This window comes from Blastococcus sp. CCUG 61487 (assembly GCF_005222955.1).
GTDB lineage: Bacteria > Actinomycetota > Actinomycetes > Mycobacteriales > Geodermatophilaceae > Blastococcus.
The window spans coordinates 1-53657 of record NZ_LWUA01000179.1 but is presented as its reverse complement, the minus strand read 5'-3'; the positions used below and the strand labels follow the sequence as shown (position 1 = coordinate 53657).

Here is a 53657-nt window from a genome sequence, read left to right as displayed (position 1 = left end):
GCGCAGCGCCGCGAGGCGGTCGGTCAGCGGCAGCCCGCCGCGGTTCCGCCGGCTCACCGCTGCGCCCGCCGGGCCGCGCTCAGCTCGGCGGCCGCCGCCCGCAGGTCGTCGATGCTGCCGGGCGGGGGCGCGGCCGCGTCCACCAACGCGTCGAACCGCTGCCGCTCGCCGGTGAGCAGCCGGTCGGTGCGCTGCTCCAGGTCCTTGCGGGCCCGGGCGGCGAGCGCCCGCACGGCGGAGTCGCCGAAGACGGCCTCGAGCACCCGCTGTCCCACCGCGGTGGTGCCGCCGGCCACCGCGACTTCACCGCCGGTCAGCCCGCCGGTCGAGGCGAAGACCGCGACCATGACCACGGCCCCCGCGCCGTTGACGCCCCAGGAGAGCGTGCGCGCGCGGGTCCGCTTGCCGGCTCCCTCGCTGCGCACCAGGTCCAGGACGGCGCCCTGCCAGTTCCGGACCTCGGCCGATGCGCGCTCCGGGAACTCCGGGGCGGCGGCCTCGAGCTCGGCCTGCCGGCCGGCGAGCAGGCCGGGGCCACCCGGCGTCCCCCGCCAGGCGGTCACCGTCCGCTCGGCCGCCTCGTCCGCGGCGTCCCGCAGGAGCACCTCCACCCCCGACTCCAGCGCCTGCTGCAGCCCGGCGCCGGCCGAGGGCCGGCCGGTGAGCGTCGCGGTGATCCGGTCGCGCAACCGGCCGACCTGGCCCTGGAGCGTGCGCATCCACTCCCCCGTGCCGACGAACTCCTGCCACCGGGCGAGCACCTCGCCGCGCAGCAGGGCGCCGCCGGCCACGCCGTCGGAGACCGACGTGCAGGCCCGCTCGTAGGCGGCCTCGGCGCCGGCCCGCAGCGCGTCCGCCGCCTCGGCCTGCCGCACGACCGCCTGCACCACGGCGTCCACCCGGGCGTCGAGGCTGTCCAGCGCCCCGGCCAGCGTCTGCCGGACCACGGCGGCGCGCTGCTCCTGGTCGGCGGCCAGGCCGTGCAGCCAGGTCCGCAGCGGCTCGACCTGGTCCTCGGGGAGGAGGCCGTCGTTCAGCGGCCGCTCCTCCACGACGAACAGCCGGGCCCCGCTCAGGCCGGCAGCGCGGAGCATCCCGGTCAGGTCGTCGGCGATCTCGCGGGTGGCCTCCGGGGGTACCCGGTCGAGGACGACGGCCAGCGCGGTGCCGCGCTCCTGCGCCGTGCGCAGCAGCTCCCACGGGACGGCGTCGGCGTAGCGGGCCGCCGTCGTCACGAAGATCCACAGGTCAGCGGCCGCGAGCAGCTGCCCGGCCAGTTCGCGGTTGGTCTCGACGACCGAGTCGACGTCCGGGGCGTCGAGGACCGCCAGCCCGGGCGGCAGCGCGTCGCTGACCAACAGCCGCAGCCCCCCGGTGACCTCGCCCTCGCCGGTGGTGCGGGCCAGGCCAGGCAGCACCCGATCGCCGGCGAAGGCGTCCCGGTCGGCCGGGGAGCACACCAGGACCGGCGCGCGGGTGGTCGGCCGGAGGACGCCGGCGGTGGTCACGTGCGCGCCGAGCAGGCTGTTGACCAGGGTCGACTTGCCGGCGCCGGTGGAGCCGCCGACGACGGCCAGCAGGGGCGCGTCGAGGTCCCGCAGCCGCGGCAGCAGGTAGTCGTCGACCTGGTCGACGACGGCGCGGGCGGCTCTGCTCGCGTCGTCCCGGCCGGGGACGTCGAGGTGCAGGGGCGCCTCGTCCAGCCGGTCGCGCAGCGCCTCCAGCGCGTCGGGCAGCCGCGGCGCAGAGGTGCTCATGACCGGCATATCTGCCCCCTGCATCGGCCGCTCACCCCTGGTGATTCAGCGGGCCGTCCACCGCGGCGGCCGCTTCTCCGCGAACGCCGCGATCCCCTCGGCGGCGTCGTCCGAGGCCAGCAGCCGGCCCATCTCCTCCGCGGAGCGCCGCCACAGCTCGGCCTCCGCCGGCCGGTCGCCATCCACCATGCCGAGGGCCAGGCGCTTGCTGGCCTGCACCGCCAGCGGTGCGTTGGCAGAGACGGCCTCCGCCATCCGCATCGCCGTCGGCACCACGTCGGCGGCCGGGACGACCTCGTTGACCAGGCCCCAGCGCAGCGCCTCCGCGGCGCTCATCGGCTCGCCGGTGAGGACCAGCCGCATCGCGACCTTGTGGGGCAGTTGCTCGGGCAACCGGAAGACCCCGCCTGCGGCGGCCAACAGGCCGCGCGTGACCTCGGGGACGCCGAAGGTGGCGTGCTCGGCGGCGACGACGAGGTCGGCGGCGAGCGCCAGCTCCGTGCCGCCGCCCAGCGCCGCACCGTTGACCGCCGCGATGACCGGCGTGCTCGTCGGGTGCCGCACGACACCGGCGAAGCCGTACTGCTCGCGGCCCGGCACGATCGCCCGCTCCCCACGGGCCAGGGCCTTGAGATCGGCGCCCGCGGAGAAGGCCTGGTCGCCGGCGCCGGTGAGCACGAGGCAGCGGATCTCCGGATCGGCCTCCGCGGCGTCGAAGGCGTCGGCCAGGCGGGTGGCGACGTCGAGGTCCAGGGCGTTGCGCGCTCGCGGCCGGTTGATCGTGACCAGCAGGACGGAGCCGGTCTGCTCGGTGAGAACCGTCGCGGCGGGCTGCTCGGGAGACATCACCGTCACAGGCCCAGCGACCGGCCGATGATCTCCTTCATGATCTCGGTCGTCCCGCCGTAGATCGTCTGCACGCGCGAGTTCAGGTACGCCTTCGCCACCGGGTACTCGAGCATGTAGCCGTAGCCGCCGTGCAGCTGCAGGCAGCGGTCGATGACGCGCTTCTGCAGCTCCGTCGTCCACCACTTGCTCATGGCGGCGTCCTCGACGGTGAACCGCCCGGCGTTGTGCTCGAGGATCGCCTTCTCCAGATAGGTCTCGGCGATGGTGACCTCGGTGTGCATCTCGGCCAGCTCGAAGCGGGTGTTCTGGAACTTCCCGATCGGCTTGCCGAAGGCGGTGCGGTCCTTGCAGTACTGGACCGTGTAGTCGAGGACGATCCGCGCCGACGCGACCGCGCCGGCGGCGATCGACAACCGCTCCTGCGGCAGGTTGTTCATCAGGTGGAAGAAGCCGTGCCCCTCGGTGCCGACCAGGTTGGTGGCGGGCACGCGGACGTCGGTGAAGAACAGCTCGGCGGTGTCCTGCGCGCGCAGGCCGATCTTGTCGAGCTTGCGGCCCCGCTCGAACCCGGGCATGCCGCGCTCGACGGCGAGCAGGGAGAAGCCGCGGGCGCCGGCCTCGGGGTCGGTGCGGGCCACGACCAGCACGAGGTCGGAGAGGATGCCGTTGGTGATGAAGGTCTTCTGGCCGTTGAGGATCCAGTCGTCGCCGTCGCGCACCGCCGTCGTCTTCAGGCCCTGCAGGTCCGAGCCCGCGCCCGGCTCGCTCATCGCGATGGCGGTGATGATCTCGCCGCGCACGAACCCGGGCAGCCAGCGCTGCTTCTGCTCGTCGGTGCACAGCTCGGTCAGGTACGGGGCGACGACGTCGTTGTGCAGGGTGAAGCCGAGCCCGCTCGCGCCGGCGCGGCCGACCTCGGCGGTGAGGATGGCGTTGTAGCGGAAGTCCTTGACCCCACCGCCGCCGTACTCCTCCGGGACGTCCATGCCCAGCAGCCCCTGCTGACCGGCGGCCAGCCAGACCTCGCGGTCGACCTGCCCGGCCTGCTCCCACGCCTCGGTGTGCGGGACGGCCTCCTTGGCCAGGAACTCGCGCACGGTGGCGCGGAACGCCTCGTGCTCGGCCTCGTAGAGCGCGGACTGCACAAGCCACCCCCGGTCGGAGAACACCTCCCGGCCGGAGGCTGCGGTCAACATACCGGTCAGCGCTGACCGCGCCGAGGCCGAACGGACACCGCGGATCGGTAGGTTCTCCGGCATGTCCGGCCCCTCCGCGCGACGGCCGTTCGGGGCTCTGCTGACCGCGATGGTCACGCCGATGACCGCCGACGGCGACCTCGACCTGGACGCCGCCGCACGGCTCGCGGTCCACCTGATCGACTCCGGCTCCGACGGGCTGGTGCTCAGCGGCACCACCGGCGAGGCGCCGACGACGTCGGACCGGGAGAAGGCCGACCTGATCCGTGCCGTGCGCGACGCCGTCGGCCACCGCGGCGTCGTCCTGTCCGGCGCCGGCTCCTACGACACCAGGCACGCGGTGGAGCTGGCCCGCGCTGCGGCCGACGCGGGCGCCGACGGCCTGCTGGCGGTGACGCCGTACTACTCCCGGCCCTCGCAGGACGGCGTCGTCGCGCACCTGACCGCCGTCGCCGACGCCACCGACCTGCCGGTGATGCTCTACGACGTCCCGGCGCGGACCGGGCTGCGGCTGAGCCCCGACTCGCTGCGGCGCCTGGCCGAGCACCCGCGCATCTGGGCGGTGAAGGACGCGACAGGTGACCCGGTGGCGGCGCTGCGGCTGATCCCCGAGACCGGGCTGGCCTGGTACTCCGGGGACGACGGCGTGCTGCTGCCGTTCCTCTCGGTGGGCGCCGTCGGGCTGGTGAGCATGGCCGGGCACCTGGTCGGCGACCGGCTGGCGCGGGTCATCGCCCTGGCCGAGGCGGGCGAGCCGCGGGAGGCGCGCGAGCTGTTCAGGTCGACGCTGCCCGCCGTCGACCTGATCTGCGGCAGCGGCAACGGCGCGCTCCGCTCGAAGTTGGCCCTGAACCTGCTCGGCCTGCTCCCCTCGGCGGCCATGCGGCTCCCGCAGCTGCCCGCCGGCCCGGAGGAGGTCGAGGAGGTCCGGGCCGCGCTGGCCGTCGCACTCGGCCGGGAGTAGCGGCACGCCGCCGCGAGGGCCTCGCAGTACCTCGACCGCGCGGTGCGGCAGCCGAACCCGCCGTACACCGCGCGCCTCGCGGCCACACCGCGAGGTCGAGGGCGGGCCGCGGACCGGCGATCCCGCGACGGGTGGGACGGGTGTGACGGGTGCGCCGAACACGCGCCCGGCGGTGCTGGCCCCGGGGGGCGGCGGCTCGGACCCTGGCGGCATGACCAGCGTCTACGCGTACGGCACGGCACACGCGGTGGTGATGGTCGGCGCCTTCGGCGCGGAAGGTCTCAAGCCCCGGCAGATCGGTCCGGCGCACGCCACGATCGGTCGCGTGAGCGGGCAGAGCCGCAAGGCGCTGTGCGGGGCCTACGTCTCCATCGACGAGCAGCAGCCGTGGCCGCCGGAGGGGTACGAGGAGCAGCAGCTCTGCCCCACGTGCGCGGAGCTCGCCGCACTCTGACCGGCTACCCCCCGGCGACCGAGGGGAGCACCTGCACCTCGGCGCCGTCGGTCACCGGGGTGCGCAGGCCGCCCGCGTACCGCACGTCCTCGCCGTCGACGTAGACGTTCACGAAGCGCCGGACGGTGCCGGTCTCGTCGCGGATCCGGCGGCACAGCACCGGGTGCTCTGCCGCCAGCGCGTCCAGGACGTCGGCCAGCGTGCCGCCGTCCGGCTGGAGCTCCAGGTGGCGCGCGCCGCCCGCGAGCCCGGCGAGGGCCCCGGGCAGCAGCACCTGCACGGTCACCGTCGTCCCCTCACGGCAGCCGGTACGCGCGGACGGCGAGGACGTCGGCCTGGTGGTCGACCACCAGGCCGAACGTGTCGCCCTCGTCGGCGCTGGCGTACACGCACCCGTCGCGCGTGCCGAGGTAGACGCCGGTCGGGTCGCCCTCGTCGACGCAGAACGCGTCCCGCATGACCGCCGTCCACGCCGCGTCGGGCAGGCCGGCGGAGGACTCCGTCCAGGTCGCGCCGGCGTCCCGGGTGCGGTGTACGCGGAGTCGCCCGTCCGGTGGCACCCGCTGCATGTCGGCGACCAGCGGCACCACCCACGCCGTCCCGGGTGCGGACAGCGAGGTCGCGATCGGGAAGCCGAAGTCGGCCGGCAGCCCGTCGGCGATCGACGTCCACCGCCCGCCGGCGTCGTCGGTGCGGAACACCCCGAAGTGGTTCTGGGCGTACATGCGGTCGGGGTCGCCGGCGTCGACGGCGACCTTGTGCACGCACTGGCCGTACTCGGGCGGCTCGGGCAGGAACGGGGCGGTGATCCCGCGGTTGCGGGGCTCCCAGCCGTCGCGGCCGTTCTCGCTGACGTAGACGCCGCCGGTGCTCATCGCGACGGTCACCCGCTCGGTCGCGGCGTCGGGCAGCACGGTGTGCACCGCTCCCCCACCGCCGCCGGGCTCCCAGGTGGGCCGGTGCGGGTGGTCCCAGAGCCCCCGGACCAGCTCGAAGGAGCAGCCGCCGTCGGTGCTGCGCCACAGCGACTGCGGCTCACAGCCGGCCCACACGACGTCGGGCCGGTCGGCGGTGTCGGGCCGCAGCTGCCACACGCGCAGCAGCGCCGCGCCGGCGTCCTCCGGGAACCTGATGCCGCCGTGCTCGGTCTCCTGCCAGGTGGCACCGAGGTCGTCGGACCACATGACCGTCGGCCCCCAGTGCCCGTACTGGATGCCGGCCAGGAGGCGCGGCGTCGGGCGCCGCGTGTCGACGCAGACGGCCGCGACCTCCTGGGCCAGGAGGTGCGGTCCGTCGACGGTCCACGACCTCCGGTCGTCCTCGCTGCGGGCCAGCCACAGCCCCTTGCGCGTCCCGATGGCGAGCAGATCGGTCATGGCGCTCCTCCCGGATCGACGGTCCTGGTGCATTGGACCGCCGGGGAGGGGAAAAGTCAGCGGCGCGTGGCACCACCCGTGCCGTGCTCGTCGGGGCGCGGTTCCGTGACACCGTCCGCCGGGACCCCGTCCGGCTGGACGGCGTGCCGGCCGGCGGTGCCGCGACCGTCATCGACAGTCGTCGTGCCACCGGACACGAGGTCCGGGGCGGCCTTCTGCGCGCTGGCTCGCAACCTGTCGGCCTCGGAGCGGTCCTCGTCGGCGCGGGCGGCGCGCTCCCGCGCCTCCTGCTCGGCCAGGGCGGCGCGCTCCTGGACCTCGGCCAGTTCGCGACGGGCCTGCGCGGACTGCTCCTCGGCGAGTGCCCGCTCCTTCTCCGCGCGGGCCGACCTCACCTGCGCCTCCTGCAGGTGCTCGCGGGCCTGCTCCCGCTTGCGCGCCTGCGCGATGCGCGAGCGCTTGCTCAGCAGCAGGGCGAGCACCACGACCACTGCCACGGCCAGGACGACCAGCAGCACGATGAGCCACGTATCCACGGTGGACCTCCCTCGAGTCGCCCCGGAGGGTGCCCGTCGGCCGACCCCCGGAAACGCCCGCGGACGGCCGTGATCAGCGCGGACGCGTCACTTCAGCGCGCTGCCGGCCTGCCACTCGTCCCAGGGGATGGTCCAGTCGTAGACGTCGGAGCGCAGGGCGCCGGCGCTCGACCCGCGGATCTCGACGACGTCGCCGGGGCGGGTGAACTCGAAGTACCACCGGGCGTTCTCGGTGGAGAGGTTGATGCAGCCGTGCGACACGTTCTCGCGCCCCTGCTGGGCCACTGACCACGGCGCCGCGTGCACGAACTCGCCGCTGTCGGAGATCCGGACGGCGTACTCGACCGGCGTGCGGTAGCCCTCGGGGCTGTCGACCGGCACGCCGTAGGTGCTGGAGTCCATGATCCGGTCGCGGTTCATCTCGGTGACCACGTGCGCGCCGTTGTAGCTCGGGTTCTTCGGGCTGCCGGCGCTCATCGGGAAGGTCTGCACCAGCCGATCGCCGTCGTAGACCTCCATCGTGTGGGTGGAGGCGTCGGCGATGGAGACGTGCTTCGCACCGATGCTGAAGGACACGGTCCGGTCCTTCTCGCCCCAGACGCCCTCGCCGAAGTCGACGCCGTAGAGCTTCGCGTCGAGGGTGACGTCGGTGTTCGCCGGCCAGTACTGCGAGGGCCGGAAGTGCACCTCGGTGTCGCTGAACCAGTTCCACACCCCGTCGGTGGCGGTGGACGACGTGACCACGAGGTTGCGTTCGACTGCGGCCTTGTCGGCCACCGGGTCGTCGAACCACACGCGGATCGGCATGCCGACGCCGACGGTCTGGCCGTCCAGCGGGCCGATGGACGGCGTCGACAGCGCGGCCGGCGTCACCGTGGTGAAGGTGGCCGACGCCTCGGTCTCCTCGTCGGCGTCGTTGGCCGCCGTCGCGGTGAGGGTGTAGGTCGTGCCGTACGCGAGCGGGCTCTCCGGCGTCCAGACCTCGGCACCGGTGTCGGTCTCCGCGAGCTCTCCCGGGACGGCGGCGCCGGCGTCGTCGACCAGGGCGACCTCGGCGAGCTCGCCGTCGGTGACGGAGATCTCCAGCGGGACGAGCGGCGAGACATCGGTGGCACCGTCCTCGGGGGCGAGGACCACCTGCGCCGGCGCGGTCTCGACGGCCGCGTCGTCCGATCCGCTGCCGCCGCCGTCCCCACCGCACCCGGCCAGGAACACCAGCGTTCCCGCGGCCATGGCCGCCGCTGCTCGCCGCACCCCGCGACTCCTCTCACCGCCCGCACCACCCACTGGGTGCAGCCACTCCAGTGTCCACGTCCGGACGGTGCGGTGACGTGCGCCGACGGCACACGGGCGGGTGTGTCGAGGACCTCGTCGGCGTCCTGCTCCCCGGCCGTGGGGGCGCTGGTATCGTTTCCCCTCGTCGCCCGGCCTGCCGGGCGCGCGCCATTAGCTCAATTGGCAGAGCAGCTGACTCTTAATCAGCGGGTTCGGGGTTCGAGTCCCTGATGGCGCACCCATCCGGTCCATCCGGCCGGGGGCTGGTCTCGGCCGGCATCTCGCCGGTGAGCAGCCACATGTAGTCGACGCCGGTCCGCTGGCTGATCTCCCGAGCGATGTCGACGATGCGTCGCGGCGACACGCCGTCGCGCTCCCACGATCGCCACGACTCGACGGGGATGCCACAGGCGACGGCGGCCTCCTTGACGTTCCCCCACCCCATGCGCTGCCTGACCAGCGCAAGGCGCGCGCCGAAGCTGTGCGCTGTGGGGATCCATGCCAGTCTCGGCTGGGTGCTTGTCATGCACACATCTTGATGCATAACGCGCAGAACGCGCAATAGACCCGGCGACCTGTGCTTGACACGGGTCACCCGAACGTGTTGCATCCTGTGCATGTCACAGGTCCCCCGGTTGCTCACGACTTCCGAGGTCGCTCAGGCCCTCCGAGTCGATCCCGGCACCGTGCGCCGATGGGCGTCGAACGGGCAGATCGACCACGTCCGCCTCCCCTCCGGAGGGCTGCGCTTCCCCTCGACCGTCCTGAACGGCATGACCGCGCCGGCGGCCTCCTGATGAGCCCACCAGGCTTGACGGCCTCCCCCAGCGCGCGGTGCTCCACGACGGCCGCCACCCCCGAGCAGCTGATCCGGGACACTCACAGCCTCCTCGAGTCTGCGGGCATCCACCGGTCGCCGAACTGGGTCGCCAAGATGGTGCGCTCCTACCTGCGTTCCACGGTCGCCGGCCTGCCTTTCGGCCAGGTCCTCGCCGCGAAGTTGCAGCTGACGGCCCAGCAGCGCGTCGAGCTCGAGGCCCGCTCCGAGCTGCGCTACGTGCTCGAGTACAGCGACCCCACCGGGGAGACCGCCGTCCGCAACGTCATGGCGAGGGCCTCGTGAAGCGGCTCGTGAAGAGCCTGCTCGCCGAGGCCGAGCGCCTCGGCTACCGGCAGACCGGCGTGAACTCCAAGGGCTTCCTGGTGTACGCCGCGCCTGACGGGCACGAGGTGCGGATCAACCCGTCCGCCAGCGAGGCACAGGTGCGCGAGCTGTCGAAGGCGATGCAGAAGGCCTCCGGCACCTACACCCCCACGCCCGGACGGAAAGCCGTGGCGTGTAAGGACCGCGCCGGCCGGCGCCGCCAGCTCGACAGCACACGGCTGGCCGCCCGCCGTCGCGAGGTACAGGCCGAGCACGACGCCTACCTGGCCCGCATCGCCGGGGCACCGCACCTGCGGGACGACCCTGCGTCGCTGCGCCGGGTCGAGCAGTACCTCACCGAACTCGACCGCCTGGACAGCCTGATGCGCGCTGTCCCGGCCGCCGGCGACCACCAGGGACGCCGCCTCGCCCGGCACACCGCCGGAGCTTCCTGAGCCCCCGGCCGGCGCTCCCCCCGTGGCGCCGGCCGGGCCCGCAACACCCGCACCTCGAAGGCGTGTGACCGGGCGGCGCTTCCCCGCCGTCCGGTCGCCCGCCTCTCAGTAGACGCCGAAGCCCTCCCGCTCATCGCCTGGCAGCGCGCGGAAGGGCTCCAACAAGAAGGGATCATCCCATGCTCGCTCCCCTCCGCCTGGTTCCCGGGGCCGATGACTTCCGCACCGACCTCCTCGGCCCGGTCCGTGACGACGACACCGTCGAGATCCCCCGCATCCCGCACCTGCCGCCCGTCCCGGCCCCGCGGCCCCGCCCGGAGCCGGGCAGCGATGCCGCGCACCGGTTCGTCTGGCTGACGGCCGCGGTGGTCCTGGCGCTCGTCATCCTGGCCGTCGGGCTGTTCTTCCTCGACACGTGGATCGAGGCGCAGTCGTGATGAGGTTCCGGCTCGAGCAGGCCGTGGTCGCGTGTGGGCTCGCCACGGCGGGCGCCGCGGTGGCCGCCGTGCGGCTGCTGAAGAACCCGGTCTCGCGCGTGTCCCGCCTGGTCGACCGCGCGGGCGCCCCGGTGGTGCGCGTCCAGGTCGACGGTCCCGCGCTGCGCGACCTGGTGCGCGCGGAGGCGGAGCAGGTGTTCGCCCAGCGAACCCGCGACTCGCGGCGGCAGCGGTGACCGGCGCCCAGGCGGCGGTCTACGTGCTGCTGTTCCTGGCCGCCTGGGGCGGACTGGCCGTCGCGCTCGGACTGGCGGTCGGCCGCACGCTGGCAGAGCGGGACCGCCGTGAGCAGCCGGCCGAGCCCGGCACCCCTCCCGGGGCCGTGGTGGAGCTCGGCACGCGCCTGGATGTGCGGCTGTGACCGCCGGCTTCGGAACGCTGGGCGTCGTCCGCGTGCAAGTGGCCGGCACCTGGCTGGCGACGGTGCCGATGCCCACCGCCGACGCGAAGGCGTACGCGCACCGCCTGCGCAACGACGTTGCGGCGGCGAAGAACTACCCGACGCTCGTCGAGTTCGACGCCAGCGACGGCGGCCCCTGCTGGATCCGGGGCCGGAACGTGTCGGTCATCGACGTCGTGTCGACCGAGGACCCGGGCGCGTGACCACCGTCGTCGAGCGGCCCGTGGGCGAGCTGCGCTGCATCCGCCGCCACAACGGCCAGCCGTGCACCGGACGGCCGGTCGTCCGCTACTTCATCGGCCCGGTGTGCTCGGCGGACCTGATGCCGGGCGCCGAGGTGTACGAGTGGCTCGTCGTGCCCGACGAGGACCTCGCGGCCCGCCCTCCGGTCGACTCCGGCGCGGGTGTGGTGCAGCGCACTTCCTACCCGTTGCCGGACCCGGCTCGGCCGGCCGCCGCGGTGCACGCCGACGCGACGGCCGGTGAGGCGACCGCCGCCCGGCTGGTCGCCTACCGCGCCGGCAGCCTCCGGGCGCGCGTGTTGCAGCACCTGGTGCAGATCGGCCCGCAGGGGACCACGGCGATCGAGGCATGGAACTGGTACCGGCGGTCCTTCGACTCGAAGACCGAGCGGTACTCGGTCGCGCCCCGCCTGTCCGAGCTCGTCGCCGACGGCTGGGCCGTCAAGACCGGGCAGCTGCGCAACGTGCGAGGGCCCGGCTGTCCCCCCGAAGAGGTCTACGTGCTGTCCCCGCGAGGACGCCGCGCGAAGGGAGTCATCTGGTGACCACCATGGAGTCCACCGAGCTGCGAGTGGAGCTGCTCGACCCGCACGACCTGGCCCCGCACCCGCGCAACATCCGCGCCGACCTCGGCGACCTGGCCGGGCTGACCGAGTCGATCCGCGAGCAGGGCGTGATCGAGCCGCTCACCGTCGTTCCGATCAACGGGACCGGCTTCCAGCTGATCGCCGGGCACCGGCGCGCGGCCGCGGCGATCGCCGCCGGACTGGACGCCGTGCCGTGCGTGGTGCGCGCTGACCTGGCCGTCGACTCCGACGACAGCCCGGGCGTCGCCGAGCACATCGGCGCGATGCTCGCGGAGAACCTGCAGCGCGAGGGCCTGACCGCGATGGAAGAGGCCCGCGGCGTCGCCCAGATGCTCGACCTCGGGATGCCCGTGGCGAAGGTGGCCAGGCGCACCGGGCTCGGGCAGAAGCGGGTGAAGAAGGCGGCCGGTGTCGCCCGGCTGGACCCGGAGTCCGCGGCAGAGGTCGATGCCCAGCAGCTCGACCTGGAGTCGGCCGCGGTGATCGCGCTGTTCGCGGACGACCCCGAGGCCCGCGGTCGGCTGCTGCACGCGGCCGAGCGGGGCCCCGGCCAGCTCGCGCACGCCGTCGAGCAGATCAAGCGCCAGCGGAAGGCCGACGCGCAGCTGCAGGCGCGCGCCGCCGAGCTGCGCGCCGCCGGCCGAGTCGTCGTGGAGGACTTCGCGCCCGCCGGTGCGCGGCTCACCCGGCTCAACGACGCCGACGGCACCTGGCTGGCCGACCGGGAGGCCGAGCACCTGTCCTGTCCCGGCGCGGCGGTGCACCTGGCGACGACGTCGTGGGAGGACCGCCTCCACGAGGAGGAGATCTGCACCGACTGGAAGGCCAACGGTCACGTCGACCGGTGGGCCTCGTCGACAGCGTCGGGCTCGCCCAAGCCGGAGACCGAGGAGGAGAAGAAGGCCGCCCGCGCCGAGCGGCGCGAGGTAATCGAGAACAACAAGGCGATGGCCGCCGCGAACGCCGTGCGGCGCACGTGGATCCGCGAGTTCCTGGCGCGCCGGTCGGCGCCGAAGGAGGTGCTGCGGTTCGCGGTCGAGGAGCTCGCCGCCAACCCGCGCATCTTCGAGCGGTGGCTGACCGGGATGCCCGCCGCCGGCGACGGTGACGCGGCCACCGAGCAGCTCGGCCTGGTGAAGCCCGGCCGCACCTGGGGCGACCCGGCGCAGTCGCTGACCAGCGGCGAGCAGGTGCCCGACGCCCGGCTGCCGCTGCAGCTGCTGGCCCACGTCGCCGGCGCGATCGAGTCGTCGATGGCGAAGGACTCCTGGCGAGGCGACGTCGGGATGCTGAAGGACCGGGCGCGGTGGCTGCGGTTCCTGGTCGCCCAGGGCTACACGCTGTCCGACGTCGAGCAGCTCGTGGTCGACGGAGCGAGCGAGTGACCGCCGAGCGGGTGGGCCGCTTCGTCCTGGCCCCCGTCGTCGGCGGGGTGGCCGCGTGGGACGCCGGCACGGCGCTGGTGCTGGCCCCGGTGCGGCTGTCCGCCCCCGTGCCGGTCGCGCTCCCGTACCGGAAGCGGTGGGTCACCGGGAGCCGGCCGTGAGCGGCGACGTGTTCACGCTGCTCCCGGCGGCCACCCTGCTGCGCGCGGCCCCGGGCACCCCGCTGGCCGCCACCCCGGCGGGTCAGACGGTGCACGTGCTGAACCGGCCCGGCGGGGCGCCGCTGTGCGGCCGGGCCCCGCGGAAGCTGGCCGGCGTCCCGGCCGCCCAGCTCGCGCCGCCGATGCGCGTGTGCACGCTGTGCGGCCGCCGGCTCCCGGCCGCTGTCCGCGCGCTCCTCGGCGGCCTGGGCAGGCCGACCCGCGAGGAGCTCGCCGCGGTGCACGAGTACGCGGCCCGCCAGACCGCGCAGCAGTGCATGGACCGGCTCGCCGAGATCCGCACCCAGGCCACCTTGGACGGCACCGCGCAGATGCCGGTCGAGCTGATGGTCGCCGTCCCCAAGCACCCCGGCCCGGTGCCGACCCGCCGCTACCGCCGCGACCAGATCGACTCCGGGCACGTCGCTGGCGGCCAGCGGATGACCCTGGTGCAGCTGATCAACCGGCTCACTCCGTGCGGGTTCGTGCCCGGCGAGCGGGTGTTCGTCACCGGCGCGCCGGCGCTCGGCGCCCGGGTCGACGTCGCCCCGCCGCGGGCGGCTGGCGGTGCCCGGTGAACGCGCCGCTGCCGCTGGCCGAGCGGCTCCTCCGGACCAGGTGCCCGGGCTGTCGGGCCGAGGTCGTGCACGTCGAGGACGTCGACACCGACGAGCCGATCGTCGTAGACCCGGCCCAGGTCGACGGCGGCCGGATCACCGTGTGGGCGCTGCACGGGCACGCGTACGCGCGCCGCTACGGGCAGCCGGCCCGGCTGCAGCCCGCCTGGGAGGAGCACGTCTGCCCGACCCCGACGGTGCTCACCCCGGCCGCGCGGCCCGTGTTCGACCCGTACGAGGACACCCCGGCAGCAGCACAGCAGCACGGCGGGTGGCGGTCGTGACCGCGCCCCAGGAGCGCCCGGCGGGGCGGCCAACGTCGAGCGCCCGCCCCGCCGGTGCCCACGGGCGAGGTGCCCCAGCGATCGACCCCCGCACCATCCGGGCCGCGCTCGAGCACGCCGACCGCTACACGCTGCTCGCCTCCGCCATCCGATACGGCGTCGCCGTCCGCACCCTCAGCCGCTGGCGGCGCCGGGCCGCGGCCGCGCGCGCCGCTGGCGGGCGGTGGCCCACCGACGCCGACGTCACCTACTGGCTGGTCCGGCAGCCCATCCGGAAGCACCGCCGCAACCTCGACCGGGCCCGCCAAGGCCTGCCCGTCTCCGCTCCCTCACAGACCACCAGGAGATCAGCGTGACCGTCCCCATTCCGCAGTCCATGCCCGGCGAGTACATCGGTCCCCGCTACGGGTCGCTCAAGTCCGGAGACCCCGTCGTGGACGCCAAGATGGCGACCGCGGCGTCGGCGTCCCGGTTCACCCAGCGCCTCGACCGCCTCGACGAGGAGCTCACCAAGGCGCACAACGAGGTCGCCGCGTTCGCCCAGCGGCTCAAGCCGGTCCTGCCGCCCGAGTTCGAGAAGACCGCCATGCCGGAGAGCAGGCTGGCCCGGGACCCCGGTGAGCCCCCCGCGTCCCCGCTCGGTGAGCGCCTGGCCGCCGCCACCGAGCGCGCGTTCGCCCTCGTCCACCGGCTGCGCGCGATCAGCGAAGCGGTCGACCTGTGACCGGGCCGGACCCGTCCGCGCTGCCCGCGGGCGAGATGGCCGCGGTCTCCACCGAGCTCCTGCTCGCAGACGCCGTCCGCGCTGACGCGTTCGCCGGCTACTCCCTCGCCGACGGCGGCGGCGAGCAGCTGCTCGTCCGCCTCTCCTTCGAGGGCCGCCGCAACCTCACCGACAGCCGCGAGCAGGTCCTCGTCGCGCTCGAGCCGGCCTCCGCGCTGGAGCTGGCCATGGACATCGTGTCCGCGACCGACCTGCTGGAGCGCCGCCGCAAGCAGACCGGGGGCAAGCCGTGACGTCGCTGACGCTGTCCACGGAGGACTTCCGGGACGCGCTGCGCGCGGTGGTGGTGCACGCCGCCCCGGACAAGGACACCGCGATGCACCGCGTCCGCTGCGACGTCGGCCAGGAGAACCTCACCGTCACCGCGACCAACCGCTACACGGCCGGCATGGCGATCGCCTCCATCGAGGCCAACCACGACGGCCAGCTGGAAGCCTTCGACCTCTCCCCCACCGACGTGAAGGAGATCCTCGGCCTGTTCAAGGGCCGCCGTCCCGGCGAGGAAGACGTCGGCGACACGGTGCGCCTGGACATCGACCTCGAGCACTTCACGATCACCGACACCGGCGGCCTGTTCGAGGGAAAGCAGCTCGTGTTGCCGCGGCAGCCGCAGTCACCGGTGTTCCCCGACGTGCCGCTGGTGATGTCCCGGGCCCTGGGGCAGCGGCGGAAGCCGGCGACCCGGCTGGCGGTGAACGGAGCGCTGATGGCGCTGTTCGCCACCGCCGCCCGCGTGTACGCCCGACCGCTGACAGTGGAGCCGACGGGCCCGTCCAGCTCGTTGGTGTTCTCCTGCGGGGACAGCTTCCTCGGGCTGCTGATGCCGATGCGCATCGAACCGGACTACGCCGCGCAGCTCGACGACTGGCGGGAGGGCTGGCTGCGCCGCCTCCCCGAGACCGACGACGCGCCGGGGACCGTGGTGTGGAACCTCGACGCCGTCCCGCTGGGCCTGCCCCAGGCCGAGGACGACGTCGACGCGGACGGGAAGCCGCCGGCCGAGGTCGTGGCCGAGAAGGGCCGCCTGGACCCGGTGATGCTGCGCCAGGCGGCCGAGCTGATCGTCGAGTCCAAGTTCGGGTCGACGTCGATGCTGCAGCGCAAGCTGCGGGTCGGCTTCGCCAAGGCCGGCGCGCTCATGGACCAACTCGAGCAGCTGGGCATCGTCAGCCCGTCGGAGGGCTCGAAGGCCCGCGACGTGCTGATCGCCGACCTGGACACCCTGAACGCGGTGCTCGGCGACCCGGCGGAGGTCGTCGCCGAGGACCCGGCCGCGCAGAGCGGAGAGCAGCAGTGAGCGCGCTGCTCGGAGCGGCCGACCCGGCCGACGTCGACGACGAGCTCGCCGCCGTGTGCGCCGCGCAGTCCGACCGGCTGCCCGGCGTCGACATGCCGTTCGTGTGCACCCGGCCACCCGGCCACACCGCCACAGACCGCGAGCACGTCGCCAGCGGCCCCTACCCGGGCGTCGGGAAGATCGCCGTCGCCGCGTGGGTGGACGGCGGAGCACCGCGCGTCATCGACGCCGTGACCCTGCAGCGGGTGCGCCAGCGCGGGCGGCCGCTGTGACCGCCGTCGAACAGCCCGGGGTCGGCCCGCTGGCCGATGAGGACCACGCGATCCTGCGGTTCGCCGACCAGTGGTGGCGCACCCCGGGCGCGAAGGAAGTCGCGATCGTCGACCAGTTCGGCATCACCCCGACCCGCTTCTACCAGCGGCTCGCGCACCTGATCCGGCAGCCCGCCGCCGCGGCCGCGGAGCCGGTCCTCGTCCACCGCCTGCAGCGGATCCTCGCCCGCCGGCAGGCCCGGCGTCACCACACCACCGGAGGTCAACGATGAGCGTCGGTTCCTACGCCGGCCTGCCCCACCCCGCCCAGCGCGGCCCCGTCCCACGGCCGATCCCGGCCCTGCCGCGACCTGTCCCCGCGCCCCCGCCGATCAAGTTCCTCACCGTCGCCGAGATCGCCACCGGGATGCGCGTGTCGAAGATGACCGTCTACCGGCTCGTCCACGGCGGCGAGCTCACCGCCGTGCGCGTCGGACGGTCCTTCCGGGTCACGGAGCGCTCCTACGAGGACTACCTGCGCCGCAACGGCCTGGACGGTGCCGAGTGACGGCCCCCGCCCTGCCGCGCGAGGGTCTGCGCGCCGTGCTCCTGGAGGTCGCCGACGAGCGCGCACGGCAGGACGCGAAGTGGGGACGCCAGGCCCACCCGGACGTCGACGTGATGATCTCCCGGCTGCACGGGGCCGGCGCTGCCCGCCGCGCGGCCGCGTTCTACGGCGTGCCGACCGCCGCGGCGGCTCAGGCCGACACCGACGCCGCCGCCCGATCCGGTCAGTTGTCCTGGACGCACATCGCCGTAGAGGAACTCGCCGAGCTCGTCGAAGCCGCCGCCGTGGGCGACGCCGCGGCGATGCGTACCGAGGCCATCCAGCTGGCCGCGGTGCTCGTGCAGTGGGTGCAGGCCATGGACCGGCGGCGATGAGCAGCCACGCCGACCCCGACGTGCTGCACGACTCCATGCGGGACGTCTCCGACGCCCGCCGGCCCACCGCCGAGCAGGCCCGCGCGATCGAGCTGCTCGAGCTCAACCCCGACGGCCGCGAGCTGGTCCGTCTCAGCCTGGCGCAGTGGCGGCACGTCAACCGCGTCGTCACCGCGCTCGGCTCGCTGGGCGTCCCGCCGTGCCGCACCTCTCCCGAGAACCAGGAGCAGCCGCGATGAGCAGCGAGCCCCAGAAGGGCCACTTCGCGCGAGAGGAAGTCTGATGGGAATCGACGTCAACCTGTACGCCGAGGGTGAAGTCACCGACGAGGAACTGGCCGCCGCCAACCTCTACATGAAGAACCGCTGCGATATCGCCGACGACTGGCAGAAGACGGGCAACGTCCTCAACCGCGACGACGAGGAATGGTTCCCGGCCCCCCGAATCGCCCTCTCGACGATGGTGCGCTTCTACGGCCAGCACTACGAGCGCGGACCGTGGCCCAACATCTACGGCGCGATCCGGCTACTTCAGACGGCGCTGCCGAACTGCACGGTCTTCTACGGCGGCGACTCGACCGACGACGGGATCGAGTGCACAGAGGAGTACCTGGCCGAACTGTGGGCGCATTTCCTCGGCCCGAACGGCGACGACTACCGCGCACGCCACCGCCGTGAGTTTGGGCCGAAGTCGTGACCGCCCAGAGGGGCGAGCCCGCCCAGGGCGACTACGAGACGCCACCGCTCGACCCGGCCAAGGTCGACGCGCACATCGCCGACGTGCAGCAGCGCATCGAAACCACGCGTGAGGCCGCCGAGCGGCTGACCAGCCTCGCCGACGATGAGTGGCGCGAGGTCTACCGCATGGAGGCGCAGCTGAGGGAGTTCCGCGCAGCCGTCAACCGCGTGGGCCTGACCGACGGGAGTACCCGATGACCGCCGCCCAGAGGGGCGAGAAGGAGCGACCAATGGGCCACTTCGAGCGAGGCGGCGACCGGTGAGCCTCGTCGGCTTCAAGGCCAGCAACCACCCGCAGCAGGTCACCATCAAGGGTGCCGACGACGAGATCGACGACCGCGGCACGCCCCAGGACTTCTGGGACGAGCTGAACGCCAAGTACCGGTTCACCCTCGACGTCGCCGCGGCTCCGCACAACGCCAAGACGCCGGACTACTACACGCGCCTGGCGGACGGGCTACTGCAGCCGTGGACCGGGTCGGTGTGGTGCAACCCGCCGTACTCCGGTCTCGACCGGTGGCTCGAGAAGGCGTGGCGCGAGTGGGACGAACGACCCGACCTTCGCACCATCGTGATGCTGCTGCCTGCGAATCGCCCCGAGCAGCCGTGGTGGCAGACGTGGGTTGAGCCGTACCGCGATCGGCCCGAGTACGACCTGTCGGTCCGGTTCCTGCCCGGCCGTCTGCGGTTCATCAAGCCCGGCGCCACCGAGGTCAAGCCGAACGAGCGCCCCCCGTTCGGCTGCTGCCTGCTGGTGTGGTCCCGATGACCGCCCAGAGGGGCGACAGCGCCCACGACGGAACGCCGCCGCTGGACCCGGCGAAGGTCGACGCGCACATCGCCGGCGTCCAGGCCCGCATCGAGACCACACGCGAGGTCGCCGAGCGGCTGGCCAGCATCGCCGACGACGAGTGGCGCGAGGTCTACCGCCTGGAGGCGCAACTGAGCGAGTTCCGCGCGGCCGTGAACCGCGTCGGCCTGACAGATGGGAGCACCCGATGATCGTCGAGGACACCGGAGTCACGGGCTACTGCCCGATGGGCTGCGGCCAGACCCTGTTCGTCGGGAGCGGTGGCTACGTCACGTGCTCGTGGGTGGACTGCCCTCGGCCGGATGCGGTGGCCGAGCTGCTGTCCGAGCGCGAGACGGAACACATCGTCGTGCTGGAGGAGGGCATGTTCTCGATTCAGCACCCGCTGCGGGAGCGACTCGACGGCGACCTGTTCACCTGCTCGCTGCACGAGTGGCTGTCCGAGCAGGACGGCCCGCCCGAGGAGCCTGGCCGCTACCGGGTGCGCGAACCCTACGGCGACTCACTGTGGGAGCGGCTCTCGTGACTGGCGCCCAGAGGGGCGAGCCCGCCCAGGTAGAGGCGTTCCCCGAGCCGCCTCGCGTGCCCACGCCGGTGTACCGCCCGGACGGCCGCCTCTACCGCCCGCGCAAGCTGCCGGAGGCCATGCTGCTCGGCTACGACGAGGTCGAGGGCGTGTGCGTGGTCCGGACGCACTCCGTCGAGACCGCCCGCGACCTCGCCATGGCCGCACTGCGCCGCGACTTCAACGCGGGCGAGGTGTGGAACCTGAACAACCCCCGATGCGAGTGGGGGCACTGGCGGCCCGCTGGACGAGAGCCCGGCGAGCGGACCTGGGTGCGAGACGAGACGGGCCTGAGCGGTCAGGCCGCCGTGTTCTTCGACGTGGAGCTGTCATGACCGGCGCCCAGAGGGGCGACTTCGACGCGCCCGCCGGCCGGGACGACGAGGCGTGCCGCTGCGGGCACCGTCGCTACTCGCACCGCGACGGCTACTGCACCGCCGCCGTCGGGTCGGTCGGCGGCAAGTTGCAGGCGTGCGGGTGCATGTGGTTCGGCCCCGCCCCGGCTTCCGTGGCCGACAACACGGGCGAGGCTGACGACTGGGCGCGGCGCGTCGTCGCGTCGATCCCTCGCCCGACCCCGGCCGAGGAGGACGCCGCAACCCGGGACTACGCCGAGACCGCCCTAGCCGAGGCGTGGGCGGCGCTCGCCGAGGTGCGGGACTGGGATTCCGCAGTCGCCGCCCGGCATGGGCACATCGGCGTCCGGGAGTTCGCGGCGCAGTTCCTCGAAGCGCACGGCCACGCCCCCCACCCCGCTGCCTTTCCGGGCGGGCAGGGCGACCACGGCGAGCGCATCTCGACGTCTTGCGCGAAGTGGATCACCGTCCAGCGGGGCGAACATGGCACGCGCGTGGTCATCGACGAGCCCGAGCGCGGCCTCGGCACCAGCGCCCGGTCCATGTGGGCGAACCTCAGCCCCCGGTCGGTGCGGGAGCTGATCGACGCGCTCAACGCAGCCTGCCCGCGCGCCGCCGAGCTCGTTGCCGACGACGGGCGCACCGAGGAACTGCGCGGGCAGATCGCGCAAACGATGGCAGCGACGTGGCGCGACGGCCGCTGCTTCGTGGTCCAGGAGGACGGCCCACCTGCCACCGACTGGCGCTCCTTCGCCGACGAGCTCATCGCTGGTCCGCTGGCCCCTCTGCTCGACGCTGCCGCGCCCCCCACCGGGGACGGAGGCCAGACGTGAGCCGGCACTCTGCTCCGCACCGGGGGGTCTCCGCTCGCTGGTTCTTCGCCGCGTTGGCCGCGGTCTGCCTCGTCATGCCCGCGGCTCTCGCTGTCGTCACCGGCCAGCCGGGCGCCGGCCAGCAGGACGAGGCCGCGCCGACCACCGCGCGGCAGGCCCCGGTCACGTCCACCACGCCGACCGCCGCTCCCACTCCCGCCCCGGTCTTCCCGGAGCCCGGGCCGGACGATCCGCAGCCCTGGCGCCCCGACGACGGCCCCGTCCTCGCCCCCACCAGCCCGGCGACGACCAGCGTCCCCCCGCCGGCGTCCCGCGCCACCCGCAGCACGCCACCTGCCACCGCGCCCGCCGCCCCGGAGCCGGCTGCACCAGCCCCCGAGCCCGTGCCGCTGGCCGACACCACCCTGCTCGACCTCGTCAACCGCGACCGGGCCACCCACGGCTGCGGGCCCGTCACCCCGCACCCCGACCTGCAGGTGCAGGCCCAGCAGCACGCCGACCGGCAAGCCGCGCAGAACCGGATGCACCACTCCCGCTACCCCGGCCGCTGGCAGGCGTGGGGCGAGAACGTCGCCGCCGGCTACGACACCGCCGCCGAGGTGCACGAAGGGTGGATGGGGTCCCCCGGCCACCGGGCGAACGTCCTCGACTGCACCTTCACAGTCATGGGCGCAGCGGCAACCGTCAGCGCCGCCGGCGTCCGCTACTGGACCCAGCAGTTCGGTGCCCCATGAGCCGCCACCAGCTCCGCGCCCAGGCCGACGGGTACGGCGTGCACGTCGACGTGCGGGTGGACTTCGCCGCCTGCACGACCCCGGAGGAACTGGCGCGCGCCCTCGACCTGGCGGCCGCCGAGGTGCGCCACAAGCACGCCGAGGCCGAAGAGCGGTGAGCGGCTGCCACCGGGACCCGGAACCGCTCTCCGTCAGCGTCCGCGCTGCCGTCACCTGCTGGCTGTTCGGCCACATCGTCGAGCGGTTCCCGAAAGGCGGCTGCATGTGCCAGCGCTGCCGGAGAACCGCTCAGCACCCCGTCGACCTGCCGTCGCTCTGGAACCGCCCCCGCCGTCGTCCCACTTCCCCGAGGAGTCTCCTGTGACCACGTCCCCCGCCGACCTCCACCCGCCTATCGAGCTGTCCGGCGATCTCGATCGCGCCGCTCGGGCGATCGAGGAGCGGCTGCGCACCAAGTCCGTCGAGCAGGTGTACGCCATCGGTGAGCGCACCGGCTGGTGGGACGAGGCCCTGGTCGACTGGGTGTTCGACGGCCGGCAGGGCCCGCCCCCGATGTCGCCGGCGCCGTACACCCCGATGCCTTCACGGGAGGCCCTCCGGAAGGAGCAGGACCAGCGGCTCGAGGAGCTGCAGCACGAGCTCGCCGACCGCGGCATCCTCGTCGAGGAGGCCGACCCGCCGGCCGAGCCGGTCGGAGATCTCGGCGAGCAGCCCGGCGACGTCGAGCCGGTGCGCGCCGACCAGCCCGCCGCCGAGATCGACGTTCAGGCCGAGCCCGCCCCCGACAGCGACACGCCAGCCCTGCCCACCGCCTCCTCCACGTACGTCACCGTGCTGCAGGCCCGCGACCTCGGCGTCGACCACTCCTACCAGCGACCCCTCGACGAGCCCCGCGTGAAGCGCATGGTCGCCGCGTGGGACCCGCGCATGGTCGGCGTCATCGACGTCTCCGACCGCGGCGAGGGCGCCGACGCCGACGGCGGGAAGCGGTACGCGGTCATCAACGGCCAGCACCGCGCCGCCGCCGCGGCCCGCGTCTCCCCCGCCGGCGGCGACGTGTGGCTGCCCTGCAACGTCCACGAGGGCCTCACCGTCGCCCAGGAAGCCGCGCTCATGCACGAGCTGGACCGCACCACCAAGAAGCTCACCGGCTTCGACCGGTGGCGTGCCCGCCGCGGATCCGGCGACCCCGTCGTGCTCGAGGTCGAGGCGATCGCCGCCGCCCACGGGCTCCGCGTCGGCCCCGAACCGACCGACGGCGTCATGCGCTCCTACGGCGCCGCCGAGAAGCTGCTGAAGCTCGGCGGCCCGGCCCTGCTCGACGGCACCCTGGCGGTCCTCTTCGCCGCCTACGGCACCGCGGCCGCGGCCTACCAGGCGCCGCTGGTCACCGGCGTCGGCCAGCTCCTGCACCTCCACCCGAACATCGACGTCGAGCGCCTCCGCACGGCGCTGGCCAAGACCCGCCCCGAGCAGCTCCGCGCCTCCGCCAGCTCGCTGCGCGACTTCGAGGACGGGCCGCTGCACCAGCTGATGGCCATGGCGATCGCCACCGCCTACAACCGCACCCCCGGCGACGGCCCGAAGATCTCCGGCGGCCGCTGATGGACAGCCGGACGACGGGCCCGGTTCAGCGGCCGAAGCAGCTGCCGTTGCCCACTCTCACCGCGTTGGCGGTCTCCGCCGCGCAGGAGGCTGGGAAGCGGCTCTGGGAGGAGTGGAAGGAGCAGCGGTCCTGGAAGGTGGCGATCGCCGCCGACGACGACCTGTTCGTGGCCGTCAACCAGTGGCTCATGGATCACCACGAGACGCTGGGGCGCCGGGCGCTGCTCGCTCGCACCGAGCGGCCACCGTCGGGCCCCGACCAGCCGAGCATCCCCCAGCTGCGGTTCCTGATCGACGGCGAGACGAGGCAGCGCATCACCGTGGACGGGCACGGCGTGGAGGTGTTCGTCGACGGTCCCGGCACGCCGGCCGCTGGTCGACCGGGCCCGGTCCAGAGCGAGCGGTTCCTGCCGCCGCCGAGGCTGGTGTTCCAGGCCCGCTCGCAGGCCGGCCGGGACGCCGTGGTCGACCTCATGCGCCGCCTCGACCAGTCGCGCCAGGACGAGAAGCGCAAGCCCGGTCTGATGGTGCTCGACAGGTGGTCGCACTGGCAGCGTCGCAGCGACCTGCCGGCCCGCACCATGGAGTCGGTCGTGGCCGCCGGCAACGTCCTGGAGGAGCTGTACCGGGACCTCCGGGACTTCCGTGACCGCGAGGGCGACTACGTGCGCCGCGGCATCCCGTACCACCGCGCCTACCTCCTCACCGGCCCTCCCGGAACCGGGAAGACGAGCGCGGTGAAGGCGATCACGAACGCCCTCTCGATGGACCTCTGGTACGCGCAGCTGAGCGGCATCGCCGAGGACGTGAAGCTGGTCGACCTGCTCACCGAGGTCAGGCCGCACGGCGTGCTGCTGCTCGAGGACATCGACTCCCTCACCGCAGCAACCACCCGGACGGTCCAGGCCGGCTCCACCAAGGACATCTCGACCGCCGGTCTGCTGAATGCGCTCGACGGCGTCGCCACGCCTCACGGGCTCGTGACGATCCTGACGACGAACCACCCGGAGCGGCTGGACCCGGCGCTGAAGCGCCCGGGCCGCATCGACCGTGTGATCGCCTTCGAGAACCCCGACTCGGCGACCATCTGCCGCCACTTCGCGTTCTTCTACGGCGTCGAACCGGCCTCCGCCTCGTTCCCCGAGGGGCGGTCCTCCGCTGCGATCTCCGAGATCTTCAAGCGGCACATGGACAACCCGACCGGCGCTGAGGGCGAGCTGCTGCGGCCCCCGGGTGGTCGACGGCTGTGACTGCTCAGAGCACGCGCAGCTGCTCGGCCCGGTACCAGTCCAGCAGGGGCCGCTCGAAGAAGAAGCCCTGGTGGACGGTGGCCAGGCCGAGCCAGGCGCCCTCGGCGGTGCGCATCCGGCCCCACAGCCATCCGGTGTGTCCGGGCCTACCTCTCACGGCGACCGGCTTCGGCGGGGACACCCAAGATGCGCCGGGACGGGCGAGCGCGGCCCGCAGCTCGCGCTCGAGGTCCTCGTCCGGTGTCGGTGTCCACACGACCGCCACGGTAGGTGCGCCGTGATGGGCACCGCTGTCGCTGACCGGTGGACGTGCCCGACCTGCTCCGAGACGGTCGCCCCGCGGGTGCCGCTCGACGAGGTGGCCGAGGAGATCCGGCTCGCGCAGCTCGCTCACGCGGCCCGGCACACCGGCCGCCAGGTGCCGCCCGAGCAGCTCGTGCGCCGAATGCCACCGCGCCCGCCCGTCCGGCCCGCGCCGCACCGGCAGCTGCCCCAGGCCGCGACCGCGCCGTCGGCTCTGACCCCCATCAGCTCGGGGTGACCCGTGCACACCACCCGGGGGTCCGCCGCCCCAGCGCGCCGCTGGGACGCCCCGCGCCCACCCCGCACCACCCGACCACCCTGCCCCGCACCGACACGACCTGGAGGAGGTGACGCCCCGTGGCATGGCTGCGCGTCGGCGACACCTTCGCCACCGACCCCCGCGTCCTCGCGCTCAACGACCCGGCCGCCCCGCTCATGGGCCCGGCCTGCCGCGGCTTCTTCCTCGAGCTCGCCGCGCTGTCGGCGAACAGCTCCACCGACTACGTGATCACCCGGGGGCAGATCAACCTCGCCGGCGGCCAGGTCGCCGGCCAGCTGCTGCGCCGCTGCGAACGCGCCGGCCTGATCCGGCCACTCGACGGCCGCGGCGCCGGCCGCCGCTGGAAGCTCATCGACGACGCCCCCGAGCTGATTCACATCCGCCTCGCCGCCGAAGTCGCGTGGGAGAAGCAGCAGAAGGCCGACACCCAGAACCCCGAGTTCCAGGTGGCGGCCTGGCTCCGCGACGGCGACGCCTGCCGCTGGTGCGGCCGCGTCGTCCAACCCTCCGACAACCGCTCCGCCCGCGGCAAGACCCTCGACCACCTGAATGCCGGCCAGCGCGCTACCGGCCCCGACGACCTCGTCGTCGCCTGCCGCGGCTGCAACGGCCGCCGCGGCAAGGAGTGGCTCGACGCTCGCGACGATCCCGCTGCCCGCGCCGACTACGACGCCCGCTGGCAGCTCCGCCCCCCGCCCTCCCCACTGATCTTCATCCGCTCCACCGTCGACCAGCTCGCCGACCGCGGCCACCCCGTCCCCGCCGGCGCGGTCATCGGCGAACGCGCGAAGCTGTTCGACACCCCCACGACGTCCGGGTCGGAGGTGTCGCGCCCCGCCCCCCAGGCGGGCGCTGCGGCGCCGGCCCGGAGCACCACCGCACCCGACGACCAGCACCCCACCAACCAGGTGGGCGTCGCGGCACCGGGTACGGGCACCATCGGCGCAACGCACCCCGCCCAGGGAGTCGCGGCGCCACCGCCGGCCGATCAGCACCCCGCCAGCCAGGCGGGAGTCGCGAAGCCGAATGCGGACAGCGCACCAGGCGCAACGCACCCCGCCCCCGCGGGAGTAGCGGCGCCCGAGTCGCGCACCGACCGAATCCCGACCGATCGGTCTGGGGCGGGACGGGATCGGGACGGGTCGGGTCGGGTCGGGTCGGGTGGCTCACCGCCCACCCGCGCCTCGCCTGCCCGCCCACCCGATCCGCCGTCACCCCGCACCGCCAGTCCTCGCCGCACCCGCCGGGGACGCCGCCGCTCCCGCCCAGGAGGAACCTGATGACCACCGAGACGGCCAGCTGATGCGCGCCACCGAGCTCCGCGCCATGGAGCCCTTCTTCACCCGGATCACCGACCTGCAGCGGTACCTGGCCACCACCACGGCGACCGCCAACGAGCGCGGCGACTGCGACTGCGAGGTCACCCGCAAGGGGATCTACCAGCTCGCCGGCCGCTGCATCCCGGCCGGCGAAGACGACCCGATGCCCGACCACTGCCGCACGCTCACCCACCTCACGGCCCGTCACCTCCTGCTCGAGCTCCGGCTCCCCGTCGACCACCTGTCCGACCCGCAGCTCGGCAAGGCAGTCGCCGGCATGGCCGCCCTCGTCGGCCAGGCCCCGCATCTCACCCAGCGGCAGTTCGTCATCCATCTGCAGGAGGTCCTCGGCGCAGGCCTCTCCCACCTCATCCCCGCCGAAGCTCCACCGACCGAGGAGACCCCCGACCAGTGAGCACCTCCTCCTGCCCCTGCCGCGGCAACTGCGCCTGCCACGGAGGCCCCGGCGCGCACCCGCCGCCGTGCACGGTGCCCGGCGGATGCGGCTCCGCGGGCGCTACGTCCGAGCAGCTGTGCGTGCTCGGCTGCGCCGACCGCACCCGCACCGAACTCTGGCCGCGCCCGCCGCGGCCGCGGGCCGACGGGCTACTCACCTGCCGCCCGTGCGCCGACCGGATCAAGCGCACCCTCACCGAGGTGCTCGAGCTCGCGGTCGGCCTAGAGCTCGTCATCGCCGCTGGCTCCGCGCCCCGCACCCAGGACGGCGGGCGGAAGCGGATCAAGGACGAGCCGGTCGCCCCGGTGCCGGCGAGCATCCCCGCGGCCGCCCTCACCGACCTCCGCTCCACCCGCGGCACCTGGGTCCCCGACGCACGGCCGGCGCCAGCCCCGCCGGGCGAGGACGACGTCGACCGCGAGCAGCTGCTAGCCGACCTCACCGAGCAGGCCGCGGCCGCGAGCAAGGCCCTCGACCGGGCGGTCGCCGTCTTCGGTCCCCGCAGCGACCAGGCCCGCGGCGCGGCCACCGAGCTCGACCGGGCGCGCGCCGAGCTGGCCCTCGTGCAGAGCCCGCGGCAGCCGCGGCAGCGGTCGATCAACCCGAGGGACAACGAGCCGACCAGCGTCGTCGGCTTCCTCGACCGGTGGACCGACCGCGTGCGCATCGGCCGGCAGATGCTCGGCGCCGGACGATGCCCGGTCGAGCTGCCGATCCCCGACGGCCCGAATGCCGGTCTGCTGGAGCTCTGCGACCGGCCCACCGAGTACCGCCGGATCGTCCGCATCGAGATGGGCGCGCGCACCACCGGCCTGTTCGCCATCTGCTCGGCCGGCCACGTCACCCGCCCGTCCGGGCAGGGCGACCAGGAGCTGGCCGTCCGCGGTGGGCACGGACACCGGCCCACGCGTGGCACCCGCCACGGGCTCACGATCTTCAGCGCGATCAACCTGCTCACCACCCATAACGACTGGGTCTGCGCCCAGGACTGGGTGACCGACTACTGGTCGGGGCTGCGCGATCTGCGCACCGACCTCGGCCGCGTCCACGGCGAGCCGACGCCTGCCCGCATCGGCTATTGCCCCGTCGGTACCGGCCAGCTCGACGAGGACGGCGAGGAGATCACCTGCGGGACGCCGCTGCAGGCGAGCGCCTACTCCGACAGCATCGAATGCCGACGGTGCGGTAGCACCTGGACCCACCGCGAGTGGCGGTTCCTCGGCCGCACGCTGGGCGTGACCGCATGAGCATCGACGACCAGCTGCCCGACGTCGCCCCTCGGGTCACCGTGTGCACCGTCGACGGGCAGTACGTCCGTCTCCGGCGGACCGATGCTCAGGAAGTGTTCACGCTCCTGGAGGAGTTGGGCGACCCTGACGTGGAGACGCTCAGCTTCGACCTCGACGCCGGCCGCTCGCAGGTGCACGTGCGCCGCGAGGCCGTCGTCCGCGTCGACGTCGACTGGGAACTCAGCCGATGGCAGAGGGGCAAGGCCTGGCTGCTCGAGCGCATGGACCGGTGGCTGTGAAGGCGAAGGCCTGCCCCTTCCCCGAGAAGGACAAGCTCAGCAAGATCGAGGCGCAGGACCGGGCCCGGCAGCTGAACCGCCGCCGGTACGACGGGCGCGCGGTCCTGGCCTACCGCTGTCCGGCTGGCGGGCATCACCACGTCGGCCACCCGCCCGCCCGCAAGCCTCGGAGGAGACGATGACCAACATGACCCCGCCCGGTTACATCCTCGACCTGGTCGGCGGTGACCAACTGGGCCCGCGGCTCCGCGCCCGGCTGGTGACCCGTCGCAAGCAACGGAGGAAGTGGTGACCGCGCTCGCCGAGTTCCTGCTGGCACGCTTCACCGAGGACGAGGAACGCGCACGAGAAGCCAGCCAGCGCGGCTCCAGGTGGCAGGAGTCTGGGGCGGGCGTCTGGGCACAGTCCAGGCATATCGTGGCGTCCGACGGCACCCTCCCCCGCTCGGGGTATGGCGTCGCCGACGTCGACGGTCAGGCGGTGGCGCATGTGCTGGCCTGGGACCCGGCCCGCGTTCTGGCCGAGTGCGACGCCAAGCGGCTGATCGTCGACCAGTTCCGCCACCACGAAGCCGGTGTTCTGATCGTCCGCGGTGACCCGATCAACTACCGCAGCGCACTGCTCTTCGCGCTCCGCGCTCTCGCGCTCCCGTACGCCGATCACCCCGACTACCAGGAGGAGTGGCGGCTGGCGTGAGCATCCTGGATCGGGTGCAGCTGGTCGCGGCGCACGAGGCCCCCGCCGTGGTCGGTGTTCCGGCGGGGACGGTGCGGCGGTGGGCAAGCGAGCCCGCCGGCCCCGACCGGCTGCCGCTCCTGGCCCCGCGTGGGCTCGACGCGAGGGGCCGCCCGCTCTACGCGAAGGCGGACCTGGAAGGGCTGCGGGACCGGCCTCGTCGCACTCGTCGTGCGCGTCCTGTTGACAGACAGTGCTCGAAACCGAACACTGCTGCCAACGGCACACGTGTCTCCACGGCCAGCCGATGAGCCCGCGAGCACCGCACCTCTGCCCGGGATGCCGCTCCGTCTCCCTCCCGGCCGGCCGCCGGCACTGCCCCTCGTGCGCCGCCCGGCATGAAGCTCGCCGCGGCGGCACCACCGCCCGCGGCTACGGCTCCCCCCACCAGCAGACCCGCCAGGGGTGGGCCCCCGCGGTAGCCGCCGGGCAGGTCGACTGCTGGCGCTGCGGGGAGCGCATCCTGCCCGGCGAGGAGTGGCACCTGGGCCACGACGACACCGACCGCTCCGTCACTCGCGGACCTGAGCACGCACGTCGCTGCAACCTTCGAGCAGCTGGACACTCAGCGCACTGAAGAAGTGCGACACCGAAGTGCGGGAATGGCGACTCGCGCCATTCCGAAGTGCCATTCCGCGACCATTCCGAGGGGTGGGGGGCACCCCCCCTCCCCCGGCCCGCTCCTTCCCTGACCGCCGGTTCTGCGGAAAATGCCGCGTACGGGTCTGGGGTTTTCGGGGCGACATTCTTTCCGGCCGGTGCCGTCAGGCCCGCCGCCGGAATGGCTCGGCGCGGGCCGAGTGGGGACCGCAGCGAATGGCAGCGCCGCGGACAACTGAATAGGCCGGGGACTCGGGGCACCGGGTCCCCGGTCACCCGCGTGCATCAGCACTTCGTCCGCCGCCACGGCGAACTGGGTGTCATCCCGTCAGGGGAAAGGACGACGACATGGCCGGCATGGGACCTGCTCCGAAGGATCCGAGCACTCGTAGCCGGCGCAACGCCACCCTGCCGATGACGAAGTTGTCGAGTGCGGGCCGCGGCGGCAAGCGGGCGCCGAACTGGCCGCTGCCGGGCGACGTCGGGCTGGAAGTACGGCTCCGACTTGCCCGCGAGTCCGAGGAGCGGCTCACCGCGGAACTGGCCGAGTCCGAGGACGGGCGCACTTTGCGGAGACTGGAGCGCCAGCTCGCGGAGGTCCAGTCCACAGTCGCGCTGCTGAGTGCTCAGGAGAAGCAGCAGAAGCGGCTGGAGGGCGAGCTCTGGCGGGATCTCTGGCGCACTCCCCAGGCCGTGATGTGGGAGCGGCTGGGCTGGACTCGTGACGTCGCCCAGTACGCCCGGCTGAAGGTGCGCGCCGAGCTCGGCGACATGAACGCCGGCAAGGAGGCCCGTCAGTGGTCCGATCGGCTCGGCTTGAACCCGATGGCGCTGCTGCGGCTGCGGTGGGAGGTCGAGCCGGCGTCCGCCGAGGGTGAGAGCAGAGGTCGGCGTACGAGTGCACCGCGCCCGGCCGGTCGGTCTGAGTCGGTGGTCGTCGACGCGCGCGACATCTTCCGCCACACGAAGTGACGCTCCTCCTCGTCCCTGAGCTGGAGGAGGAGCCCTGGCCCACGCTGGGTCCGCAGATCGCCGACTTCCTCGAGGAGCGGTCGATCTTCGGGCCCGGGTCGCTGCAGGGCCAGCCGTACGTCCTCGACGCCGAGAAGCGTGCGGCGCTGTACCGGGCGTACGAGGTGTACCCGCAGGGGCACGTGTGGGCCGGCCGCCGACGGTTCAAGCGGGTCGGCATCTCCTGGCGCAAGGGCTTGGCGAAGACCGAGTTCGGCGCCGAGATCGTCTACGCCGAGCTGCACGCCGAGGGGCCGGTGCGCTGCGACGGGTTCGACGCCTACGGCCAGCCCGTCGGCCGGCCGGTGAAGAGCCCCTACATCCCGATGCTCGCGGTCACCGTCGAGCAGGTCGAGGAGCTCGCGTTCGGCGCGCTCTACTACATCTGCACCGAGGGCCCGGACGCCGACTACTTCGACTCCACGCTCGAGCGGATCGTGCGCATCGACGAGCGCGGCCGGGCCGATGGCCGCGCGGTGCCGCTGGCCAACTCCCCCGGATCCCGAGACGGCGCGCGCACCACCTTCCAGCTGTTCGACGAGCCCCACCGCCTGCACCTGCCCCGCCAGGTCGACGCCCACGAGACGATGGTCGCCAACCTGGAGAAGCGGGTCCTGGAGGACCCGTGGGGCATGTACGTCGGCACCGCGGGCGAGCCTGGGCAGGGATCGGTGGCCGAAGGCCTGCACCGCGAGGCACAGCTGATCGCCGCCGGCAAGATCGACGAGCCGAGGCTCTTCTACTTCCACCGGCAGGCGCGGGACGGGCTGAACCTGGAGAACTTCGACGAGCGCCTCGACGCTGTCGCGGAAGCCACCGGACCGGTCGGCGAGTACGGGCCAGGCCAGTTCCATTCCATCGCTGCTCAGTGGGACAGGCCCGGGGCGGACAAGGCCTACCTGGAGCGGGTGTGGCTGAACCGGTGGACACGGTCCGGCGCGCAGGCCTTCGACCTGAAGAGGTTCGAGGCGCTCGGCCCCGAGCGCGACGTCGACGGCAACCCGGTGGAGGAGCGCACCATCGCCCCGGGCTCGTTCATCACGCTGGGGTTCGACGGCGCGCGGTTCAAGGACGCCACCGCGCTGGTGGCCACCGACATCCCGACCGGCCTGCAGATGCCTCTGGGGTTGTGGGAGCGGCCGGAGAACGCCCACGACGGGTGGGAAGTGCCCGAGGACGAGGTCGACGACGTCCTCGAGGACGCGATGCGCCGGTTCAAAGTGTGGAAGCTGTACGCCGACCCACCGCACTGGGTGGAGACGGTCGGCAAGTGGGCGGGCAAGTACCCCGACCAAGTGGTCGAGTGGTGGACCTTCCACCGCCGCCCGATGGGCATGGCGATCCGCGCCTACCAGGAGGCCATCGACTCCGGCGCGCTGTCGCACACCGGCGACCCGGACCTGATCCGGCACGTCGGGAACGCCGGCAAGAAGAAGACCAACCTCGTTGACGACGAGGGCAAGACGATCTTCATCCTCACGAAGATCTCCGAAGAGCGGAAGTTCGACGCCGCGATGGCCGCGGTTCTGTCCTGGCGGGCCCGCCTGGACGCGCTCAGCGCCGGCGCGAAGCCCCCGCGGTCGTCGTCCGGCTTCTACGTCCCGTACCGCGTGCGCTGACCTGACCGGAAGGAGTCGACGTGCCCCTCGACGACGTCGACACCCCCGGCAGCCCTGGATGGTGGCTGCGCCGGCTGGCGAAGCAGCTGCACGAGGACCTGCCGCGCCTGCAGATGCTGCACGACCGGCACGCTGGTGACCCGCCGCTGCCCAAGGGGGCGGAGAACGCCAAGGCCGCGTTCCAGGCGTTCCAGCGGCAGGCGCGGACGAACTTCGAGGAGCTCATCTGCGGGGTGGTGACCGAGCGGCAGCGCCCGGTCGGGTTCCGCACGGCGGCAGAGGGCGACGAGAACGGCGACGCGGTCGCGGCCCGTATCTGGGCGGGCAACGAGCTCGACGTGCAGTTCAAGCAGGTGGCGGAGTACGCGCGGTCGATGGGCCGCGGCTACTTCATGCTGGACGCCCCGGAGGACGCCCGCAAGATCCCGGTGATCACCGCGGAGGACCCGCGGAACACCATCACCGAGCACGACGTGGCCCGCCCGTCGCGGATCCTGGCGATGCTCAAGCGGTACCACGACCCGGTGTCGCAGCAGGACGTCGCGGTGGTGTTCCTGCCGGCCGGCGTTGACCTCGGCGACGGGCCGACCGAGTGGGCCACGGCGCACCGGGCGGTGCGCTCGAGGAAGACCACGAAGTCGACCCGGATGGCGCCGGTCGTCCCGGCCGCCTGGGACTGGGACGGCGACCCGATCGTCCTGGCCACGAAGCGGGTGCCCGGGGCTCGGGTGGCGAACCCGAACGGGCTAGCCGAGTTCGAGCGGCACATCCCGCTGCTGGACCGGATCAACCACACGATCTTGCAGCGCATGGTGATCATCACGATGCAGGCGTTCCGGCAGCGGGCGATCAAGAACCTGCCGAAGCACTACCCGGACGACTACCCGGTCGAGGATCTGCGCGGCAAGGAGATCGACTACGAGGGCGTGTTCTCCGCTGACCCGGCGGCGATCTGGATGCTGCCTGGGCTCGGGGATGCCGCGGCGGAGATCTGGGAGTCCGGCCAGCTGGACCTGACGCCGGTGCTGAGCGCGATCAAGGACGACGCGCAGCACCTGATGTCGGTGACCCGCACCCCGTTCTTCTTCCTCAGCCCGGAGGCAGCCAACGGCTCGGCGGAGGGCGCGACCCTGCAGCGTGAGGGCCTGGTCTTCAAGGTCGAGGACCGCAACACCCGCGACGGGGCCGCGCTCGCGCTGATGATGTCGATCGCGCTCGAGCTGGCTGGCGAGGCCAACCGGGCCGAGCTGGGTGACATGGAGACCCTGTGGGCGCCGGTCGAGCGGCACAGCCTCGCGGCGAAGGCGGACGCGGCGTACAAGGCCAAGGCGTCGGGCATGTCCGCGCTGACCATCCTGACCGACGTCTGGCAGATGTCACCGCGGCAGGCTCAGCGCGAGCTCGACGCCCGGGTCAACGACTGGCTGACCGCCGGCGGCGACGACGAGGAGCCACTCGGCGACCTCCCGGGCCCGGCGGGTGTGGCGACCGGTGGCTGACCCGTACGACCGGCTGGCGACCCGGCACGCCGCCAGGCAGGGGCAGCTCAGCGACCGCACCATCGCCCAGCTGGGCAGGCTGTGGGCCGCTGTGACCGACCACGGGGACCCGGCGCAGCTGGCCGCCTTCGTGGGCCGCGCGTCCACGGTGGTGCGGTCCGCCGAGTTGGCGACCGGCCGGCTCACCGAGGCCTATCTGCGGCAGGTGCTCCGCCAGCTCGGCGTGACGGTGCCGGCGAGCACCCTGGTGAACCTGCCGGCGTCCCTGCGCGGCGGGGTAACGCTCGAAGAGGTGCTGCTCCGGCCGGCGGCGACGGTGCGGTACCTGCAGTCCACCGACGTGCCGCTCAGCACCGCGGCCGCGGAAGGCCTGCGCAGGCTGGGCGCGATCGCCGCGACCAACCTGCAGCTGGCGCTCACCCAGGCGACCGTGAACGTGCTGTCCCAGACGCCGGGCACAGGCGGCTACCGACGAATCCTGCGGCCCTACCTGTCCCGCGGCGGGTCATGCGGGCTGTGCATCGCCGCCGCGGACCGGATCTACGGCCGCGGCGACCTGATGCCCATCCACGCGAAGTGCAAGTGCGCGGTCATGCCGATCACCCGCGCCGGTGACCCGGGCCTGCGGCTCAACCAGCGCGACCTGGACCAGCTGTACCGCGCGGCCGGCGACTCGACCGAGGGCGCCGAGCTGAAGCGCACCCGTTACCGAGTCGAACGGCACGGCGAGCTCGGCCCGGTCCTGGTGCCGGCCGGTCAGCGATTCCGTGGCGTCGACGACGTCGCCGCGTCGCTCGCTTCCTGATCCACCGCCACCCCGGCGGTACGCCCGTCACGGGCGCCACCATCCCGACACGGGAGAGCAGCACATGCAGCGCACAGCCCTGCCCCACGCCTCGAAGATGGCCGCCGCTCGGGCCCTGGCCGCGGAGTTCATCGCCGCGCGACAGGCGCGGCACGGCACCCTCCGCATGGAGGTGGACCCGCCCGCGGACCCGCCAGCGGACCCGCCCGCCGATCCACCGGCAGACCCTCCGAACCCGCCCGACAGGGGCTACCCGGAGAACACGCCGCTCGCCGAGATGACCGTCGAGCAGCGCGAGGCCTACCACCGTTACCACTCCCGGAAGTGGCAGGGCATCGCCGAGTCCCGTAAGGACTACGACGCGATCAAGGCCAAGGCCGAGCAGTTCGACGAGCTGCAGCGGCAGCAGATGACGCCCAGCGAGCAGGCTCTCGACGAGGCACGGCGACAGGCCCGCGCCGAGGAGCGCGCCGCGCAGGCACCCCGGCTGGTGAAGGCCGAGTTCCGGGCAGCCGCTGCCGGCCGGACGATCAACGGACAGCCAGTCGACCTTGACGCCCTCCTCGAGGACGTCGACCTCACGAAGTACCTCACGGACGACGGCGACGTGGACACCGACAAGGTGACCGCGCGCCTCGACAAGCTCGCCCCCCGCGACTCGCAGGAGGGCGGTGGCCGTCAGAACGGCGGTCAGCAGGGCCAGCAGCAGCGCCACGGTGCTGGTGGCCACCGGCAGTCCGGCGCGGGCAAGCCCGACGTCGCGGACACCCGGAACGCCATGGAGCGGGCCCTGGGCCGCCGGCCCAAGGCCACCACCGGCTCCTGAGAGCGCCACACCTCGTAGGACCCCCGCCCGCGAGACCCGTCACGGGTCTCCACCGGGTGTGGTTCGTGATCACACACCTGAAGGAGACATGCCGTGGAAGGCATCGCGCAGAAGAAGACCCGGTACGGCGGCGGCGACCACCGCTGGATGGGTGACCTGCACGGGCTCAGCACCCCCGAGCCCGGCACCCTCAACGGGGACCTGTTCCCCGCCTCGGACTTCCCGGACGGCCTCGTGCCCTCCGGCGTGCAGATGGGCCGCGTGACGGCCAGCAAGCTGCTCGGTCCGTACGACGACGAGGCCACCGACGGCCGCCAGGTCGCGGTCGGGCACCTGATCAGCGACCAGCTGGTCTCCGCCGGCTCCCGCAACGACGTCGCCCTGCTCACCCACGGGTCCGTCATCCGGAACCGGCTGCCCGCCAACAGCGGGCACGACGCCGCGGCCGAGGCGGACCTCAAGCACATCCGCTACCGGGACTTCTGAGGGGACCTGACCCATGCGCATCATCACCGACCTCGTCGACCTGCAGGTCGCGACGCTGGCCATCCGGGAGATCCCCTTCCCGGAGAACCGGCTCGAGCAGTACCTGCCCGTCGTCGAGAACGAGACAGTCGACTACCGGCTCGCCCGGACCGACCGGTTCAACCAGGCCGCGAACATCCGGGCCTTCGACATGCCGGCGCCGATCATCGGCCGGCCGGACGCCACCGTCGTCAAGGGCGGTCTGCCCGCGATCTCCGCGATGGACGTCATCACGGAGACCGAGGCCATCCGCGCCCGCCGTCTCGCCGGGCTGGACAACGGCGAGGCCGTGGCGAACACCGTCAACGCGGTGCTCGCCCGCACCACGCAGGCCGTGCAGAACAAGTACGAGCTGCTGCGCGGGATGGCGATCTCGCAGGGCGTCATCGTCGTCAACGAGAACGGCGTGAACCAGGCCGTCGACTTCGAGATCCCGGCCGAGAACAAGGTCACCCGCGCGGTGTCATGGCTGGACCCGACCGCGAACATCCTCGCCGAGCTGATGGCGTGGCAGCAGGTCCGGATCGACTCGGCCGGCTCGCCGGCCGAGGTCGCGCTGACCTCGAGCCGGGTGCTGCAGGCGATGCTGCTCAACGAGGGCATCCGCGGGCTGTTCAACCCGCGCCCGTCGATCATCAGCCCGGAGGCGCTCAACCAGCAGCTGGCCGCGTTCGGCCTGCCGCGGATCGAGACCTACGACCGGAAGATCGACACCGGCGCCAAGGACGGCAACGGCCGCCCCGTGCGGCAGCGGGTCATCGCCGAGGACCGGTTCGTGCTGCTCCCGGGCGCGGACAACCCGATCGGTGAGACCCAGACGGGCCTCACCGAGGAGGCCACCCTGCTCGGCGAGCAGGGCGTCCTGGCCGAGGAGGTCGCCCCCGGCATGGTGGCGGTCACCCTGGTCAACGACCACCCGGTGTTCCGGGCCGGTCTGACCGCCTCGATCGGTCTGCCCGTCATCGAGCGGCCGGACGAGATCGTGACGGCGACGGTGCTGTCCTGATGGCCGGGCAGACCCTGAAGGGCACCCTGTACCAGTCGGGCCCGGACGGCCAGGTGCAGTCCTTCCCCGGCGGCACGCCGCGGGAGAAGCTGCCGAAGTGGGTCAAGGTCGACGACGGCGCCTTCGACGGCGAGCCGGAGGCCAAGCCCGCGCGGAAGGCCTCCGAGCCGGACGGCTCGCTGCCGCCGAAGTCCGGCAACGGCTCCGGTCAGGCGAACTGGCTGGCGTACGCCCGCACCGAGGAGAACGCGGCGAAGCTGGCCGCGGCTGAGATCGAGATCAAGGACGACGCCAAGCAGAGCGAGATCATCGCCGCGCTGGAGAAGGCCGAGATCCCGACCGAGAAGCCGGCCGGCCAGTGACCGAAGGGGCGCCGGCGGCCTTCGCGACCGCCGAGGACGTGATCGGCCGCTGGCGCCCTTTCCGCAACGACACCGAGAAGGACCGGGCCATCGTCCGGCTCGGTGACGCGTCGTCGCTGCTGCGCACGCTCGTGCCCGACATCGACGCCCGCATCCAGCACGAACCCGAGCTGGCTCGCACAGTCACGTCGACGGTCGTCGACGCCGTCGTGCGGTTCCTGCAGAACCCGAACGGCGCCAAGCAGTTGCAGGAGACGATCGGCAACCGCAGCTACGGCATGACCTTCGACGGCAAGCCGACCGGCGTGTTCTTCACCGAGGGGGAGCTCGCCGCTCTGCGCCCCGGCGCCGGCCGGTCGACGTCGAAGCTGCCGGCCCTGGGCACCGCGTTCGTGTCGGCCCGTCCGGGCTGGGCACCGTGGTGATGGGCCGGTCCTTCGCCCAGGCCGTACAGCTGTTCAACCCCGGCGAGCCCGTGCGGGACGCCGACAACACCACGTGGCTGCCCGGGCCGCCGGCCGTCACCGACGGGGTGGCTGATCTGTGGCAGCTCAACACCGAGCAGCAGGTGCTCGCCCCGGACGGCACCGTCGTCGCGGACTGGGCGGGCAACTTCCCGCCGGGCGACCCCGTGAAGGCCGGGACGACGGTCCGCGTCGTCGAGACGGGCGCGCTCCTGCGCGTGCACGGTCAGCCCGAGACGTTGGCCTCGCTCCTCACCGGCGAGCCCGACCACATCGAGGCACGTCTGAAGTTCATCTCCGACCAGCAGCAGGGAGCGACACCATGACCAGTCCGGCCCACGCCACCGACGCCGGCACCACCACGACCAGCGACGCGGGCACCGCGGCGGCGCTCAGCCCGGTCCTCGGCCCCGACCCGGCGGCCACGGACACCGGCTCCGCGGACCTCGCTGCCGCCGAGCCCGCCGCGACGTTCGCCGTGGGCGGCTTCGTGACGGCGAGCGTCGGGGTGTACCGGGACCAGGACGGGCGGGTGCACTACGCCAGCCCGCACTCCAAGGCCACCCGGGAGCGGCTGGCGTCCGGCGAGTGGACCGAGCACGACCAGGCCGAGGCCGAGGAGCCGTTCGACCCCGCCGGCGAGAAGGTGCGCGACGTGGTCGCCTACCTCGAGGAGCACGCCGACGACGCGGCCGAGGTGCAGCGGGTGAAGGACGCGGAGGCGGCCGGCGAGAACCGTCCGACGATCGCCTCCTGGTCCCCCCCGGCCGCCGGCGACTGACCGGTGGCCGGCGCCGCCCCGGAGCCGGTGTTCCTCGAGGTCGTCGACACCGGCGCCACGTCGGGCGGCGAAGGGCTGATGCCCGACGAAGTGCGGCTCAACGGCGTCCCGCTCGCGGTGGCCGAGGGCACGCCGATCGTGCTGCACGAGGTGGCCGTCAGGCCCGGGCAGCTGGTCACCGCCACGCTCACGCTCGTCGTCTCCGCCCTGTCGGTGCGGCCGGCGGGCCCGCCCCCGGGGAGGAAGCCACGGCCACCACTGCTCGGGTGACGATCTACCGCGGCCTGGTCGAGCAGCAGGCCCGGCGGTTCTCCACCCCCGGACGTGTCGAGATCGCGAAGGCGATCGTGGCCGACCACCGCGGGAGCGCGCCGGTGGACTCCGGTGAGTACCGGGACGGCGCGACCGTCACCACCCGCGGCGACGACGTCGCAGTGTTCAACCGGGACTCGACGTCGGTGTACAAGGAGCTCGGCACCTCGGACACCCCGGCGCACGCGACGATGATCAACGCGGCCCGGAAGTACGGGCGCTACTCCGGCTGGATGCCGCGGTGACCGGGCCGCAGCAGGAGCTGCTGGCCGAGCCGCCGCCGGCGGTGCTCGCCGTGCTCGACGACCTGCGCGGCTTCACGCAGCTGGTGGAACGGGTCGGCGGCGCCGACCGGATCGGCACCCGCAAGCCGACGGACGTGCGCGGCCTGTTCGTGTGGGTGCGGTCCGCGGGCGGGTTCCCGCTGAACGCCGCTCGCGGCGCCTGGTCGCGCACCGTGCAGATCGAGGTCGGCGCCGCCGCCCCGGTTGCCCAGGAGCTGCCCGAGCTGGCGGTGGAGCGGGTCGCCGGCCTGATCGCCGTCCACTTCGCGTCGAAGCGGCGCGCCCAGGTGTTCCAGGGCGCGTCGTGGCGTGCCCGCCCGCTCGACGGGCCGTTCGACATGACCGACACCAGCCGGGGCGCCGATGCCCCGGTGTTCAAGCAGGGCGTCCGCCTGGACGTCCGGATGCACGCCCCCGTCTGACCCAGACCCCTTCACCGGAGGAGAACCGATGTCCAACAACACCGACGCGTCGAAGTCAAGGCTGTGGGTCGACGGCGACGCGTTCCGTGCGCCCGCCGGCACGCCCCTGCCCGCCGGGGAGGGCGTCGACATCTTCAACGACGACGAGTTCACCGGCTGGGACGCCTACGGGGCGATCAAGGCCGGCTTCGAGGTGTCGTCCAACCAGGAGTCCTCCAACCTCAGCGCCTGGAACGCCAAGGGGGCGTACCGGAAGAAGAAGGAGGACGCGATCAAGTCGATCGCGATGCGGCCGGTCGACGAGTCGAAGGCCACCATCCTCACGTTGCTGCGCGGCGGCTCGGTCGCGGAGACCGCGACCGGCTCGGGCGTGTTCGAGCTGATCGAGGGCGACGACGAGGAGTTCGCGCTCCTGCTGGTGTGCCGCGACCCCGGCCACGGGTCGAAGGCGTACTACATCGAGCGCGGCACGCTGGACAACCTGCCGAACGAGGTCATCAACGACGAGGACCTCAACGGCTACGACCTCGTCATCACCGCGCTCACGCCGGCCGGCGGCGGCCGGGCCGTGCGCCCGTTCGTCGACTCCAACCCGCTCGCGCCCGCCGCGCCGTGACCTCGGGCTCGACCTCCGCGAAGCCGGCGGCCGGGCGGAAGCCAGCGGCCAAGCGCGCGCCGCGAGCCTCCCGGGCAGAGGTCACGCCGCCGGCGGGAGTTCAGCTCTCGCCGGCGGCGGCCCCGGGCGGGGACGGGCTGTCGCTGAACCAGTGGCTGCACGACGTCGCCAACACGCCCCGCCGCCTCGAGGTGTTCGACCGCTGGTGGGAGTTCAAGCAGCCCACCGGCGGCCGCGCCGAGACGTGGGACCGGCTGGTCCGCGAGCAGGGGTGGCGGGCGGCGCTGGCCAGCATGATGGCCGACGAGGAGGCCGCCCCGGAGCGCACCGTCACCGTCACCGTGCCCGGCGAGGAGGGGAAGCCGGTGGACAAGCCGGTGGTGATGGAGTCGCTGCCGGGCAGCGCGCGGGCCGACGAGTTCCTCGAGGCGCTGTACGAGCTGGTGCTGCCCGAGCTCGCCGCCGAGTTCTGGAAGCGGTTCGAGAGGGCTCTGTTCGGCCTGGGGGAACCCTCGGCGTCCTGATCGGGCTGCACGCCGACCAGGACGCCTGGGACGTCATCTGGACCGATCTGCACCGGTTCCACCAGCTGTCCGCGGACTGGGCGTGGCAGCACCTGCCGCTGCGCCGCATGTGGGCGCTGATCGACACCCTGCCGCCGGAGTCGGCGTGGCAGCGGCGCCGGCACGACGGCCGCACCCCGCTCGAGGAGAACGTGGCGACGCTCCTGGACTTCATCGTCCACACCGCGATCGCCGACTACCGCTCCTCCACGTTCGACCCGGAGGCGTACCCGGAGCACGCCGAGCTCGCCACGCAGGCCAAGCGGGCGCGGCGGATGAAGCAGACGCCGCCTGAACTGCCGTCGGTCGTCCCTGTGGCTCTGCGCCCGGAGGGCTGGTCGCTCACCGAGGACCTGACCCGGCTGCCGGAGCCAGCCGTGGAGGAGGTCCACGGCCACGAGGCCCACGTGCGGCTTCTCGCCCTGCTCGCCTGACCCCTATCGAAGGAGGCCGCTGTCGTGACCAGCCCCGGCGGCCGCATCGAGATCCGGGTCGACCCGGACCTGCGGGGGTTCTCCAACCGTCTGGGCTCGGGCCTGGAGTCCTCGGCGCGCTCCGGGGTCGCTCGCTTCGCGGCGGCGACGAAGGCGGCGCTGACAGTGGCCGCGGTCGGCATCGGCGTTGCCGGTGTCGCCGCGGCCCGTTCGACGTTGAACCTGGGCATCGAGTACGAGGCGCAGCTGAACACGCTGCGCGCCGTCTCGAACGCCACCGAGGAGCAGATGAAGGCCGTCGGGCAGACGGCCAAGGAGCTCGGCTCTGACCTGACGCTGCCGGCGACGTCCGCCGCGGACGCCGCGGCGGTGATGACGGAGCTGGCGAAGGCCAACTTCAGCGTGCAGGAAGCGCAGGACGCGGCGAAGGGGTCGCTGCAGCTCGCCGCCGCGGCGCAGATCGACGGGGCCCGGGCCGCCGAGATCCAGGCCAACGCGATCAACGCCTACGGGCTGGAGGCCTCCGACGCGGCGCGGGTGGCCGACGTGCTGGCCAACGCCGCCAACGCGTCGTCGGCGGAGATCACCGACGTCGCCGACGCGCTGTCTCAGGCGTCGGCGGTGGCGGCGAACGCGAAGATCTCGATCGAGGACACCGCCACCGTCCTGGGCATCCTGGCGAACAACGGCATCAAGGGCTCCGACGCCGGCACGCTGCTGAAGTCGGCGCTGCTGGCCGTGCAGTCGCCGTCCAAGCAGGCCCGCGACGCGATGGCGGACCTGAACCTCACGGCCTACGACGCTCAGGGCAACTTCGTCGGGCTGCGGGCCATCTTCGAGCAGCTGCAGACCGCCCAGGGGCGGATGACGCAGCAGCAGTACGAGATGGCCACCTCGACCCTGTTCGGCTCGGACGCCGCCCGGCTGGCCGGTATCGCCGCCAAGGAGGGCGGCGAGGGCTTCGACCAAATGGCCGCCGCGATCGGCCGGCAGGGCGCTGCCGCCGACGTCGCGGCGGCGAAGGCGCAGGGCCTGGGCGGGGCCATCGAGGCGTTCAAGAGCCAGGTCGAGACGGTGCAGATCGACGTGTTCGAGCGGGCCGCCCCGTCACTGGAGCGGCTGGTGCGGGCGGCGGCGGACCGGCTGCCCGAGGTCGCCGACCGGGCACTGGCCACCGCCGACGAGGTGGTCGGGCACTTCCAGGAGATGGCCCCGCGGATCGGGCAGGCGATGCAGGCCCGCCGCGAGGCGGTGGCCTCCGCCTGGCGGGAGCTGGGGCAGCCGCTGGTCGACGGGGCACGCGACCTGGTCGACCGCGGCCTGGACGTCGCCGTCGACGGTGTGGAGCGGCTCGGCGAGCTGGCCGGCAAGGCGGTGGACACCGTCGAGCCGCTCGCCAAGTCCGTTGGGGAGCTCGCCAGCGAGCTGGCCGAAGCCGACGGGCCGCTGGCCGCTGTCGGCGGGGGCCTGGAGGTGGCAGCGGACGCCGCTGAGCTGGCGCTCGACGCCGTTGGCCCGCTGGTGAGCCTGGCCTCCAAGGCCGCCGGCGCGTTCGGGGCGATGCCCGGGCCGTTGCAGACCGCCGCGCTCGCCCTGGTCGCGTTCCGGGTGGCTGGTCGCCGGGCCGGGGACTGGGCCACCACCGGGCTCACCGGGCGGATGACCGCCCCGTTCACGACGTTCGGGCAGACGGTCCGGATGCAGATGGCGCTGGCTGACAGCTCGATCACCCGCTCGCAGGCTTTCCGCGGCGGTATCGCGACCGCGCTGGACCGGCAGGTGCCGGCCGTCACCGGGTCGATCAACCAGATCACCGGCGCCTACCGCGGCGGGATCGCGGAGTTCAACCGGCGCACCGCCCAGTACGGGCTGGCGGTGGACGGCTTCGCGTCCCGCGTGCACGGGCTGAGCCGCGCGGCGCAGACGGCGGGCAGCGTCGGCATCAGGGGTCTGCAGTCCGCCGGGGCGGGGCTGGTCGGGTTCCTCGGCGGCCCCTGGGGTGTCGCGATGGCCGGCGCAGCTGCAGGGGTGGCGCTCCTGTCCAGTGCCCAGCAGAACGCCACGCAGACCGGGCAGCGGTGGGCTGAGCAGCTGCGGGCCGGCGGGGCTGCGGCGGAGGAAGCCCGCCGGCAGATGCAGGTCTACCGCGATGAGCTGGCGGGGCAGGGGGCGGGCGAGAACAAGGGCGTCGACTTCGGCTGGGACCGGTTCGTCAGCGACCTGAAGGTCGACCTGGGGATCACGAGTCGCGCGCTGGAAGAGGCCGAGGAGGCGTCCCGCAGCTACTGGAACTCGCTGACCCCGGTCGAGCAGGCGACGTCGAAGGTAGCCGAGTGGACGAACACCTACGCCACGCGCCTCCGCACCCTGGGTCGGGGGCATGAGGACACGCGGATCGCCCAAGAGCGGCTGGCGCACTGGACCAGCGTGCTGTCCTTCCGGCAGCGCGAGCTCGACGGGGCGATGCAGTCGGTGAACGCGCGCATGTCGGAGCAGACCCGGCAGGCGCTCGAGGCGGCGAACACCGACCTGGCGTGGCGTGGCCAGCAGAACCAGCTGGAGCAGCAGATCCAGCGCACCGCGGATGCGGTCAACCGGTACGGGGTGGAGTCCGCCGAGGGGCGGGCGGCGCTGCTGCAGCTGGAGCAGCAGACGATGGCCACCGCCGAGTCGGCGCGTCAGCACGCGATCGCCGTAAACCAGTCCCGCGGGGCGGAGGAGGCGGCGACCGCCGGCGACGCGGCCTACCTGGCGCAGCTGATGATCACCGCCCAGCAGCTCGGGGTGTACACGCCGGCCGCGATCCAGCAGACCATCGCCAAGCTGCAGGGCACCACCGACGCCGGGCAGGTGGCGGCCGCGGCGTTCCAGCAGCTGGGCCTGGAGGTGCAGAACGTCCCGAACTCGAAGACGGTGATCGTCTCCTCCACCACCCCCGAGCAGATCGCGCTGCTGGAGACCCTCGGGTTCAGGGTCACGACGCTCCCGGATGGCCGGGTGGAGGTCGTGGCGTTGACCGCGGACGCTGAGGCCGCGATCGACCGGGTGGCCCGGAACCGCACGGCGACGATCACGGTCAACACCGTCCAGACCGGAGATGTGCAGCCTCGCGCCGGCGTCAACGTCCGCCGCGCTGGCGGGGGCTGGATTTACGGGCCGGGAACCGGCACATCGGACAGCATCCTGATGTACGGCTCGAACGGCGAGTTCATGGTTCGCCAGCGCGTCGCATCCCAGGCCCCGGCCGGCATGGAGGCCCTCAACCGCGGCGACTGGGCAACGGCCGCCGAAGAGTTCGGCGCGCTGGCTGCCCGCCAGTCGCAGGCGCAGCTGGCCGAGCTCGCCGGCAGCCGCGCCGCCGCGGCCGCCGGCCACTACGCCGCCGGCGGGTTCGTCAGCCGCGGCGTGGCCGCCCCGCCGGTGCTGGTGTCGGTCGGTGACCACAAGACCGTGGTCCAGCTCGACTCGCGGGTCATCCGCACGATCGCCCGCGAGGAGGCCGGCGCGGTCATCGCTTCCGGGAACGCCAAGGTCAGCCGCAAGGTGAGGAGTCGCCGCTGATGGCCGCCGCCCAGGTCGTCGACCTCCGCGTCAACCCCGACGACCGCGAGCAGTGGGTCACGTTGCACGGCAACGGCCGCATCGACTCGCACAACTGCCCCCCGGTCACCGACGGGCCGGACGGCTGGTTCACCCGCCTCGACCAGCCCGTCGCCGTCGCCATCCACGTCTACGACTGGACGGAGATGAAGGGCTACGTCCTCGACAAGCAGGGCGGGGTGCACGCCTTCGGCGGGGCGGACCTGCTGTCCCTCGGCGGCGAGGGCGGCAACCAGCTCGCCGGGGTGCCCTACTGGTTCGAGGGCATCTACCGCGACTGGTCGTGGGACACGTTCAACCAGGGCCGCGGCTACGTGCTCGACGGGTACGGCACGATCCACGCGTTCGGTGGTGCGCCGGCGAATGTGTGGCGGCCCGGTAACCGCTGGTCCTACCTGATCGCCCGTAAGCTCGTGGTGTCCTGGGGGCCGGACGTCATCCGGGCGTACACCTTGGACGGGTTCGGCGGCATCCACGCCGACTTCTCGGCGGTGCCGGTGCCCGTCTCGGCTGGGGCCCCGTACCGGCGGGACTGGGACTTCGCCCGCGACCTGGCGATCACCGACTGGGTGTCGCCGGCGGGCTACACGCTGGACCTGTTCGGTTGGCCGATCCCGTGGGGCGGGGCGGAGCCGTCCACGCCGATCGCCTACAACAACTCCGGCGACTGGGCGCGCCGCATGGCCATCCTGAGCCCCGACGACCCGCTCGAGTTCCTGTGCGTGTGGTCGTTCGGGCAGGAGTACCGGTGGTTCGCCTCCACCCCGCCCACGGTGGTCGCGGGCGGTCTCTCCCCGCAGTCGCCCGCGTCGACGGTGGAGACCACGACGCGCCCGATGCTGGCGTGGGCGTACTCGGACGCGCAGAAGGACTCCCAGGCGGAGGTGCAGCTGCTCGTCTTCGACCAGGCCGTCATCGACGGCACCCCCGGGCTCGGAACCAACCCGTGGGCGCACCGCGACAAGGCGCTCGTGGCCGAGACGATCACCAACCCGACCCTGCGCGGCATCGTCTCCCCGGTCCACCTGGCCAACGGGCCGAAGCGCATGTACGTGCGCGCCCGCGACACCGCCGGACCGGTCAGCTGGTCGACGTGGTCGACGCGGGCGTGGTCGCAGGCGGTCCCGCTTCCTGCGACGCCGACCAACCTGGTCGCGACACCGTCGGAGGACACCCTGTCGGTGGCGCTGTCGGTGTCGACCAGCGCCGGCACGGCGAACCTCGTGCGGTTCGAGTTCTCCGACGACTACGACCCGCAGGACCCGGACGCCGCCACCTGGGTGCCGGTGTTCGACGCCGACGCCGTCCCGCGGGCCGCGACCACCAACGCCGCCGACTGGACCATCCCGTTCGGGCCGGCGCGCCGCTACCGGGCCCGGGTCTACGGGCTGGACCCGGCGGTCATCTCCGAGCCGTCCAACATCGCCGAGGCAGCCCTCAGCACGCGCACGATCGCGCTGACGTCGATCGCCGACCCGTCGCTGGGCGGCGAGGTGATCGCGGTCGGCGAGTGGGGCTGGAGCGAGCCGACCGGCGGCGGGCTGTTCCAGACCGCCGGCGACCGCTTCCCCACTCTGCTGGTCGACTCCGAGCCGAAGGCCCGCACCCAGGACCTCGTCCTCGACCTGAACGGCCGCGGCGAGTTCGAGAAGGTCCGGGCTCTGAAGCGCAGCAACAGCGTGCTGCTGCTCCGCGACCCGTTCGGGGAGGCCGTCTACTGCCGCATCTTCGGCAGCATCAACTACGCGCAGCAGCGCGAAGAGCCACTGCCCGGCGAGGACACCCCGCTGCGCCACTCCCACGAGGTCGTGCTGCCCCTGGTCGAGGTCGCTCCCCCGATGGCGCCGGACGGCAGCTGATGGCCTGGATGTGGACCCCGGAGGCCGAGCGGGCGCGCACCGCGCGCGGCGGCCACACCGTCGCGACGAAGGTCGACATCCTGCACGGCGGCTCCTGGGCGTACACGCTGAAGGCGATCGGCGGCGAGGTGTCGGCCTCGGCGGGGAGCTCGGTGCGCGCCAGCGTCGGCTGCACGCTGGTCGACCCCACCGGGACCCTCGGCAAGGGCGACGTCGGTGACCTGCTCAACGCCGACGAGTGCGAGATCGCCCCGTACCGCGGCGTCGTGTTCGGGCCGCCGCGCCGCCGCGAGCGGGAGTACGCCCCGCTCGGCGTCTTCGGGCTCACCTCCCACGAGCTCGACGACACCCCCGACGGGCTGACGATCCGGCTGACCGGGCAGGACCGGGCACTGATCTACCAGGGGCAGATGCTCAACGCGCTCACCGTCCGCGCCGGCACCCCCATCGAGGTGGCCATCCGGATGCTGCTGGCCGCGCGCAACCCGACGGTCACGCTGCTGGCGATGCGCACCGGCTTCACCTGCGGCCCGCTGCTCTACCCGTCGACCACCAACGTGTGGGACGCCGCCCGCGAGCTCGCCGCCTCGGTGGGCGGCATCCTGTTCCACGACCGCACCGGCCAGGCGGTGTTCGCCATGTCGGGTCCGCAGTCCGATGCGCCGGTCGCCATGTACGCGGAGGGCACCGGCCGGCTCGGCAAGGTCACGAAGAAGATCGACACCGACACGATCTTCAACGTGGTGATCGCCGAGTCCCCGGACGGCCGGATCCGCGCGGTCGCCCAGGACCTGGACCCGACGTCGCGGACGTACGCGCGCGGCCGCTACGGGCCCCGGCCGGCCCCGACGCTGGTCAACCAGCACTTCCACTCCGTGGACCAGGCCATGCAGGCCGCCGTCGCCCGCCTGGACTACGAGCTCGGCCGCACCGAGACCGCCACCTTCACCGGTCCGCCCGACGCCGGCCAGTACGTCGACGAGGCCGTCGTCCTGCACCGGCCGGCCTCGGGGTTCCACTACCGCGGCGTCGTGGTCGACGAGCTGGACATGCCGCTCGAGGTCGGTGACGGCGACGGCGCCGAGATGACGGTGCGCTGCCGGAGCTCCCGCCTGGCCCGTGACGGCCGGATGTTCCCCATCGAGGAGGTGGCCGCCTGATGACCGCGACGCTGCCCCTCGACGACCCGCTGGTGCTCGAGCTCGAAGCGCTCCGCGAGGAGCTCGCCGAGGTGCGGGGGCAGATCCCCAGCATCCGCCGGCTGACTGTCACCGACACCGACCCGGCGACCGGGACCTTCACCGTCGCCGTGCCCGGCGCCGAGGAGCTGCCCGACCTGGCGGCCGGCTCGCACTTCCTGCCCGCCGCCGGCGACGAGGTCGAGCTCGAGCTGCACGGCGCGACCCCGGTGCTGCGCCCTGGGCGGATCGCCGAAGGGGCGATCACCGAGCGGGAGCTGTACCCGACGGTCGTCGAGAAGATCACGGTCGGCATGACCGCCGCGAACGGCAAGAACAAGGTGTCGTTCTCGCTCGAGGACCCGTCCGGGCCGGGCACGGCGGTCGGCGACCCCTGGTTCAAGCGCGAGTCGGCCATCGGCCCGATCGTCGGCGCATGGGCGTGGGACGGCGACTCGTGGGAGCCGGCCACCTTCGGCGACGAGGTGCTGTCCTCGCTCACCGTCGCCAAGCTCGTCGGTGGTACCGCAATGTTCGACCTGATCATCGGCGGCCGCGTCGCGAGCGCCTACTCCGGGCAGCGGTACGAGCTGAACTCGCTCGCGCTGCAGGGCTTCGACGACGACGAGACGCTCACGATCCACCTCGACGGCAAGAACAACCTGCTGATGGGGCAGATCGTCACCGGCCCGCCCGGCACCCGCCGCGTCATCGTCGGCGCCTCCGGGTCGATCGGTGAGGTCCGGTTCGAATCCGGTCAGCCCGGGGTCGACGGGATCGTGCGCTCGTTCAGCGTCGGCTCCGGCTTCCAGGCCATCCAGATGATCCTGCCGGTGCCGGGCGCCTCAGCCACCTGGAACAACATCCAGATCGAGTCCGACGAGGAGATCTTCCTCAACAGCAAGCTGGTGGCGGTCAAGGTCGGCGGCGCCGCGGCGGCCAGCGGCCACTACTTCAGCGTGATCCACGTGCCGGACAAGGCCAGCCCGAACGCGAACATGAAGGAACTGTTCAGGGTCAATCCCACGGACATGATCCACTGGGGCGACGACGGTTCCCGGTTCCAGCGGTTCGGCGCCAACGGCAACGTCATGTTCGCCACCAGCACCGCGAACCGCTACCAGAGCTTCGCCGACAACGGCGAGGTCATCTTCCGCAACAACACCGCCTCGTTCTCGGCGTTCATCCCCCCGGACGCCGGCAACTTCGACATGTCAGCCCGGCTGAAGCTGGTCAACACCCGCTCGGTCGGGGTGTCGCTGCGCGCCTGGTACGACGCGCTGGGAGCACCCACCCGCCTCGAGGTCCGGGACGGACCCGACACCGGGTTCGTGCACGTGTGGGCGGCCGGCTACGAGATCCAGTCCGACGCGGCCGGGAAGACGAACATCCGCGAGGCCACCGGCTCTCTGGCGATGCTGCGCGGGATGCGCCCCAAGCGGTACCGGATGAAGCCGCCGGCGAAGGCGCCGAAGATCCGCCACGGCTTCGACGACGTCGAGACCGACGAGCTGATCGCCGCGGGCGACGATCGCGAGTACATCGGCCTGGTGGCCCAGGACGTGCACCCCGAGATGCAGGTGCAGGGCTCCAGCGGGCTCGGCGTGGACCTCTACGCGGTCGTCTCCCGCCTGGTCGGCGCGGTCGGGGAGCTCGCCGACCAGGTGGACGACCTGAGGAAGGACGGGAAGCCGTGAGCCTGCGCGACGACGGCCACTACCACTGCGACAAGTGCGGCCTGGACCTCGGCAACGGCCGAGCGCAGATCGCCACCAAGGTGGCCGGCCGGCACCCGGACGAGCCGCTGCGACAGCGGCAGCTGGACTTCTGCGTCGAGGAGCGCCCCGGCGCCCCGTTCGGCTGCACCGGACTGATCATCGGGCCGGCCGCCGTGGCCGACCTGACCACCTACCAGGAGACGAGGAACATCGCGTGAGCAACGCCCCAGGAGCCGCCGAGCCCCAGGCCCCAGCGAAGTCGGTCGCCCAGGTGGAGATCGACCGCGACGAGGTCCTCGCCCGGGCCCGGCAGCACCCGGTCGCCGGCCCCTACGTCGAGGTCATCATCCGCGACCTGATGATGGGCGCTCTCGCCCAGCAGCTGCGCGAGACCCAGGAGCAGCTGGCCGCCGCCACCGGCCAGCCCGCTCAGACGACGACCGGGACCAAGCCGCGCCCCGGCGCGAAGCCGCAGCGCACCCCGCGCAAGCGAGCCGCCGCCAGCGCCTCACCCGCCGAGTAGTCCCCTCACCACCCGCACCCGACCGCCGTCCGGCGGCCGGGCCCCATCCATGCCCGGAGGAGCGACGATGGCCGCCTACCTGACCGGCAAGAAGCTCGGCACCCGCCAGTGGTACGACCAGCGCCGCTGGCCCAACGGGCAGCCTCGGCCGCTCACCGGGTGCACGGTGCTGCACACCTCCGAAGGTGTGATGGACACGGTCGGCCCCGACACGGGCGCCGAGGCCCTCGCCGAGTACATCCGCGGGCGCACCACCGCTGGCTCCTACCACGACGTCGCCGACTCCGACTCCAACCTGCAGTTGGTGGAGTACGTCCACGGGGCGTTCCACGACGCCACCGGCTCCAACAACTGGGCGCTGGCGATCGCGTTCGTGTGCCGCACCATCGACTGGGCGCGGATGAGTCCCGAGCGGCGGCGTGGGTTCCTTCGGCAGGGGGCGCTCGCGTTCGTCCGGCAGCAGCAGTACCGGCGCGCCGTCAAGGCGCCGCTGACCCGACTGCGGCTCATCACGAAGGCGGAGTCCGACCGCGGTGAGTCCGGGTTCACCTACCACGGCTACCGCGACCCGGGCCGCCGCACCGACCCCGGCACCACGAAGACCGCGCCGTTCCCGGCCGAGGAGTTCTTCCACGAGTGCCGTGTCGCGCTCGCCGAGCTCATGCCCGACCACCCCAACGCCGGCCGCGCCGCGGCCGGGAGCACGTCCACCCGCACCTCCGTCCTGGTCCTGGAGGACCCCATGCAGATCCCCGCTGGCGAAGGCGTTCACCTGACCGTCCCCTACGTGCCGGAGGGCCACAAGGCGGTGCTGACCGTCACCGGCGACTCGGTGTCCGGGGCGGTCGTCTACTCCAAGGGCGTCCGCGGCGACGGCACCGGCCACCCGCTCATCACCCCGAACAACGACTGGAAGCTGTGGCTCGCCCCCGGCTTCCAGGCCACCGTGGACGTCACCTGGTTCACCGCCGTCACCCTGCACAACCACGGGGCGGAGAAGAAGCCGGACGCGATCGCCAGCGCCGCCATCGTCGTCGTCCCGGCCTGACGGCGGTGCTCGCTGTCATGGCGCCGCGGCCCCGGGAAGTGCATCAGCAGCCGGTGAGGGTCATCACCGCGCGAGCCGTGGGGTTCGTGCTGGCCGGCGTCGCCCTGTTCGACGGCGCCGGCCTGCTCTACGGCGGCGACAGCGCGGTGCAGAGCCCCAGCTGGGCGGTGTTCCGGGCCTTCCCCGGCCCCGAGACCGTCGGGCTGATCTACCTCACCACCGCGGTCATCCTGATCTACGCACTCGCCCGCCCCGGCGAGCTCCTCGCCTGGGTGCTCTCCGGCGGCATGGTCTGGTACCTGGTGGTCGCGGCCTCGTTCGTCGCGTCGTGGCTGGTGACCGGCGGCCAAGTCGTGTGGCCCGCCCTGTCGAAACCCCTCTCGCTCACGGTGCTGTGGCTGCTCGTGCTGCTGGCGAAGCCCATCACGCCTGCGGAGGCGCCCCCTCACGGACAGGAGTAGGCCCGGATGCGCGCTGTCGGGCCCGTCGCGGCAGCCGCCGTCGACAGCAGTTCTGTCCCCACCCTGATCGTCATCGCGTTGGCGCTGCTCGGCGGTGGCGGCGTCGCGGCCCTGGTGACCGCGCTGGCGACCCGCCGCAACTACGTGCAGACCGGCTTCCGCGACCTCGCCGACGCCTCGGCGAAGGAAGCCGCCGAGGAGCGCGCGGAGCGGCAGCGCATCGAGCGCAGCCGCGACCGCTGGCGGGCCTACTCCTACGCGCTGCGCGACGAGCTCGCCGCGGCCGGGTTGACCTCGAAGGCCATCCCTCCTGTCGACCACCCGAGCGAGGCCTCGTGACGCACCGCCAGTGGCCGGCCGTGACCGTGCCGGCCATCCCCGACGACAACGCCCCGCTCCCGCCGGCGCGCCGTCCGACGAGGTGGACGGTGCGCCGCGGCCGGGCCATCGCCTTCGTCCTCATCGGCCTGGCGCTGGCCGTGTCGCTGCTGGCCGTGTACGCCACCTACGAGGAGGCGCAGCGGTCGGCCGCGGAGTCTGCGGCGGTGAACGAGCGCCTGGACCTGCTCGAGCAGGAGCGGGCGGAGCGCACCCGCCAGCGGGACCAGGAGCGCGACCAGAGCGCCGCCCGGGACGCCGAGGTCCGCAGGTACCTGTGCTCCGTGCTGGGCCAGATGCCGGCCGGCCCGTCCGACCTGGAAGAGCTGCGGGAGGCGCTGGCTTGCGACGAGCCCGGCGTTCCGCCTCTACCCGGAGCCGAGCCGCCGCCTGGCCCGACCGCCCCGGCTCCCGGCCCGCTCCAGCCCCCGCCGGCGTCCGGCGGCTCCTCGGAGCCCCCGGCTGCCGCCCCGGCGCCGTCCTCGCCACCGCCGACCACCCCGGCGCCGCCCGCCACAGCAAGCCCGACCCCGGTCCCGCCCGAGCGCACCGACCGGGGCCTGCTCGGAGACATCGTCTGCGCCCTGCCGCTGCTCTGCTGAGCGGCCCCTACCGCCCGAGGAGCTGCCCGTGCTCAACCGCCTGTGGACGGCCGCGGCCGACGCGCTCCAGTACCTCCGCTACGCAGAGCCTGCTGCGCTGAAGGCCCGCTGGGCCGCCGTCTGCGGCCTGATCGCCACGGTGTCCCCGACGGCGGCCGGCTGGCTCGACATGAAGGTCGGGGTCGCCCTGGCGGGGCTGGCCGTCGTCGGGCCGTGGCTGCAGGGCAAGCGCACGCGCGCCGACGTGTGGTCGCAGCAGACGGTCGACGACCTCGCCGACCTGGTCGCGCTCTTCCCGGCCGCCAAGGCCGAGGCGACGCGGCTGCTCGGCGCCGGGCTGTCCTACCGGATCGTCCGCGACCACATCGAGACGCAGCAAGCTCACGCCGCGCGGTCGCCGGAGCCGTCCTGATGCCCTTCGCCGCCGGGCCGGTGCTGCGCTACCTCGGCGCCGGCCAGTACGCCACCGTCGGCGCCACGGACTACGTCGGCCAGGTCGACGTCATCAGCATCCCCTCCGACTTCCCCACCGACCTGGCCACCGTGCCCAGGCTGTTCTGGGCGCTGCTCCCTCCGCACGGCGCCTACGAGAAGGCCGCGGTGCTGCACGACTACCTGTGCGTCCAGCTGGCCCAGCACCGGCACTGCTGGTGCCGGCCGCCGGTCGACGCGCGAGAGACCGACGGCCTCTTCCGGCGGGTCATGCGCGAAGCCGGGGTCGGCTTCACGACCCGCTGGCTGATGTGGACAGGCGTCCGCTGGGGGGCGCTGGCCAACCCCGCCCGGCGTGCCGGCTGGTGGCGCGACGCCCCCGCCGTGCTCGCCGTCTCCCTCGCCACCGCGGCCACCGCGGTGGCTGCGGTCCGCACCACCGACCACCTCGTCCACGCCGTCGCCCGCCGGCGTCGCTGACCCCGACCGAAGGGATCCCCATGGCGCTCGCCATCTACCAGGAGCTCGTCACAGGCAGGCTCCACTGGGCCGAGTCGACGTCGTCCTCCACCCAGGCGCGGCTGGCCACCGGGCAGTGGGTGCTCTACGACGACACCCCGACCACCCCGCCGCCGAGCACCGACCCGCTCGGCTCGGAGATGGCCCAGCGGGTGGCCCCCGGCACCCCGTTCGGAGACGCACTGAGGGCGGCCTCTGAGCTGCT

79 protein-coding genes and 1 tRNA gene are annotated in these 53657 nt (G+C 73.3%); 72 read left to right on the top strand and 8 right to left on the bottom strand.

Annotated features, from left to right (window positions below):
• Nucleotides 1–53: 53 nt before the first annotated feature.
• From A6V29_RS09930 to A6V29_RS09920, 3 genes are read right to left on the bottom strand one after another with little or no spacing between them, the layout of a single operon-like run.
• Complete coding sequence (locus A6V29_RS09930) at nt 54–1757, bottom strand: GTPase domain-containing protein (protein WP_137160141.1); 1704 nt, start codon at nt 1755–1757, stop codon at nt 54–56.
• A gap of 45 nt (nt 1758–1802) precedes the next feature.
• A complete protein-coding gene (locus A6V29_RS09925) occupies nt 1803–2603 on the bottom strand; it encodes a crotonase/enoyl-CoA hydratase family protein (RefSeq protein WP_137160144.1) in 801 nt (266 codons plus the stop codon).
• A 5-nt stretch (nt 2604–2608) separates the two neighbouring features.
• Nucleotides 2609–3802, bottom strand: a complete 1194-nt coding sequence (locus A6V29_RS09920) for an acyl-CoA dehydrogenase family protein (protein ID WP_170977811.1) — start codon at nt 3800–3802, stop codon at nt 2609–2611.
• A 61-nt stretch (nt 3803–3863) separates the two neighbouring features.
• Between A6V29_RS09920 and dapA the strand changes: the two genes are divergently transcribed.
• Both dapA and A6V29_RS09910 read left to right on the top strand, forming a co-directional pair.
• On the top strand, nt 3864–4766 hold the full coding sequence (gene dapA / locus A6V29_RS09915; protein ID WP_137160140.1) for a 4-hydroxy-tetrahydrodipicolinate synthase: 903 nt from the start codon (nt 3864–3866) through the stop codon (nt 4764–4766).
• 211 nt (nt 4767–4977) lie between these two features.
• Nucleotides 4978–5220: a hypothetical protein gene (locus tag A6V29_RS09910; RefSeq protein ID WP_137160139.1), complete on the top strand. Its 243-nt coding sequence runs from the start codon at nt 4978–4980 to the stop codon at nt 5218–5220.
• Between the two features lie 4 nt (nt 5221–5224).
• Here the strand turns inward: A6V29_RS09910 and A6V29_RS09905 are convergent, their stop codons facing one another.
• The 4 genes from A6V29_RS09905 to A6V29_RS09890 form a co-directional block, all read right to left on the bottom strand.
• On the bottom strand, nt 5225–5506 hold the full coding sequence (locus A6V29_RS09905) for a ubiquitin-like small modifier protein 1 (protein ID WP_137160138.1): 282 nt from the start codon (nt 5504–5506) through the stop codon (nt 5225–5227).
• A gap of 10 nt (nt 5507–5516) precedes the next feature.
• Entirely contained in the window at nt 5517–6596 is a 1080-nt protein-coding gene (locus tag A6V29_RS09900; RefSeq protein WP_137160137.1) for a sialidase family protein, read from the bottom strand.
• 56 nt (nt 6597–6652) lie between these two features.
• Nucleotides 6653–7132, bottom strand: coding sequence for a hypothetical protein (locus A6V29_RS09895; protein WP_212719196.1), 480 nt, complete (start codon nt 7130–7132; stop codon nt 6653–6655).
• An 87-nt stretch (nt 7133–7219) separates the two neighbouring features.
• Nucleotides 7220–8386, bottom strand: coding sequence for a L,D-transpeptidase (locus A6V29_RS09890; RefSeq protein WP_249933147.1), 1167 nt, complete (start codon nt 8384–8386; stop codon nt 7220–7222).
• A gap of 186 nt (nt 8387–8572) precedes the next feature.
• Between A6V29_RS09890 and A6V29_RS09885 the strand changes: the two genes are divergently transcribed.
• From A6V29_RS09885 to A6V29_RS09740, 33 genes are all read left to right on the top strand, one after another.
• A tRNA-Lys gene (locus tag A6V29_RS09885) sits at nt 8573–8645 on the top strand.
• 379 nt (nt 8646–9024) lie between these two features.
• Nucleotides 9025–9204, top strand: coding sequence for a helix-turn-helix domain-containing protein (locus A6V29_RS22055; protein ID WP_137160136.1), 180 nt, complete (start codon nt 9025–9027; stop codon nt 9202–9204).
• Nucleotides 9205–9218: 14 nt separating this feature from the next.
• A complete protein-coding gene (locus tag A6V29_RS09875; protein WP_137160135.1) occupies nt 9219–9530 on the top strand; it encodes a hypothetical protein in 312 nt (103 codons plus the stop codon).
• On the top strand, nt 9527–10006 hold the full coding sequence (locus tag A6V29_RS09870; protein WP_137160134.1) for a hypothetical protein: 480 nt from the start codon (nt 9527–9529) through the stop codon (nt 10004–10006). Before A6V29_RS09875 ends, A6V29_RS09870 begins: the two co-directional genes overlap by 4 nt.
• A gap of 179 nt (nt 10007–10185) precedes the next feature.
• A complete protein-coding gene (locus A6V29_RS09865) occupies nt 10186–10443 on the top strand; it encodes a hypothetical protein (RefSeq protein WP_137160133.1) in 258 nt (85 codons plus the stop codon).
• Complete coding sequence (locus A6V29_RS09860) at nt 10443–10679, top strand: hypothetical protein (protein ID WP_137160132.1); 237 nt, start codon at nt 10443–10445, stop codon at nt 10677–10679. The genes A6V29_RS09865 and A6V29_RS09860 overlap by 1 nt, the downstream gene beginning before the upstream one ends.
• Nucleotides 10676–10864, top strand: a complete 189-nt coding sequence (locus tag A6V29_RS09855) for a hypothetical protein (protein WP_137160131.1) — start codon at nt 10676–10678, stop codon at nt 10862–10864. Before A6V29_RS09860 ends, A6V29_RS09855 begins: the two co-directional genes overlap by 4 nt.
• On the top strand, nt 10861–11106 hold the full coding sequence (locus A6V29_RS09850) for a hypothetical protein (RefSeq protein ID WP_137160130.1): 246 nt from the start codon (nt 10861–10863) through the stop codon (nt 11104–11106). The genes A6V29_RS09855 and A6V29_RS09850 overlap by 4 nt, the downstream gene beginning before the upstream one ends.
• Nucleotides 11103–11690: a hypothetical protein gene (locus tag A6V29_RS20870; protein ID WP_170977810.1), complete on the top strand. Its 588-nt coding sequence runs from the start codon at nt 11103–11105 to the stop codon at nt 11688–11690. Before A6V29_RS09850 ends, A6V29_RS20870 begins: the two co-directional genes overlap by 4 nt.
• Before the next feature lie 5 nt (nt 11691–11695).
• Nucleotides 11696–13117 (top strand): ParB/RepB/Spo0J family partition protein, encoded by a 1422-nt coding sequence (locus A6V29_RS09845; protein ID WP_249933148.1) that lies wholly within the window; start codon nt 11696–11698, stop codon nt 13115–13117.
• On the top strand, nt 13114–13278 hold the full coding sequence (locus A6V29_RS20865) for a hypothetical protein (protein WP_170977808.1): 165 nt from the start codon (nt 13114–13116) through the stop codon (nt 13276–13278). The genes A6V29_RS09845 and A6V29_RS20865 overlap by 4 nt, the downstream gene beginning before the upstream one ends.
• A complete protein-coding gene (locus tag A6V29_RS09840) occupies nt 13275–13895 on the top strand; it encodes a hypothetical protein (protein ID WP_137160128.1) in 621 nt (206 codons plus the stop codon). The genes A6V29_RS20865 and A6V29_RS09840 overlap by 4 nt, the downstream gene beginning before the upstream one ends.
• The gene (locus A6V29_RS09835) at nt 13892–14218 is read left to right on the top strand and encodes a hypothetical protein (RefSeq protein ID WP_137160127.1); all 327 of its coding nucleotides are present in this window, start codon (nt 13892–13894) and stop codon (nt 14216–14218) included. The genes A6V29_RS09840 and A6V29_RS09835 overlap by 4 nt, the downstream gene beginning before the upstream one ends.
• On the top strand, nt 14215–14574 hold the full coding sequence (locus A6V29_RS09830; protein ID WP_137160126.1) for a hypothetical protein: 360 nt from the start codon (nt 14215–14217) through the stop codon (nt 14572–14574). The genes A6V29_RS09835 and A6V29_RS09830 overlap by 4 nt, the downstream gene beginning before the upstream one ends.
• Nucleotides 14571–14942, top strand: coding sequence for a hypothetical protein (locus A6V29_RS09825; RefSeq protein ID WP_137160125.1), 372 nt, complete (start codon nt 14571–14573; stop codon nt 14940–14942). Before A6V29_RS09830 ends, A6V29_RS09825 begins: the two co-directional genes overlap by 4 nt.
• On the top strand, nt 14939–15235 hold the full coding sequence (locus tag A6V29_RS09820; protein WP_137160124.1) for a hypothetical protein: 297 nt from the start codon (nt 14939–14941) through the stop codon (nt 15233–15235). Before A6V29_RS09825 ends, A6V29_RS09820 begins: the two co-directional genes overlap by 4 nt.
• On the top strand, nt 15232–16299 hold the full coding sequence (locus A6V29_RS21250) for a DNA translocase FtsK (RefSeq protein WP_249933146.1): 1068 nt from the start codon (nt 15232–15234) through the stop codon (nt 16297–16299). Before A6V29_RS09820 ends, A6V29_RS21250 begins: the two co-directional genes overlap by 4 nt.
• Nucleotides 16296–16571, top strand: a complete 276-nt coding sequence (locus tag A6V29_RS09810; protein WP_137160123.1) for a hypothetical protein — start codon at nt 16296–16298, stop codon at nt 16569–16571. The genes A6V29_RS21250 and A6V29_RS09810 overlap by 4 nt, the downstream gene beginning before the upstream one ends.
• Nucleotides 16568–16843, top strand: a complete 276-nt coding sequence (locus A6V29_RS09805; protein ID WP_137160122.1) for a DUF3263 domain-containing protein — start codon at nt 16568–16570, stop codon at nt 16841–16843. Before A6V29_RS09810 ends, A6V29_RS09805 begins: the two co-directional genes overlap by 4 nt.
• Complete coding sequence (locus A6V29_RS09800) at nt 16840–17118, top strand: helix-turn-helix domain-containing protein (RefSeq protein ID WP_137160121.1); 279 nt, start codon at nt 16840–16842, stop codon at nt 17116–17118. The genes A6V29_RS09805 and A6V29_RS09800 overlap by 4 nt, the downstream gene beginning before the upstream one ends.
• Nucleotides 17115–17492 (top strand): hypothetical protein, encoded by a 378-nt coding sequence (locus A6V29_RS09795; protein ID WP_137160120.1) that lies wholly within the window; start codon nt 17115–17117, stop codon nt 17490–17492. Before A6V29_RS09800 ends, A6V29_RS09795 begins: the two co-directional genes overlap by 4 nt.
• Complete coding sequence (locus A6V29_RS09790; RefSeq protein ID WP_137160119.1) at nt 17489–17731, top strand: hypothetical protein; 243 nt, start codon at nt 17489–17491, stop codon at nt 17729–17731. Before A6V29_RS09795 ends, A6V29_RS09790 begins: the two co-directional genes overlap by 4 nt.
• A gap of 43 nt (nt 17732–17774) precedes the next feature.
• Nucleotides 17775–18188: a hypothetical protein gene (locus A6V29_RS09785; RefSeq protein WP_137160118.1), complete on the top strand. Its 414-nt coding sequence runs from the start codon at nt 17775–17777 to the stop codon at nt 18186–18188.
• Nucleotides 18185–18427 carry a DUF4200 domain-containing protein gene (locus A6V29_RS09780; RefSeq protein WP_137160117.1) on the top strand — a complete coding sequence of 81 codons (243 nt, stop codon included), beginning with the start codon at nt 18185–18187 and terminating at the stop codon, nt 18425–18427. The genes A6V29_RS09785 and A6V29_RS09780 overlap by 4 nt, the downstream gene beginning before the upstream one ends.
• A 61-nt stretch (nt 18428–18488) precedes the next feature.
• Nucleotides 18489–18998 (top strand): DNA N-6-adenine-methyltransferase, encoded by a 510-nt coding sequence (locus tag A6V29_RS09775; protein WP_137160116.1) that lies wholly within the window; start codon nt 18489–18491, stop codon nt 18996–18998.
• Nucleotides 18995–19231: a hypothetical protein gene (locus A6V29_RS09770; protein WP_137160115.1), complete on the top strand. Its 237-nt coding sequence runs from the start codon at nt 18995–18997 to the stop codon at nt 19229–19231. Before A6V29_RS09775 ends, A6V29_RS09770 begins: the two co-directional genes overlap by 4 nt.
• A complete protein-coding gene (locus A6V29_RS09765) occupies nt 19228–19566 on the top strand; it encodes a DUF6085 family protein (RefSeq protein WP_137160114.1) in 339 nt (112 codons plus the stop codon). The genes A6V29_RS09770 and A6V29_RS09765 overlap by 4 nt, the downstream gene beginning before the upstream one ends.
• A gap of 56 nt (nt 19567–19622) precedes the next feature.
• Nucleotides 19623–19940 (top strand): hypothetical protein, encoded by a 318-nt coding sequence (locus A6V29_RS09760; RefSeq protein WP_170977807.1) that lies wholly within the window; start codon nt 19623–19625, stop codon nt 19938–19940.
• Complete coding sequence (locus A6V29_RS09755; protein WP_137160112.1) at nt 19937–20794, top strand: hypothetical protein; 858 nt, start codon at nt 19937–19939, stop codon at nt 20792–20794. Before A6V29_RS09760 ends, A6V29_RS09755 begins: the two co-directional genes overlap by 4 nt.
• The gene (locus A6V29_RS09750; protein ID WP_137160111.1) at nt 20791–21528 is read left to right on the top strand and encodes a CAP domain-containing protein; all 738 of its coding nucleotides are present in this window, start codon (nt 20791–20793) and stop codon (nt 21526–21528) included. The genes A6V29_RS09755 and A6V29_RS09750 overlap by 4 nt, the downstream gene beginning before the upstream one ends.
• Nucleotides 21525–21686 (top strand): hypothetical protein, encoded by a 162-nt coding sequence (locus A6V29_RS20860; RefSeq protein ID WP_170977806.1) that lies wholly within the window; start codon nt 21525–21527, stop codon nt 21684–21686. The genes A6V29_RS09750 and A6V29_RS20860 overlap by 4 nt, the downstream gene beginning before the upstream one ends.
• A 202-nt stretch (nt 21687–21888) precedes the next feature.
• Entirely contained in the window at nt 21889–23133 is a 1245-nt protein-coding gene (locus tag A6V29_RS09745) for a DUF6551 family protein (RefSeq protein ID WP_137160110.1), read from the top strand.
• 47 nt (nt 23134–23180) lie between these two features.
• A complete protein-coding gene (locus A6V29_RS09740; protein ID WP_170977805.1) occupies nt 23181–24383 on the top strand; it encodes an AAA family ATPase in 1203 nt (400 codons plus the stop codon).
• 4 nt (nt 24384–24387) lie between these two features.
• Here A6V29_RS09740 and A6V29_RS20855 read toward each other — a convergent pair whose 3' ends face one another.
• On the bottom strand, nt 24388–24639 hold the full coding sequence (locus A6V29_RS20855; RefSeq protein ID WP_170977804.1) for a hypothetical protein: 252 nt from the start codon (nt 24637–24639) through the stop codon (nt 24388–24390).
• Nucleotides 24640–24663: 24 nt separating this feature from the next.
• On the opposite strand from A6V29_RS20855, the gene A6V29_RS20850 reads away from it, so the two are divergent.
• The 37 genes from A6V29_RS20850 to A6V29_RS09555 all read left to right on the top strand — a co-directional run.
• On the top strand, nt 24664–24924 hold the full coding sequence (locus A6V29_RS20850; RefSeq protein ID WP_170977803.1) for a hypothetical protein: 261 nt from the start codon (nt 24664–24666) through the stop codon (nt 24922–24924).
• Nucleotides 24925–25043: 119 nt separating this feature from the next.
• Nucleotides 25044–26246, top strand: coding sequence for an HNH endonuclease (locus A6V29_RS09730; RefSeq protein WP_137160107.1), 1203 nt, complete (start codon nt 25044–25046; stop codon nt 26244–26246).
• 22 nt (nt 26247–26268) lie between these two features.
• Nucleotides 26269–26700: a hypothetical protein gene (locus A6V29_RS09725; protein WP_137160106.1), complete on the top strand. Its 432-nt coding sequence runs from the start codon at nt 26269–26271 to the stop codon at nt 26698–26700.
• A gap of 122 nt (nt 26701–26822) precedes the next feature.
• Nucleotides 26823–27989 carry a hypothetical protein gene (locus A6V29_RS09720; RefSeq protein WP_137160105.1) on the top strand — a complete coding sequence of 389 codons (1167 nt, stop codon included), beginning with the start codon at nt 26823–26825 and terminating at the stop codon, nt 27987–27989.
• A complete protein-coding gene (locus tag A6V29_RS09715) occupies nt 27986–28270 on the top strand; it encodes a hypothetical protein (protein WP_137160104.1) in 285 nt (94 codons plus the stop codon). Before A6V29_RS09720 ends, A6V29_RS09715 begins: the two co-directional genes overlap by 4 nt.
• On the top strand, nt 28261–28452 hold the full coding sequence (locus A6V29_RS09710; RefSeq protein ID WP_137160103.1) for a hypothetical protein: 192 nt from the start codon (nt 28261–28263) through the stop codon (nt 28450–28452). Before A6V29_RS09715 ends, A6V29_RS09710 begins: the two co-directional genes overlap by 10 nt.
• A gap of 106 nt (nt 28453–28558) precedes the next feature.
• Nucleotides 28559–28966, top strand: a complete 408-nt coding sequence (locus A6V29_RS09705; RefSeq protein WP_137160102.1) for a DUF6221 family protein — start codon at nt 28559–28561, stop codon at nt 28964–28966.
• A 987-nt stretch (nt 28967–29953) separates the two neighbouring features.
• Nucleotides 29954–30577: a DUF4349 domain-containing protein gene (locus A6V29_RS09700; protein ID WP_137160101.1), complete on the top strand. Its 624-nt coding sequence runs from the start codon at nt 29954–29956 to the stop codon at nt 30575–30577.
• Nucleotides 30574–32235: a terminase large subunit domain-containing protein gene (locus A6V29_RS09695; protein ID WP_137160100.1), complete on the top strand. Its 1662-nt coding sequence runs from the start codon at nt 30574–30576 to the stop codon at nt 32233–32235. Before A6V29_RS09700 ends, A6V29_RS09695 begins: the two co-directional genes overlap by 4 nt.
• A gap of 20 nt (nt 32236–32255) precedes the next feature.
• Nucleotides 32256–33734 (top strand): phage portal protein, encoded by a 1479-nt coding sequence (locus A6V29_RS09690; protein WP_137160099.1) that lies wholly within the window; start codon nt 32256–32258, stop codon nt 33732–33734.
• Nucleotides 33727–34539: a hypothetical protein gene (locus tag A6V29_RS09685; RefSeq protein WP_137160098.1), complete on the top strand. Its 813-nt coding sequence runs from the start codon at nt 33727–33729 to the stop codon at nt 34537–34539. Before A6V29_RS09690 ends, A6V29_RS09685 begins: the two co-directional genes overlap by 8 nt.
• A gap of 64 nt (nt 34540–34603) precedes the next feature.
• Nucleotides 34604–35365, top strand: coding sequence for a hypothetical protein (locus A6V29_RS20845; protein WP_170977802.1), 762 nt, complete (start codon nt 34604–34606; stop codon nt 35363–35365).
• Between the two features lie 93 nt (nt 35366–35458).
• Entirely contained in the window at nt 35459–35851 is a 393-nt protein-coding gene (locus A6V29_RS09675) for a head decoration protein (protein WP_137160097.1), read from the top strand.
• Nucleotides 35852–35864: 13 nt separating this feature from the next.
• Nucleotides 35865–36896, top strand: coding sequence for a major capsid protein (locus tag A6V29_RS09670; protein WP_137160096.1), 1032 nt, complete (start codon nt 35865–35867; stop codon nt 36894–36896).
• The gene (locus tag A6V29_RS09665; RefSeq protein ID WP_137160095.1) at nt 36896–37258 is read left to right on the top strand and encodes a hypothetical protein; all 363 of its coding nucleotides are present in this window, start codon (nt 36896–36898) and stop codon (nt 37256–37258) included. Before A6V29_RS09670 ends, A6V29_RS09665 begins: the two co-directional genes overlap by 1 nt.
• Nucleotides 37255–37683, top strand: coding sequence for a Gp19/Gp15/Gp42 family protein (locus tag A6V29_RS09660; RefSeq protein ID WP_137160094.1), 429 nt, complete (start codon nt 37255–37257; stop codon nt 37681–37683). The genes A6V29_RS09665 and A6V29_RS09660 overlap by 4 nt, the downstream gene beginning before the upstream one ends.
• Nucleotides 37677–38048, top strand: a complete 372-nt coding sequence (locus tag A6V29_RS09655; RefSeq protein WP_137160093.1) for a hypothetical protein — start codon at nt 37677–37679, stop codon at nt 38046–38048. Before A6V29_RS09660 ends, A6V29_RS09655 begins: the two co-directional genes overlap by 7 nt.
• The gene (locus A6V29_RS09650; RefSeq protein WP_137160092.1) at nt 38045–38503 is read left to right on the top strand and encodes a hypothetical protein; all 459 of its coding nucleotides are present in this window, start codon (nt 38045–38047) and stop codon (nt 38501–38503) included. The genes A6V29_RS09655 and A6V29_RS09650 overlap by 4 nt, the downstream gene beginning before the upstream one ends.
• A gap of 3 nt (nt 38504–38506) precedes the next feature.
• Complete coding sequence (locus tag A6V29_RS09645; RefSeq protein WP_137160091.1) at nt 38507–38773, top strand: hypothetical protein; 267 nt, start codon at nt 38507–38509, stop codon at nt 38771–38773.
• Complete coding sequence (locus A6V29_RS09640) at nt 38770–39060, top strand: HK97 gp10 family phage protein (protein WP_137160090.1); 291 nt, start codon at nt 38770–38772, stop codon at nt 39058–39060. Before A6V29_RS09645 ends, A6V29_RS09640 begins: the two co-directional genes overlap by 4 nt.
• Nucleotides 39057–39521, top strand: a complete 465-nt coding sequence (locus tag A6V29_RS09635; protein WP_137160089.1) for a hypothetical protein — start codon at nt 39057–39059, stop codon at nt 39519–39521. The genes A6V29_RS09640 and A6V29_RS09635 overlap by 4 nt, the downstream gene beginning before the upstream one ends.
• Nucleotides 39522–39549: 28 nt before the next feature.
• A complete protein-coding gene (locus tag A6V29_RS09630) occupies nt 39550–40137 on the top strand; it encodes a phage tail tube protein (RefSeq protein ID WP_137160088.1) in 588 nt (195 codons plus the stop codon).
• Nucleotides 40134–40661: a hypothetical protein gene (locus A6V29_RS09625; RefSeq protein ID WP_137160087.1), complete on the top strand. Its 528-nt coding sequence runs from the start codon at nt 40134–40136 to the stop codon at nt 40659–40661. Before A6V29_RS09630 ends, A6V29_RS09625 begins: the two co-directional genes overlap by 4 nt.
• Nucleotides 40662–40768: 107 nt before the next feature.
• Complete coding sequence (locus tag A6V29_RS09620) at nt 40769–41134, top strand: SPRY domain-containing protein (RefSeq protein ID WP_137160086.1); 366 nt, start codon at nt 40769–40771, stop codon at nt 41132–41134.
• Nucleotides 41135–41158: 24 nt separating this feature from the next.
• Nucleotides 41159–44695 (top strand): phage tail tape measure protein, encoded by a 3537-nt coding sequence (locus A6V29_RS09615; protein ID WP_137160085.1) that lies wholly within the window; start codon nt 41159–41161, stop codon nt 44693–44695.
• On the top strand, nt 44695–46593 hold the full coding sequence (locus tag A6V29_RS09610; protein WP_137160084.1) for a hypothetical protein: 1899 nt from the start codon (nt 44695–44697) through the stop codon (nt 46591–46593). Before A6V29_RS09615 ends, A6V29_RS09610 begins: the two co-directional genes overlap by 1 nt.
• Nucleotides 46593–47753, top strand: coding sequence for a hypothetical protein (locus tag A6V29_RS09605; protein ID WP_137160083.1), 1161 nt, complete (start codon nt 46593–46595; stop codon nt 47751–47753). Before A6V29_RS09610 ends, A6V29_RS09605 begins: the two co-directional genes overlap by 1 nt.
• Nucleotides 47753–49468, top strand: a complete 1716-nt coding sequence (locus tag A6V29_RS09600; RefSeq protein ID WP_137160082.1) for a tail fiber domain-containing protein — start codon at nt 47753–47755, stop codon at nt 49466–49468. The genes A6V29_RS09605 and A6V29_RS09600 overlap by 1 nt, the downstream gene beginning before the upstream one ends.
• On the top strand, nt 49465–49707 hold the full coding sequence (locus A6V29_RS09595; protein ID WP_137160081.1) for a hypothetical protein: 243 nt from the start codon (nt 49465–49467) through the stop codon (nt 49705–49707). The genes A6V29_RS09600 and A6V29_RS09595 overlap by 4 nt, the downstream gene beginning before the upstream one ends.
• Complete coding sequence (locus A6V29_RS09590) at nt 49704–50012, top strand: hypothetical protein (protein ID WP_137160080.1); 309 nt, start codon at nt 49704–49706, stop codon at nt 50010–50012. The genes A6V29_RS09595 and A6V29_RS09590 overlap by 4 nt, the downstream gene beginning before the upstream one ends.
• 67 nt (nt 50013–50079) lie before the next feature.
• Nucleotides 50080–51060: a hypothetical protein gene (locus A6V29_RS09585; protein WP_137160079.1), complete on the top strand. Its 981-nt coding sequence runs from the start codon at nt 50080–50082 to the stop codon at nt 51058–51060.
• A 53-nt stretch (nt 51061–51113) separates the two neighbouring features.
• On the top strand, nt 51114–51521 hold the full coding sequence (locus A6V29_RS09580; protein WP_137160078.1) for a hypothetical protein: 408 nt from the start codon (nt 51114–51116) through the stop codon (nt 51519–51521).
• A 6-nt stretch (nt 51522–51527) separates the two neighbouring features.
• Nucleotides 51528–51860: a hypothetical protein gene (locus tag A6V29_RS09575; RefSeq protein WP_137160077.1), complete on the top strand. Its 333-nt coding sequence runs from the start codon at nt 51528–51530 to the stop codon at nt 51858–51860.
• Nucleotides 51857–52501: a hypothetical protein gene (locus A6V29_RS09570; protein ID WP_137160076.1), complete on the top strand. Its 645-nt coding sequence runs from the start codon at nt 51857–51859 to the stop codon at nt 52499–52501. The genes A6V29_RS09575 and A6V29_RS09570 overlap by 4 nt, the downstream gene beginning before the upstream one ends.
• 28 nt (nt 52502–52529) lie before the next feature.
• A complete protein-coding gene (locus A6V29_RS09565; RefSeq protein WP_137160075.1) occupies nt 52530–52913 on the top strand; it encodes a hypothetical protein in 384 nt (127 codons plus the stop codon).
• Nucleotides 52913–53413 (top strand): DUF1353 domain-containing protein, encoded by a 501-nt coding sequence (locus A6V29_RS09560; protein ID WP_137160074.1) that lies wholly within the window; start codon nt 52913–52915, stop codon nt 53411–53413. The genes A6V29_RS09565 and A6V29_RS09560 overlap by 1 nt, the downstream gene beginning before the upstream one ends.
• 20 nt (nt 53414–53433) lie before the next feature.
• The coding region (locus tag A6V29_RS09555) for a hypothetical protein (protein ID WP_137160073.1) at nt 53434–53657 on the top strand (224 nt) is incomplete at its 3' end.

Bases quoted from the DNA above. Each gene is read 5' to 3' on its own strand.
- A6V29_RS09800 (WP_137160121.1), top strand. From the start codon at position 16,840: ATGAGCGTCGGTTCCTACGCCGGCCTGCCCCACCCCGCCCAGCGCGGC.
- A6V29_RS09790 (WP_137160119.1), top strand. From the start codon at position 17,489: ATGAGCAGCCACGCCGACCCCGACGTGCTGCACGACTCCATGCGGGAC.
- dapA (WP_137160140.1), top strand. From the start codon at position 3,864: ATGTCCGGCCCCTCCGCGCGACGGCCGTTCGGGGCTCTGCTGACCGCG.
- A6V29_RS09765 (WP_137160114.1), top strand. From the start codon at position 19,228: ATGATCGTCGAGGACACCGGAGTCACGGGCTACTGCCCGATGGGCTGC.
- A6V29_RS09670 (WP_137160096.1), top strand. From the start codon at position 35,865: ATGCGCATCATCACCGACCTCGTCGACCTGCAGGTCGCGACGCTGGCC.
- A6V29_RS09755 (WP_137160112.1), top strand. From the start codon at position 19,937: ATGACCGGCGCCCAGAGGGGCGACTTCGACGCGCCCGCCGGCCGGGAC.
- A6V29_RS09930 (WP_137160141.1), bottom strand. From the start codon at position 1,757: ATGAGCACCTCTGCGCCGCGGCTGCCCGACGCGCTGGAGGCGCTGCGC.
- A6V29_RS09630 (WP_137160088.1), top strand. From the start codon at position 39,550: ATGTCCAACAACACCGACGCGTCGAAGTCAAGGCTGTGGGTCGACGGC.
- A6V29_RS09575 (WP_137160077.1), top strand. From the start codon at position 51,528: ATGCGCGCTGTCGGGCCCGTCGCGGCAGCCGCCGTCGACAGCAGTTCT.
- A6V29_RS09925 (WP_137160144.1), bottom strand. From the start codon at position 2,603: ATGTCTCCCGAGCAGCCCGCCGCGACGGTTCTCACCGAGCAGACCGGC.
- A6V29_RS20860 (WP_170977806.1), top strand. From the start codon at position 21,525: ATGAGCCGCCACCAGCTCCGCGCCCAGGCCGACGGGTACGGCGTGCAC.
- A6V29_RS09600 (WP_137160082.1), top strand. From the start codon at position 47,753: ATGACCGCGACGCTGCCCCTCGACGACCCGCTGGTGCTCGAGCTCGAA.
- A6V29_RS09910 (WP_137160139.1), top strand. From the start codon at position 4,978: ATGACCAGCGTCTACGCGTACGGCACGGCACACGCGGTGGTGATGGTC.
- A6V29_RS09585 (WP_137160079.1), top strand. From the start codon at position 50,080: ATGGCCGCCTACCTGACCGGCAAGAAGCTCGGCACCCGCCAGTGGTAC.
- A6V29_RS09900 (WP_137160137.1), bottom strand. From the start codon at position 6,596: ATGACCGATCTGCTCGCCATCGGGACGCGCAAGGGGCTGTGGCTGGCC.
- A6V29_RS09725 (WP_137160106.1), top strand. From the start codon at position 26,269: ATGCGCGCCACCGAGCTCCGCGCCATGGAGCCCTTCTTCACCCGGATC.
- A6V29_RS20845 (WP_170977802.1), top strand. From the start codon at position 34,604: ATGCAGCGCACAGCCCTGCCCCACGCCTCGAAGATGGCCGCCGCTCGG.
- A6V29_RS09665 (WP_137160095.1), top strand. From the start codon at position 36,896: ATGGCCGGGCAGACCCTGAAGGGCACCCTGTACCAGTCGGGCCCGGAC.
- A6V29_RS09620 (WP_137160086.1), top strand. From the start codon at position 40,769: ATGTGGGCGCTGATCGACACCCTGCCGCCGGAGTCGGCGTGGCAGCGG.
- A6V29_RS09700 (WP_137160101.1), top strand. From the start codon at position 29,954: ATGGCCGGCATGGGACCTGCTCCGAAGGATCCGAGCACTCGTAGCCGG.
- A6V29_RS22055 (WP_137160136.1), top strand. From the start codon at position 9,025: ATGTCACAGGTCCCCCGGTTGCTCACGACTTCCGAGGTCGCTCAGGCC.
- A6V29_RS09785 (WP_137160118.1), top strand. From the start codon at position 17,775: ATGGGAATCGACGTCAACCTGTACGCCGAGGGTGAAGTCACCGACGAG.
- A6V29_RS09920 (WP_170977811.1), bottom strand. From the start codon at position 3,802: ATGTTGACCGCAGCCTCCGGCCGGGAGGTGTTCTCCGACCGGGGGTGG.
- A6V29_RS09860 (WP_137160132.1), top strand. From the start codon at position 10,443: ATGAGGTTCCGGCTCGAGCAGGCCGTGGTCGCGTGTGGGCTCGCCACG.
- A6V29_RS09865 (WP_137160133.1), top strand. From the start codon at position 10,186: ATGCTCGCTCCCCTCCGCCTGGTTCCCGGGGCCGATGACTTCCGCACC.
- A6V29_RS09605 (WP_137160083.1), top strand. From the start codon at position 46,593: ATGGCCTGGATGTGGACCCCGGAGGCCGAGCGGGCGCGCACCGCGCGC.
- A6V29_RS09845 (WP_249933148.1), top strand. From the start codon at position 11,696: ATGGAGTCCACCGAGCTGCGAGTGGAGCTGCTCGACCCGCACGACCTG.
- A6V29_RS09560 (WP_137160074.1), top strand. From the start codon at position 52,913: ATGCCCTTCGCCGCCGGGCCGGTGCTGCGCTACCTCGGCGCCGGCCAG.
- A6V29_RS09715 (WP_137160104.1), top strand. From the start codon at position 27,986: ATGAGCATCGACGACCAGCTGCCCGACGTCGCCCCTCGGGTCACCGTG.
- A6V29_RS09650 (WP_137160092.1), top strand. From the start codon at position 38,045: ATGACCAGTCCGGCCCACGCCACCGACGCCGGCACCACCACGACCAGC.
- A6V29_RS09610 (WP_137160084.1), top strand. From the start codon at position 44,695: ATGGCCGCCGCCCAGGTCGTCGACCTCCGCGTCAACCCCGACGACCGC.
- A6V29_RS09770 (WP_137160115.1), top strand. From the start codon at position 18,995: ATGACCGCCCAGAGGGGCGACAGCGCCCACGACGGAACGCCGCCGCTG.
- A6V29_RS20850 (WP_170977803.1), top strand. From the start codon at position 24,664: ATGGGCACCGCTGTCGCTGACCGGTGGACGTGCCCGACCTGCTCCGAG.